The sequence below is a fragment of the Ramlibacter sp. AN1133 genome (assembly GCF_037890035.1).
GTDB lineage: Bacteria > Pseudomonadota > Gammaproteobacteria > Burkholderiales > Burkholderiaceae_C > Ramlibacter.
Genome location: NZ_JBBKTQ010000010.1, coordinates 107,640 through 163,488 on the forward strand (window position 1 = coordinate 107,640; position 55,849 = coordinate 163,488).

Annotated in this window: 59 protein-coding genes (2 of these 59 only partly in view); 51 read left to right on the forward strand and 8 right to left on the reverse strand. The window is 68.6% G+C overall.

The window, feature by feature from the left end:
• Positions 1-261, forward strand: the 3' portion of a protein-coding gene (locus tag WG923_RS16080; protein ID WP_340351982.1) for a hypothetical protein. 588 nt of this gene lie to the left of the window's left edge; 261 of the gene's 849 nt are visible here — the last part of the coding sequence; its start codon lies beyond the left edge, outside the window; its stop codon occupies positions 259-261.
• Between the two features lie 76 nt (positions 262-337).
• On the opposite strand, the gene metK is transcribed toward WG923_RS16080, so the two are convergent.
• Positions 338-1,519: a methionine adenosyltransferase gene (metK, locus tag WG923_RS16085; protein WP_340351983.1), complete on the reverse strand. Its 1,182-nt coding sequence runs from the start codon at positions 1,517-1,519 to the stop codon at positions 338-340.
• A gap of 132 nt (positions 1,520-1,651) precedes the next feature.
• Here metK and WG923_RS16090 point away from each other — a divergent pair, with 132 nt between their 5' ends.
• On the forward strand, positions 1,652-2,476 hold the full coding sequence (locus WG923_RS16090; RefSeq protein ID WP_340351984.1) for a lysophospholipid acyltransferase family protein: 825 nt from the start codon (positions 1,652-1,654) through the stop codon (positions 2,474-2,476).
• Positions 2,473-3,339, forward strand: coding sequence for an LpxL/LpxP family acyltransferase (locus WG923_RS16095; RefSeq protein WP_340351985.1), 867 nt, complete (start codon positions 2,473-2,475; stop codon positions 3,337-3,339). Before WG923_RS16090 ends, WG923_RS16095 begins: the two co-directional genes overlap by 4 nt.
• Before the next feature lie 113 nt (positions 3,340-3,452).
• On the opposite strand, the gene WG923_RS16100 is transcribed toward WG923_RS16095, so the two are convergent.
• Both WG923_RS16100 and yihA read right to left on the reverse strand, forming a co-directional pair.
• The gene (locus WG923_RS16100; RefSeq protein WP_340351986.1) at positions 3,453-4,346 is read right to left on the reverse strand and encodes an alpha/beta fold hydrolase; all 894 of its coding nucleotides are present in this window, start codon (positions 4,344-4,346) and stop codon (positions 3,453-3,455) included.
• Positions 4,343-5,035 carry a ribosome biogenesis GTP-binding protein YihA/YsxC gene (gene yihA, locus WG923_RS16105; RefSeq protein WP_445322937.1) on the reverse strand — a complete coding sequence of 231 codons (693 nt, stop codon included), beginning with the start codon at positions 5,033-5,035 and terminating at the stop codon, positions 4,343-4,345. The genes WG923_RS16100 and yihA overlap by 4 nt, the downstream gene beginning before the upstream one ends.
• Positions 5,036-5,213: 178 nt before the next feature.
• Between yihA and WG923_RS16110 the strand changes: the two genes are divergently transcribed.
• From WG923_RS16110 to WG923_RS16140, 7 genes are all read left to right on the forward strand, one after another.
• Positions 5,214-5,861, forward strand: coding sequence for a c-type cytochrome (locus WG923_RS16110; RefSeq protein ID WP_340352080.1), 648 nt, complete (start codon positions 5,214-5,216; stop codon positions 5,859-5,861).
• Positions 5,862-5,963: 102 nt separating this feature from the next.
• A complete protein-coding gene (locus tag WG923_RS16115; protein WP_340351987.1) occupies positions 5,964-8,087 on the forward strand; it encodes a cytochrome c biogenesis protein ResB in 2,124 nt (707 codons plus the stop codon).
• Positions 8,084-9,409 (forward strand): c-type cytochrome biogenesis protein CcsB, encoded by a 1,326-nt coding sequence (gene ccsB / locus WG923_RS16120; RefSeq protein WP_340351988.1) that lies wholly within the window; start codon positions 8,084-8,086, stop codon positions 9,407-9,409. The genes WG923_RS16115 and ccsB overlap by 4 nt, the downstream gene beginning before the upstream one ends.
• Positions 9,410-9,505: 96 nt before the next feature.
• A complete protein-coding gene (gene msrP, locus WG923_RS16125) occupies positions 9,506-10,504 on the forward strand; it encodes a protein-methionine-sulfoxide reductase catalytic subunit MsrP (RefSeq protein WP_340351989.1) in 999 nt (332 codons plus the stop codon).
• 10 nt (positions 10,505-10,514) lie between these two features.
• The gene (locus tag WG923_RS16130; RefSeq protein ID WP_340351990.1) at positions 10,515-11,168 is read left to right on the forward strand and encodes a protein-methionine-sulfoxide reductase heme-binding subunit MsrQ; all 654 of its coding nucleotides are present in this window, start codon (positions 10,515-10,517) and stop codon (positions 11,166-11,168) included.
• 120 nt (positions 11,169-11,288) lie between these two features.
• Positions 11,289-11,699, forward strand: a complete 411-nt coding sequence (locus WG923_RS16135) for a hemerythrin domain-containing protein (protein WP_340351991.1) — start codon at positions 11,289-11,291, stop codon at positions 11,697-11,699.
• A gap of 126 nt (positions 11,700-11,825) precedes the next feature.
• The gene (locus tag WG923_RS16140; protein ID WP_340351992.1) at positions 11,826-12,377 is read left to right on the forward strand and encodes a hypothetical protein; all 552 of its coding nucleotides are present in this window, start codon (positions 11,826-11,828) and stop codon (positions 12,375-12,377) included.
• A gap of 35 nt (positions 12,378-12,412) precedes the next feature.
• On the opposite strand, the gene lysA is transcribed toward WG923_RS16140, so the two are convergent.
• Positions 12,413-13,690 (reverse strand): diaminopimelate decarboxylase, encoded by a 1,278-nt coding sequence (gene lysA / locus WG923_RS16145; RefSeq protein ID WP_340351993.1) that lies wholly within the window; start codon positions 13,688-13,690, stop codon positions 12,413-12,415.
• Positions 13,687-13,905, reverse strand: coding sequence for an LPS translocon maturation chaperone LptM (gene lptM / locus WG923_RS16150; protein ID WP_340351994.1), 219 nt, complete (start codon positions 13,903-13,905; stop codon positions 13,687-13,689). The genes lysA and lptM overlap by 4 nt, the downstream gene beginning before the upstream one ends.
• A 12-nt stretch (positions 13,906-13,917) precedes the next feature.
• On the opposite strand from lptM, the gene cyaY reads away from it, so the two are divergent.
• Positions 13,918-14,253 carry an iron donor protein CyaY gene (gene cyaY, locus WG923_RS16155; RefSeq protein WP_340351995.1) on the forward strand — a complete coding sequence of 112 codons (336 nt, stop codon included), beginning with the start codon at positions 13,918-13,920 and terminating at the stop codon, positions 14,251-14,253.
• On the opposite strand, the gene WG923_RS16160 is transcribed toward cyaY, so the two are convergent.
• The gene (locus tag WG923_RS16160; protein ID WP_340351996.1) at positions 14,243-16,744 is read right to left on the reverse strand and encodes a penicillin-binding protein 1A; all 2,502 of its coding nucleotides are present in this window, start codon (positions 16,742-16,744) and stop codon (positions 14,243-14,245) included. The genes cyaY and WG923_RS16160 overlap by 11 nt on opposite strands.
• Positions 16,745-17,012: 268 nt before the next feature.
• Here WG923_RS16160 and WG923_RS16165 point away from each other — a divergent pair, with 268 nt between their 5' ends.
• The 40 genes from WG923_RS16165 (at position 17,013) to tatC (ending at position 54,220) form a co-directional block, all read left to right on the forward strand.
• Entirely contained in the window at positions 17,013-18,092 is a 1,080-nt protein-coding gene (locus WG923_RS16165) for a pilus assembly protein PilM (RefSeq protein ID WP_340351997.1), read from the forward strand.
• The gene (locus tag WG923_RS16170; protein WP_340351998.1) at positions 18,089-18,814 is read left to right on the forward strand and encodes a PilN domain-containing protein; all 726 of its coding nucleotides are present in this window, start codon (positions 18,089-18,091) and stop codon (positions 18,812-18,814) included. The genes WG923_RS16165 and WG923_RS16170 overlap by 4 nt, the downstream gene beginning before the upstream one ends.
• A gap of 41 nt (positions 18,815-18,855) precedes the next feature.
• Entirely contained in the window at positions 18,856-19,539 is a 684-nt protein-coding gene (locus WG923_RS16175) for a type IV pilus inner membrane component PilO (RefSeq protein ID WP_340351999.1), read from the forward strand.
• A complete protein-coding gene (locus WG923_RS16180) occupies positions 19,536-20,084 on the forward strand; it encodes a pilus assembly protein PilP (RefSeq protein WP_340352000.1) in 549 nt (182 codons plus the stop codon). Before WG923_RS16175 ends, WG923_RS16180 begins: the two co-directional genes overlap by 4 nt.
• Positions 20,081-22,201 carry a type IV pilus secretin PilQ gene (gene pilQ / locus WG923_RS16185; protein ID WP_340352001.1) on the forward strand — a complete coding sequence of 707 codons (2,121 nt, stop codon included), beginning with the start codon at positions 20,081-20,083 and terminating at the stop codon, positions 22,199-22,201. The genes WG923_RS16180 and pilQ overlap by 4 nt, the downstream gene beginning before the upstream one ends.
• 32 nt (positions 22,202-22,233) lie before the next feature.
• Entirely contained in the window at positions 22,234-23,880 is a 1,647-nt protein-coding gene (locus tag WG923_RS16190; protein WP_340352002.1) for an Ig-like domain-containing protein, read from the forward strand.
• 13 nt (positions 23,881-23,893) lie between these two features.
• Positions 23,894-24,448: a shikimate kinase gene (locus WG923_RS16195; RefSeq protein WP_340352003.1), complete on the forward strand. Its 555-nt coding sequence runs from the start codon at positions 23,894-23,896 to the stop codon at positions 24,446-24,448.
• A 9-nt stretch (positions 24,449-24,457) separates the two neighbouring features.
• Positions 24,458-25,561 (forward strand): 3-dehydroquinate synthase, encoded by a 1,104-nt coding sequence (aroB, locus tag WG923_RS16200; RefSeq protein WP_340352004.1) that lies wholly within the window; start codon positions 24,458-24,460, stop codon positions 25,559-25,561.
• Positions 25,562-25,577: 16 nt separating this feature from the next.
• The gene (locus tag WG923_RS16205) at positions 25,578-26,711 is read left to right on the forward strand and encodes a deoxyguanosinetriphosphate triphosphohydrolase (protein WP_340352005.1); all 1,134 of its coding nucleotides are present in this window, start codon (positions 25,578-25,580) and stop codon (positions 26,709-26,711) included.
• A complete protein-coding gene (locus WG923_RS16210; RefSeq protein WP_340352006.1) occupies positions 26,708-27,937 on the forward strand; it encodes an MFS transporter in 1,230 nt (409 codons plus the stop codon). Before WG923_RS16205 ends, WG923_RS16210 begins: the two co-directional genes overlap by 4 nt.
• Positions 27,938-27,948: 11 nt before the next feature.
• Positions 27,949-28,596: a hypothetical protein gene (locus WG923_RS16215; protein WP_340352007.1), complete on the forward strand. Its 648-nt coding sequence runs from the start codon at positions 27,949-27,951 to the stop codon at positions 28,594-28,596.
• Complete coding sequence (locus WG923_RS16220; RefSeq protein ID WP_340352008.1) at positions 28,593-29,150, forward strand: DUF1415 domain-containing protein; 558 nt, start codon at positions 28,593-28,595, stop codon at positions 29,148-29,150. Before WG923_RS16215 ends, WG923_RS16220 begins: the two co-directional genes overlap by 4 nt.
• Positions 29,147-30,022 (forward strand): class I SAM-dependent methyltransferase, encoded by an 876-nt coding sequence (locus tag WG923_RS16225; protein ID WP_340352009.1) that lies wholly within the window; start codon positions 29,147-29,149, stop codon positions 30,020-30,022. Before WG923_RS16220 ends, WG923_RS16225 begins: the two co-directional genes overlap by 4 nt.
• Positions 30,023-30,029: 7 nt before the next feature.
• Positions 30,030-30,767, forward strand: coding sequence for an REP-associated tyrosine transposase (locus WG923_RS16230; protein WP_340352010.1), 738 nt, complete (start codon positions 30,030-30,032; stop codon positions 30,765-30,767).
• An 89-nt stretch (positions 30,768-30,856) separates the two neighbouring features.
• Positions 30,857-35,587 (forward strand): glutamate synthase-related protein, encoded by a 4,731-nt coding sequence (locus WG923_RS16235; RefSeq protein WP_340352011.1) that lies wholly within the window; start codon positions 30,857-30,859, stop codon positions 35,585-35,587.
• Positions 35,588-35,605: 18 nt separating this feature from the next.
• Complete coding sequence (locus WG923_RS16240; protein WP_340352012.1) at positions 35,606-37,072, forward strand: glutamate synthase subunit beta; 1,467 nt, start codon at positions 35,606-35,608, stop codon at positions 37,070-37,072.
• A 247-nt stretch (positions 37,073-37,319) separates the two neighbouring features.
• The gene (locus WG923_RS16245) at positions 37,320-38,135 is read left to right on the forward strand and encodes an ABC transporter ATP-binding protein (protein ID WP_340352013.1); all 816 of its coding nucleotides are present in this window, start codon (positions 37,320-37,322) and stop codon (positions 38,133-38,135) included.
• Between the two features lie 85 nt (positions 38,136-38,220).
• A complete protein-coding gene (gene mlaE, locus WG923_RS16250) occupies positions 38,221-39,003 on the forward strand; it encodes a lipid asymmetry maintenance ABC transporter permease subunit MlaE (RefSeq protein ID WP_340352014.1) in 783 nt (260 codons plus the stop codon).
• Between the two features lie 157 nt (positions 39,004-39,160).
• Positions 39,161-39,643 carry an outer membrane lipid asymmetry maintenance protein MlaD gene (gene mlaD, locus WG923_RS16255; RefSeq protein ID WP_340352015.1) on the forward strand — a complete coding sequence of 161 codons (483 nt, stop codon included), beginning with the start codon at positions 39,161-39,163 and terminating at the stop codon, positions 39,641-39,643.
• Positions 39,640-40,428: an MlaA family lipoprotein gene (locus WG923_RS16260; RefSeq protein WP_340352016.1), complete on the forward strand. Its 789-nt coding sequence runs from the start codon at positions 39,640-39,642 to the stop codon at positions 40,426-40,428. The genes mlaD and WG923_RS16260 overlap by 4 nt, the downstream gene beginning before the upstream one ends.
• Before the next feature lie 112 nt (positions 40,429-40,540).
• The gene (locus tag WG923_RS16265) at positions 40,541-41,197 is read left to right on the forward strand and encodes an MlaC/ttg2D family ABC transporter substrate-binding protein (RefSeq protein ID WP_340352017.1); all 657 of its coding nucleotides are present in this window, start codon (positions 40,541-40,543) and stop codon (positions 41,195-41,197) included.
• 91 nt (positions 41,198-41,288) lie between these two features.
• A complete protein-coding gene (locus WG923_RS16270; RefSeq protein ID WP_340352018.1) occupies positions 41,289-41,561 on the forward strand; it encodes an STAS domain-containing protein in 273 nt (90 codons plus the stop codon).
• Between the two features lie 37 nt (positions 41,562-41,598).
• On the forward strand, positions 41,599-42,519 hold the full coding sequence (locus WG923_RS16275; protein ID WP_340352019.1) for an ABC transporter ATP-binding protein: 921 nt from the start codon (positions 41,599-41,601) through the stop codon (positions 42,517-42,519).
• Between the two features lie 145 nt (positions 42,520-42,664).
• A complete protein-coding gene (locus WG923_RS16280) occupies positions 42,665-43,420 on the forward strand; it encodes an ABC transporter permease (protein ID WP_340352020.1) in 756 nt (251 codons plus the stop codon).
• A gap of 16 nt (positions 43,421-43,436) precedes the next feature.
• Positions 43,437-43,682: a BolA family protein gene (locus tag WG923_RS16285; protein ID WP_340352021.1), complete on the forward strand. Its 246-nt coding sequence runs from the start codon at positions 43,437-43,439 to the stop codon at positions 43,680-43,682.
• A 5-nt stretch (positions 43,683-43,687) separates the two neighbouring features.
• Positions 43,688-44,953, forward strand: coding sequence for a UDP-N-acetylglucosamine 1-carboxyvinyltransferase (murA, locus tag WG923_RS16290; protein WP_340352022.1), 1,266 nt, complete (start codon positions 43,688-43,690; stop codon positions 44,951-44,953).
• Positions 44,950-45,615, forward strand: a complete 666-nt coding sequence (gene hisG / locus WG923_RS16295) for an ATP phosphoribosyltransferase (protein WP_340352023.1) — start codon at positions 44,950-44,952, stop codon at positions 45,613-45,615. Before murA ends, hisG begins: the two co-directional genes overlap by 4 nt.
• Positions 45,616-45,715: 100 nt before the next feature.
• Positions 45,716-47,035, forward strand: a complete 1,320-nt coding sequence (hisD, locus tag WG923_RS16300) for a histidinol dehydrogenase (protein ID WP_340352024.1) — start codon at positions 45,716-45,718, stop codon at positions 47,033-47,035.
• A gap of 139 nt (positions 47,036-47,174) precedes the next feature.
• Entirely contained in the window at positions 47,175-48,251 is a 1,077-nt protein-coding gene (gene hisC, locus WG923_RS16305) for a histidinol-phosphate transaminase (RefSeq protein WP_340352025.1), read from the forward strand.
• Positions 48,248-48,835 (forward strand): imidazoleglycerol-phosphate dehydratase HisB, encoded by a 588-nt coding sequence (hisB, locus tag WG923_RS16310; protein ID WP_340352026.1) that lies wholly within the window; start codon positions 48,248-48,250, stop codon positions 48,833-48,835. Before hisC ends, hisB begins: the two co-directional genes overlap by 4 nt.
• Positions 48,832-49,482: an imidazole glycerol phosphate synthase subunit HisH gene (gene hisH / locus WG923_RS16315; RefSeq protein WP_340352027.1), complete on the forward strand. Its 651-nt coding sequence runs from the start codon at positions 48,832-48,834 to the stop codon at positions 49,480-49,482. Before hisB ends, hisH begins: the two co-directional genes overlap by 4 nt.
• 51 nt (positions 49,483-49,533) lie before the next feature.
• Entirely contained in the window at positions 49,534-50,274 is a 741-nt protein-coding gene (hisA, locus tag WG923_RS16320; protein ID WP_340352028.1) for a 1-(5-phosphoribosyl)-5-[(5-phosphoribosylamino)methylideneamino]imidazole-4-carboxamide isomerase, read from the forward strand.
• A gap of 1 nt (position 50,275) precedes the next feature.
• Entirely contained in the window at positions 50,276-51,055 is a 780-nt protein-coding gene (hisF, locus tag WG923_RS16325) for an imidazole glycerol phosphate synthase subunit HisF (RefSeq protein WP_340352029.1), read from the forward strand.
• 30 nt (positions 51,056-51,085) lie between these two features.
• Positions 51,086-51,478, forward strand: a complete 393-nt coding sequence (gene hisI, locus WG923_RS16330; protein ID WP_340352030.1) for a phosphoribosyl-AMP cyclohydrolase — start codon at positions 51,086-51,088, stop codon at positions 51,476-51,478.
• A gap of 2 nt (positions 51,479-51,480) precedes the next feature.
• Positions 51,481-51,849 carry a phosphoribosyl-ATP diphosphatase gene (locus tag WG923_RS16335; protein ID WP_340352081.1) on the forward strand — a complete coding sequence of 123 codons (369 nt, stop codon included), beginning with the start codon at positions 51,481-51,483 and terminating at the stop codon, positions 51,847-51,849.
• A 16-nt stretch (positions 51,850-51,865) separates the two neighbouring features.
• On the forward strand, positions 51,866-52,216 hold the full coding sequence (locus WG923_RS16340) for a DUF4870 family protein (protein ID WP_340352031.1): 351 nt from the start codon (positions 51,866-51,868) through the stop codon (positions 52,214-52,216).
• 10 nt (positions 52,217-52,226) lie between these two features.
• Complete coding sequence (locus WG923_RS16345) at positions 52,227-52,586, forward strand: histidine triad nucleotide-binding protein (protein WP_340352032.1); 360 nt, start codon at positions 52,227-52,229, stop codon at positions 52,584-52,586.
• A 73-nt stretch (positions 52,587-52,659) separates the two neighbouring features.
• Positions 52,660-52,905 carry a Sec-independent protein translocase subunit TatA gene (tatA, locus tag WG923_RS16350; protein ID WP_340352033.1) on the forward strand — a complete coding sequence of 82 codons (246 nt, stop codon included), beginning with the start codon at positions 52,660-52,662 and terminating at the stop codon, positions 52,903-52,905.
• 22 nt (positions 52,906-52,927) lie between these two features.
• A complete protein-coding gene (gene tatB / locus WG923_RS16355; RefSeq protein WP_340352034.1) occupies positions 52,928-53,383 on the forward strand; it encodes a Sec-independent protein translocase protein TatB in 456 nt (151 codons plus the stop codon).
• Between the two features lie 42 nt (positions 53,384-53,425).
• Entirely contained in the window at positions 53,426-54,220 is a 795-nt protein-coding gene (gene tatC / locus WG923_RS16360; protein WP_340352035.1) for a twin-arginine translocase subunit TatC, read from the forward strand.
• A gap of 251 nt (positions 54,221-54,471) precedes the next feature.
• Here the strand turns inward: tatC and WG923_RS16365 are convergent, their stop codons facing one another.
• Together WG923_RS16365 and WG923_RS16370 are read right to left on the reverse strand one after the other, a co-directional pair.
• Entirely contained in the window at positions 54,472-55,644 is a 1,173-nt protein-coding gene (locus WG923_RS16365) for a trypsin-like peptidase domain-containing protein (RefSeq protein WP_340352036.1), read from the reverse strand.
• Positions 55,645-55,708: 64 nt separating this feature from the next.
• Positions 55,709-55,849: the end of a diguanylate cyclase domain-containing protein gene (locus tag WG923_RS16370; protein WP_340352037.1), read on the reverse strand. 1,125 nt of this gene lie beyond the right edge of the window; 141 of the gene's 1,266 nt are visible here — the last part of the coding sequence; the start codon falls outside the window, past its right edge — the gene reads right to left on this strand; it ends in the stop codon at positions 55,709-55,711.

Sequence of the window (55,849 nt, forward strand, 5' to 3'; positions counted from 1 at the left end):
GCCGGGGCGAACAAGGCGGGCTTCACGTCAGGCGGCATGCGCGGCGCAATCGAGCGCAACGCGATGCGCTACTACCTCGCGATCGACGCGTACCTCGACACGATGGACGTGCCCGCCGCCCAACGCGTGGACCGGCGGATCGACAAGTGGTTCAGCGCGACGGAGCGCTATCCGCGGCAGCTGCACGAGATGGATCGGGAGACCTACGTGACGATGAAGCGGCAGGAGTACGGGCGGCAGCAGACGGCTTCCGTGCAGTGACAACTCGTCGCTGAAGACAAGAAGGGGCGCCGCGGCGCCCCTTCCTGTTTCCCCGCCGGCGCGGGGACGACGGGATTTACCGCAGGCCCGCCGCGGCGCGCAGCGCCTGGGCCTTGTCCGTGCGCTCCCAGGTGAACTCGGGTTCCTCGCGGCCGAAGTGGCCGTAGGCGGCGGTCTTCGAGTAGATCGGGCGCAGCAGGTCGAGCATCTGGATGATGCCCTTCGGGCGCAGGTCGAAGTGCTCGCTGATCAACTGCGCGATCTTGTGGTCGGGGATCACGCCCGTGCCTTCGGTGTAGACCGTCACGTTCATCGGACGCGCCACGCCGATCGCGTAGGCGACCTGGATCTGGCACTGGCGCGCCAGGCCGGCGGCCACGATGTTCTTGGCGACGTAGCGGGCGGCATACGCGGCGGAGCGGTCCACCTTGGACGGGTCCTTGCCCGAGAAGGCGCCGCCGCCGTGCGGGCACGCGCCGCCGTAGGTGTCGACGATGATCTTGCGGCCCGTGAGGCCGCAGTCGCCCTGCGGGCCGCCGACCACGAAGCGGCCGGTGGGGTTGATCAGGTACGTGGTTTCCTTGAGCCACTCCTTGGGCAGCACCGGCTTGATGATCTCCTCGATCACCGCCTCGACGAAGGCCGGCTTCATCTTGTGGCCGTCGCTCATCTCGGGTGCGTGCTGCGAGGACAGCACCACGGTGTCGATGCTGTGCGGCTTGCCATCCACGTAGCGCATGGTCACCTGGGACTTGGCGTCCGGGCGCAGGAAGGGCAGGCGGCCGTCCTTGCGCAGCTGCGCCTGGCGCTCCACCAGGCGGTGGGCGTAGTAGATCGGCGCGGGCATCAGCACCGGCGTCTCGTCGCAGGCGTAGCCGAACATCAGGCCCTGGTCGCCGGCGCCGGTGTTCAGGTGGTCGTCGGAGGCGTGGTCCACGCCCTGGGCGATGTCGTTCGACTGCTTGTCGTAGGCGACCAGCACCGCGCAGCCCTTGTAGTCGATGCCGTATTCGGTGTTGTCGTAGCCGATGCGCTTGATCGTGTCGCGCGCGACCTGGATGTAGTCGACGTGCGCGTTGGTGGTGATCTCGCCGGCCAGCACCACGAGGCCCGTGTTGGCCAGGGTCTCGGCGGCGACGCGGCTGCGCGGGTCCTGCGCGAAGATCGCGTCGAGGATCGCGTCCGACACCTGGTCGGCCAGCTTGTCGGGGTGCCCTTCGGACACCGATTCGGAAGTGAAGAGAAAGTCGTTCGCCATTTGAATAAACTCCAGCGGTTGATGGGAAGGCGCGTTGCCTTCTGCCGGAGCTCGGGCGAACGCTTTAGCAGAATTTTTTCGAGTCGCCCTGCAAGTAGTTCATAACTCGGCGACGCCCCGATTCTAACCCGCGTGAAACGACTCTTCCAACTGCTCGCCGAATGGCCCCTGCCGCTGCTGCACGCGCTGGGCACTGTCCTGGGCTGGATCTCCTTCCTGGCCTCGCCCACCTACCGGCGCCGCTTCGTGGCCAACGCGGCCCAGGGCGGCTACGCCTTCGCGCAGGTGCGGCGCGCCGTCGCCGAGGCCGGCAAGCTGGTCGCCGAGACGCCGCGGCTGTGGTTCGGCGCCATGCCGCCGGTGCACTGGGAACAGGCGGAAATGGTCCGCGCCCTGCGTGCGGAAGGGCGCGGCATCGTGTTCCTCACGCCACACCTGGGGTGCTTCGAGGTCACCGCGCGCTCCTACGCGGCGCAGTTCGGGCCCGTCACGGTGCTGTTCCGGCCGGCGCGCAAGCCGTGGCTGCGCGAACTGGTCGCCACTTCGCGCAACCGCCCCGACATGACGGCGGTGCCGACCACGCTGGCCGGCGTGCGGCAGATGCTGCGGGCGCTCAAGGCCGGCGAGGCCGTGGGCCTGCTGCCCGACCAGGTTCCGCCGCAGGGGCTGGGCGTGTGGGCGCCCTTCTTCGGCCGCGACGCGTACACCATGACCTTGCCGGCGCGGCTGGTGCAGCAGACCGGCGCCGTGCTGCTGCTGGTGTGGGGCGAGCGGCTGGCGGGCGGGCGCGGCTACCGGGTGCACGTGCACCGCTTCGAGGGCGAGCTCTCGCGCGTGCCCGAGGAGGCCGCCGCGCAGGTGAACGCCGAAATGGAGCGCATGGTGCGCGCCGGACCGACGCAGTACCTGTGGGGCTATGCGCGCTACAAGCCGCCGCGCGAGGAGGCCGCCGCATGATGAGCCGCGCCGGCATCGCCTTCATGCGGCTGATCGCGCACCTGCCGCTATCGTGGGTGCGGGCGCTGGGGCGCGCGCTGGGCCTGGTGCTGTACGCGCTGGTGTGGTCGCGCCGCAAGGTGGTCGACGTGAACCTGCGCCTGTGCTTTCCGCAGTGGTCGCTGTCCGAGCGCCGGCGTGTCGCGCGCGAGGTGTTCGTGTACGTGGCGCAGTCCTTCCTCGATCGCGCCTGGCTCTGGCATGCGCCGCCCGAGGTCGTCAGGCGCCGGGTGCACCTGACGGGCGCCGTGCAGGAGCTCGCCGGCCGGGACGCGACGATCCTGTTCTGCCCGCACTTCGTCGGGCTCGACGCGGGCGTGAGCGCCATGTCGCAGCAGGTGCCGCGCAGCTTCGTGGGCATCTACACGCAGCAGAGCAATCCCGTGATCGACGCCTGGGTGCTCAAGGGCCGCAACCGCTTCGGCGACGCCCGGCCCATGAGCCGCTCCGAGGGTGTGCGCGACCTGATCGCCGCGCTGCGCGCCGGCCACGTGATGTACCTGCTGCCGGACATGAACTTCGGCCCCGAGGAGTCGATCTTCGTGCCCTTCTACGGCGTGCCGGCCGCCACCGTGCCTTCGCTCTCGCGCTTCGCGCGCCTGGGCAAGGCCAAGGTGGTGCCCCTGATCACCAGGCTCACGCCGCAAGGCTACGAGGTGCGGGTGGGCGAGGCGTGGCAGGACTACCCGACGAAGGACCTCGAGGCCGACACGGCGCTGATGAACCGGCGGCTGCAGGCGTACATCGACGAGATGCCGGCGCAGTACTACTGGGTGCACAAGCGCTTCAAGACGCGCCCGCCGGGCCAGCCTGGGGTCTATTGAGGCTGGATGGATCGTAGGCTGGCGGTGAGCCTTGCGAACCCCAGCGATCAGCGAGCGCAGCGGAGCTGGGGTTCCTGCGCTTCGCGCGTCACCGCCAGCCTGCGCAGATGCCGTCACGAGCGCAGGAAGGCGGCGAGCCGCTGGGCGACGAGCTGCGGCTGCTCGTGGACGATCCAGTGCGAGGCCTCCGGCACCTTGTGCACGGTCAGGCGCGGGATGTAATCCTCGAGGCCATCCAGCAGTTCCGGCAGCAGCGCCGTGTCATTCAGGCCCCACAGCACCAGCGTGGGCACGTCCACGGTGAGCATCTCGCGCGGCAGCGTGACCGCGGCGGCGCCGGGATCGTCGGCGCGCGCCGGCCGCAGCGGCGAGGCGCGGTAGTAGTTCAGGCCGCCCGTGAGGCTCGCGTCCCACAGCGCGCGGTACTGCGCCTTCAGCGCGCCCGTGAGCCAGGTGGCGGGGCCCCAGTGCGTGAAGAAGCCGAACAGGCGCCGGTAGTCGTCCTCGCGCAGCAGCGCCTCGGCGTCCGGGCGCACCAGGAAGTTCATGTACGCGCTGGCCTCCTGCTGCGCCTCGCTCGCCTGCAGCGCGCGCAGGAAGGTGCCGGGATGCGGCGAATTGAGGATCGCCAGGCGTTGCAGCAATTGGGGCTGCTGGTTGGCCAGCCCCCAGGCCACGGCGCCGCCCCAGTCGTGCGCCACCAGGCACGCGAGCGGCGCGCCTTCGATCTGCGCCAGCGCGGCGATGTCCTGCACCAGGTGCTTGGGCCGGTAGGCCGACACCTCGGCGGGCTGCGACGAGGCTTCGTAGCCGCGCAGGTTCGGTGCCACGCAGCGGTAGCCACCATTGGCGTCCTGCGCGAAGTGTTCGAGCAGTTCGTCCCAGATGAAGGCCGCCTCGGGGAAGCCGTGCAGGAACATCAGGACCGGGCGGCCACGCTGTCCCGCGGCGCGGCAACTCAGGGTGATGCCGTGGGGAAGCGCCTGCTGCCAGGTCTCGATGGTCATGGTTCTGGTGCGGGTTCGGGTTCCGGGTGCGTCCAGTGCCAGAGGAGCAGCGCGGTCTCCTCCACGCCCTGCTTCTTCAGGGCGGAGAACAGTTTCACCTCGCCGCCGGCCGTCTGCAGTCGCGCGATGGACAGCGCCTTGTTCGCCTCGGAGCGGTTGAGCTTGTCGGCCTTGGTGAGCAGCACGAGGAACTTCAGGCCCGCCTCGACGCGGGGGCGGATCACCTCCAGCAGGATGTCGTCGAGTTCGGTGAGGCCGTGGCGCGGGTCGACCATCATCACCACGCCGACGAGATTCGGGCGCGTCACGAGGTAATTCGCCATCACCTGCTGCCAGCGCAGCTTGTCCTGCTTGGGCACGGCCGCATAGCCGTAGCCGGGCAGGTCGGCCAGCACCGCGTCGGTGATGCCCTGCTTGCCCAGGGAAAACAGGTTGATGGCCTGCGTGCGGCCCGGCGTCTTGGACGCGAACGCGAGCCGCTTCTGCTGCGTGAGCGTGTTGATGCAGGTGGACTTGCCGGCGTTGGAGCGGCCCACGAACGCGATCTCGGGCACTTCCGATTCGGGAAGATGCTCGAGGCGCGGCGCGGTGGTGAGGAAGCGCGCGGTGTGCATCCAGGCGACGGCCTGGGCAGCGGTGGTCCCCGGTTCGGAGGTGTTGGGGGCGCTGGGGCCCGTCGGGGAGGTCATCGGGGAGGGAAGAGGGGAGGAGGCGGCATTGTAGAATCCCGGGGTTTTGCGCCAAACGAATCGAAGAAACGTGATCAAGTCGCCTGTTACCCTGCTGCTGGCCGCCGTGCTGGCCACTTTCGCGCTCCAAGCCGGGGCCCAGCAGCCGGCGGCACCGGCCGCCAGCGCAGCCGCCCCGGTGGAAGCTGCCTCCGCTCCGGCGGCTGCCGCGCCTGCTGCGGCAGCGCCTGCCGCAGCAGCGCCTGCCGCGGCAGCGCCCGCTGCGGTCGCCACCGCCGCCAACGGCAAGCCCGACCCGGCCGCCGGCGAGGCGAAATTCGGTACCGTCTGCGCGGCCTGCCATGGCCAGGGCGGCAATTCCGGCACGCCCGCCAACCCGAAGCTGTCCGCGCAACACCCTTCCTACATCGTCAAGCAGCTGACGGAGTTCAAGAGCGGCAAGCGCCCGAACCCGATCATGCAGGGCTTCGCGTCGCAGCTGACCGAAGCCGACATGAAGAACATCGCGGCCTACGTCGGCTCGCAGAAGGCCAGCCCCGGCTTCGCCAAGGACAAGGAGCTGGTCTCGCTGGGCGAGCGGATCTACCGCGGTGGCGCGCAGAACCGCCAGCTGCCCGCCTGCGCCGGCTGCCACAGCCCCAACGGCGCCGGCATCCCCGCGCAGTACCCGCGCCTGTCGGGCCAGCACGCCGACTACACCGCCAGCCAGCTGGTCGCCTTCCGCGACGGCATCCGCAAGAACAGCCCGCAGATGGCGCAGATCGCCGCCAAGCTGAACGACCGCGAGATCCGCGCGGTGGCCGACTACATCGCCGGCTTGCGCTGAATCAAGCGGGCTCCACGCGCGGTTGAACCAAACCGCGCGTAGCCGAACCAAGATGGGCGGGCGCCTCGCAAGAGGGCCCGCCTTGTTTTTTCGCCTTCCTGCATGACGACCGCCGCCGCCGCCCTCCCGCCTTCCGCCGCCCCCCCGGGCCGGATCCGCGCGCTCTCGGAACTGGTCTCGTCGATGCGCTTCGCCATCGCGCTGCTGACGGTCCTCTGCATCGCTTCGGTGATCGGCACCGTGCTCAAGCAACAGGAGCCGCTCGGGAACTACATCAACCAGTTCGGCCCGTTCTGGGCCGAATTGTTCATGGCGATCCGCCTGAACACGGTCTACAGCGCCTGGTGGTTCCTGCTGATCCTGGCCTTCCTGGTGGCGAGCACCTCGCTGTGCATCGCGCGCAATGCGCCCAAGGTCCTGGCCGACCTGAAGACCTGCAAGGAGAACATCCGCGAGAACGCGCTGCTCGCCTTCCACCACCGGGCAGAGGCGCCGCTCGCGGGCCCGCCGCAGGCCGAGGCGCAGCGCCTCGGGCAGGCGCTCGCCAGCGGCGGCTGGAAGGTGCGCCTGCAGCAGCGCGGCACGACCGGCTGGATGGTCGCCGCCAGGGCCGGCGGCGCGAACAAGATCGGCTACCTCGCGGCCCACGGCGCGATCGTGCTGATCTGCCTGGGCGGCCTGCTCGATGGCGACCTGATCGTGCGCGCGCAGATGCTGTGGGGCGGCAAGACGCCGTACAGCGGCGGCGGCGTGATCGCCGACGTGCCGGCGCAGCACCGCCTGCCCGCGAGCAACCCCACCTTCCGCGGCAACCTGATGGTGGCCGAAGGCATGCAGTCGTCCACCGCGGTGCTGGGCCAGTCCGACGGCATCCTGCTGCAGGAGCTGCCCTTCGCGATCGAGCTGAAGAAGTTCGTCGTGGAGTACTACGAGAGCGGCATGCCCAAGCTGTTCGCCAGCGACATCGTGATCCACGACAAGGAGACGGGCGAGCAGGTCCCGGCGCGCGTGGAGGTGAACCATCCGGCGCGGCACCGCGGCATCGAGATCTACCAATCCAGCTTCGACGACGGCGGCTCCTCGGTGAAGCTGCAGGCGCTGCCCCTGGACGGCAGCACGCACCGCTTCGAAGTCGAGGGCCACATCGGCGGCTCCACGGCGCTGTCCAAGGGCCAGCAGCCCGGCGCCGAGAAGATGACGCTCGAATTCACCGGCCTGCGGGTGATGAACGTGGAGAACCTCACGGGTGCCGGCGGCGACGGCAGCGGCGCCGACGTGCGCGGCGTGGACCTGCGCCAGTCGCTCGATGCGCGCCTCGGCGCGGCGAACAGGACGGTGGCGAAGAGGAACCTGCGCAACGTCGGCCCCAGCATCACGTACAAGCTGCGCGACGCCGCGGGCCAGGCGCGCGAGTTCCAGAACTACATGCTGCCCGTCGACCTGGGCGACGGCGTCCCACTGTTCCTGCTGGGCGCGCGCGAGAACCCGAACGAGGCCTTCCGCTACCTGCGCGTGCCGGCCGACGAGAACGGCTCGCTGGAGGGTTTCCTGCGCCTGCGCGCGGCCCTGGCCGATCCGGCGCTGCGCGACGCCGCGGTGCGGGCGTACGCGAAGACGGTCACCGACCCGGGCCAGCCCGAGACGGCGGCGCAGGTGGTCGAGTCGACGCGGCGCGTGCTGGCCCTCTTCGCCGGAGCGGCGCCCGAGGCGGCCAAGGGCACCGGTGGCCTGCAGGCCGTCTCCGAGTTCATCGAGGCGAAGGTGCCCGAGGCGGAGCGCACCCGGGCCGGCGAAGCGCTGGTGGGCCTGCTCAATGGCACGCTGTACGAACTGGCGCAGGCAAGCCGCGAGAAGGCCGGGGCCAAGCCCCTGCCGCGGGACGCGCGCGGCCAGGCCTTCATGACGCAGGCAGTGCTTGCCCTGAGCGACTCGTTCGCCTACCCGGTGCCGCTGGCGTTCCAGCTGCAGGAGTTCAGGCAGGTCCAGGCCAGCGTGTTCCAGGTGACGCGCTCGCCGGGGCATTACATCGTGTACCTCGGCTGCGCGCTCCTGATCCTGGGCGTGTTCGCCATGTTGTACGTCCGGGAGCGGCGCCTGTGGGTGTGGCTCAGCCCGGACGGCGCGGGATCGCAGGCGCGCATGGCCCTGTCCAGCAATCGCAAGCTGCTGGACGTGGATCGCGAATTCCGACGCCTGAAGGACAAGCTGCTGGGAGCAAGGGCATGAACACCGCCACGACCACCACCACCCTCGCGCTCGACGAAGGCTTCTTCGCCAGGCGCACCCCCTTCGACTGGCTGTTCGCCTTGCTGGCGGCCGCCGGCGGCTGCTACGCCCTGGCCCGCTACCAGCAGCACATGGACGTGTACGAGAAGGGCATCCTGCTCGCCTCCATCCCGTCGGCGATCTGGCTCGGCTGGTTCTGGCGGCCCCTGCGCGGCCTGATGCTGGCGGTCGCGGGCTGCGCGCTGCTGGGCGTGGTGTCCTACCAGGGCGACATCGCGCGCGCGGACCAGGTCTTCTGGCTGAAGTACTTCCTTTCGAGCCAGTCGGCGATCCTCTGGATGAGCGTGCTGTTCGTCATGAGCACGGCCTTCTACTGGATCGGCATGTTCGCGCGCGGCCAGGCCGGCACGATGGAGACGATCGCCTCGCGCCTGGCCTGGGCCGGCGTGGCGCTCGCCCTGGTCGGCACGCTGGTGCGCTGGTACGAAAGCTACCTGCTCGGGCCGGACATCGGCCATATCCCGGTGAGCAACCTGTACGAAGTGTTCGTCCTCTTCTGCTGGATGACGACGGTCTTCTACCTGTACTTCGAGCAGCAGTACGAGACGCGCGCGATCGGCGCCTTCGTGATGCTGGTGGTGAGCGCCGCGGTCGGCTTCCTGTTCTGGTACTCGATGGCGCGCGAGGCGCACGAGATCCAGCCGCTGGTGCCGGCCCTCAAGAGCTGGTGGATGAAGCTGCACGTGCCGGCCAACTTCATCGGCTACGGCACCTTCTCGCTGGCGGCGATGGTGGCGTTCGCGTACCTGGTGAAGCTGCAGGCCGCGGAAAAGCGCTGGCACCGGCTCGCGCCCCTGTGGGTGCTGGGCGTGTTCCTGACGGTGATCCCCATGGCCTTCCGCAAGTCGGTGGAGACCAGCAGCAGCTACTGGACGATCTACTTCGCGGTGTCGGCGCTGATCGTCGGCGGCATCCTGCTGGGGCGCCGGCGCATCGCGCAGCGCCTGCCGGCCCTGGACGTGCTGGACGACGTCATGTACAAGTCCATCGCCGTCGGCTTCGCCTTCTTCACCATCGCCACCGTGCTGGGCGCGCTGTGGGCCGCCGAAGCCTGGGGCGGCTACTGGAGCTGGGACCCGAAGGAAACCTGGGCGCTGATCGTCTGGCTGAACTACGCGGCGTGGCTGCACATGCGGCTGATGAAGGGCCTGCGCGGCACGGTGTCGGCGTGGTGGGCGCTGGTCGGCCTGGCGGTCACGACCTTCGCCTTCCTCGGCGTCAACATGTTCCTCTCCGGCCTGCACAGCTACGGCGAACTGTAGGAACCGGGGGCTGCGACCCGCCGTCCGGCAGGTTTTTGGAATCCTTGCAAGAATGGGTGCATCCAAGGCATCAGAGACCACAAGGAGACCCCAGCCATGCTGATCCGCACCGGCCGTGACGGCTTCGAGCACCCGATCGCCAGCGAGATCACGCCGCGCGGCATCTACGAGGACCGGCGGCGCCTGCTCAGGTGGATGGCCACCGGCGTCGCCGGCGCGGCGCTCGCGCAGTGGGCGCAGCGCGAGGCCTTCGCGCAACAGGTCGCGCGGCCCGGCAAGCATGCCGCGCTGCAGACGGTGCGCTCCACCGTGCCCGGTGCGGTCACGATGGACAAGGTGACCGAGTACAAGGACGCCTCGGGCTACAACAACTTCTACGAGTTCGGCACCGACAAGGGCGACCCGGTCGAGCACGCGCACACGCTGAAGACCTCGCCGTGGACGGTGGAGATCGAGGGCGCCGTGAAGAAGCCCGCGAAGTACGCGCTGGAAGACCTCGTCAAGCTCGCCCCGCAGGAAGAGCGCATCTACCGCCTGCGCTGCGTGGAGGGCTGGTCGATGGTGATCCCGTGGGTGGGCTACTCGCTGGCGAAGCTCATCGAGAAGGTCGAGCCCACCGGGAACGCGAAGTTCGTCGAGTTCGTGTCCCTCGCGGACCCGAAGCAGATGCCCTACGTGGGCTCGCGCGTGCTGGACTGGCCCTATGTGGAGGGGCTGCGCATGGACGAGGCCATGCACCCCCTGACCCTGCTCACCTTCGGCATGTACGGCGAGGTGCTGCCGAACCAGAACGGCGCGCCGGTGCGCGTGGTGGTGCCGTGGAAATACGGTTTCAAGAGCGGCAAGAGCCTGGTGAAGATCCGCTTCCTGGAGCAGATGCCGAAGACGGCGTGGAACAAGGCCGCCGCCAACGAGTACGGCTTCTATTCCAACGTGAACCCGAACGTGGACCACCCGCGCTGGTCGCAGGCCACCGAGCGGCGCATCGGCGAGGACGGCCTGTTCGCCAAGAAGCGCAAGACGCTGATGTTCAACGGCTACGAGGCGCAGGTCGGCCAGCTCTATGCGGGCATGGACCTGAAGAAGAACTTCTGATGCGGCGCGCATGACGCTCGCGCGCGCGCTGCTGCACCCCGCGGCCAAGCCCATCGTGTTCGTGGCGGGCCTGCTGCCCTTCGCCTGGCTGTTCTACGGGGCGCTCACGGACCACCTGGGTGCCAACCCGGCCGAATACCTGTCGCGCTCCACCGGCGACTGGACGCTGCGCTTCCTGTGCCTCACGCTGGCGGTCACGCCGCTGCGCGTGGCCGCGCGGCTGCCGACGCTGGCGCGCTTCCGGCGCATGCTGGGGCTGTTCACGTACTTCTACGTGTTCCTCCATTTCCTCGCCTGGGCGTGGTTCGACCAGGGCTTCGACCTGGCGGAGATGGGCAAGGACATCGCCAAGCGTCCGTTCATCCTGGTCGGCTTCGCCGGCTTCGTGCTGCTCACGCCGCTGGCCGCCACCTCGTTCAACCGCGCGGTCAAGGCGATGGGCGCCCCTCGCTGGCAGGCGCTGCACAAGCTGGTCTACGTGATCGCGCCGCTGGGCATCCTGCACTTCTTCTGGATGCGCGCCGCGAAGAACAACTTCGCCGAGGTGGCCGTCTATGCCGCGATCCTGGCCGTGCTGCTTGGCTGGCGGGTGCGCGAGTTCCTGCGCCGGCGCCAGGCCGCCCGGCCCATGGCGGGGGCCGCCGGGACGCGCCCGTCGCGCTGACGCGGCTCGCCGGTCGGCCGGCGCACGCCGGCCGTCGCCCGCACGGCATCGTCGCGGAGCCTGCACGGCACGGCCTGTTACGCCTCGATACGATCCGACCCTTTCCACAGGGGGCGATGGATGGCGTACACGGACAATTTCCGGCGGCAGCACCAGGAGCTGCTGACCATGGTGGGTGACATCGTCGCCCGGCTGAAGGCGCAGCCCGCCGACGCGCACGGCCTGCGCAACCTGCTGTCCGCGCTGGCGGGCAAGCTCACGGTGCACCTGGCGATGGAGGACAAGGCGCTGTACCCGCGCCTGGCGGACGTCGACGTGGAGAACTCGCGCAGCATTTCCCTGGCTTTCCAGCAGGAGATGGGCGGCCTGGCCGGCGTCTTCACGGCGTACAACCAGAAGTGGCAGCTCGAAGCCATCGCCGCGGACCCCGCGGGTTTCGCCCGCGACTCGCATTCCGTCTTCGCGGCGATCGGGCGGCGCATCGCGCGCGAGAACAACGAGCTCTATCCGCTGGCGGACCGGGCGCTCTGACGCCTCCGTTGGGCCGGCGCGCCGACGACCGGCCGGCGCCGGCTGGCGGTTGTTGGGCTGCGTTAAGCCGTAGCGTCTGGTTACGCTTTACAGTCGAGCTTCCAACAACAGAGGACAGGACTCGACATGAAGAAGCTTCTTTGCATCGCAGCCTTGGCGGTGACGCTGGCGGGCTGCGGCGGCGGCGGCGACGACCAGCTGATGGTCGCCGCAAGCAACACGACACTGGCAGCGAACGCGACGACCACTTCGGCCGTGGTGCAGACGCCGTTCAGCTTCCCGAATGGCGTGACCGGCCTGGGGACGACAGCGGCCACGACCGTGACCTTCACCACGGCTTCGGCCACCCCGGGCTTTTCGATCAGCTCCGGCGGCAACACGGCGACCGGCACGACCACCTTCGGCTCGTGCATCTTCGCCGTCACGGCGTCGAACTTCCCGGCCGGCCATCGACTGGCCTTGGGCCAGACGGTCACCGTCAACCCCTGCAACCTGAACGTCAACACGGCCGGCGCGGTGGCCAACGGCGTGGCGACCAGCCGTTCGGTCGCCCTCCTCCTGGGTGCCGCGGCTTCGGCCGGTTCCTCCGTGATCGTCGCCGTCACGGCGGGCGGGGCGCTCACGCTCAACGGCAACAACGTCGGCACCGTGACGCTGACGCCGCTGACCGGCGGCTGATGCGAGGCGGGAGGGTGCACCGCACCCTCCCGCCTTCAAGGCAGCAGGTGCTCCTTGCGCAGCAGGTCCGCGTCGTCCTCGCGGTCGCGGACCACGTGCACCTGCGCGCCGTCCACCAGCACCTCCGCGGCGCGGCCGCGCGAGTTGTAGTTGCTGGCCATGCTCATGCAATAGGCACCCGCGGACAGCACGGCCAGCAGGTCGCCCGGCTGCACGGACAGCTTGCGCTCGCGGCCGATCCAGTCGCCGCTCTCGCATACCGGCCCCACCACGTCGTACACGGTGGACTGCGCGCTGCCGCGCTGCAGCGGCACGATCTGGTGGAAGGCCTCGTACATGGCGGGGCGGGGCAGGTCGTTCATCGCCGCGTCGATGATGCAGAAGTTCTTCTGGTCGCCGGGCTTGAGGTACATCACCTCGGTGACGCACAGGCCCGCGTTGCCGACCAGCGAACGACCCGGCTCGATCATCAGCTGCCGGTCGCCGAAGCCGCGCGCATCCAGCCGCTGCAGCAGGCGCTGCCACAGCGCGTCGGCCGCGGGCGGCTGCTCCTCGTTGTAGACGATGCCCAGGCCGCCGCCGAAGTCGATGTGCTCGATCGGGATGCCCGCCGCCTCGATCTGCGTGACGAGGTCCATCACGCGGTCCATCGCGTCCAGGTACGGCGACACCTGCGTGATCTGCGAGCCGATGTGGCAGTCGATGCCGACCACGCGCAGCCCCGGCAGCGCCGCGGCGCGCTGGTAGGCCCGCAGCGCGTTCCTGTGCGCGATGCCGAACTTGTTGCCCTTCAGGCCGGTGGAGATGTACGGGTGGGTGAGGGGATTGACGTCCGGGTTGACGCGCAGGCTCACTGGCGCCCGTTTTCCGAGTTCGACGGCCACCGCGCTGAGCACCTCCAGCTCGGCCTCGCTTTCCACGTTGAAGCAGTGGATGCCGGCTTCGAGCGCGCGGCGCATCTCGCGCCGGCTCTTGCCGACGCCGGAGAAGATCACGTCCGAGGCCTGCGCGCCGGCAGCCAGCACGCGTTCGAGCTCGCCGCCGGACACGATGTCGAAGCCGCAGCCGGCCCGCGCGAACACCTGCAGGATGGCGAGCGACGAATTGGCCTTCATCGCATAGAAGATCTTCGCCTTGCGGCCGGCGAAGCCGCGCTGGTAGGCGGCCAGCGCCGCCAGCATCGCGGCGCGCGAGTAGACGAACAGCGGCGTGCCGTGGTCGCGTGCGAGGTCCGCCAAGCGCACCTCCTCGACGAAGAGCTCGTCGCCGCGGTACTGCACGAACGGGGCGCCCGGCAGGCGCGGGGCGCTCATGGCCGCGGCGCCGGCACGGCGGTACCGGTCGGGGGTTGCGACGCGGCGGGCGTGGGCGTGACCGCGCTGGTCGACGGCGCGAGCGTCTGCGGGAGCGTGGCGCGGCCCGCGGCGGCTTCGCCGGAGGGCAGCACGAGCGGGCCTTTCTGGCCGCAGGCGACCAGCAGGGCGGCAGCGGCGAGCGCGCTGACTAGAATTTGGGGGACACCTGACATCTGGAAATTGTAATGACCGATCTCGAGTACCTGGACCGCGCCGAGGCCCTGCTGACGGCGGTGGAAGCCGCTTGCGACCGGATCAACGAAAGCACCGACGCCGACATCGACAACCAGCGCGTCGGCGGCATGGTGACGCTGGTCTTTCCCGACCGCAGCCAGATCGTCGTGAACCTGCAGAAGCCGCTGCAGGAAGTGTGGCTGGCCGCCAAGGCGGGCGGCTTCCACTACCGCTTCGACGGCCAGGGCTGGCGCGACACCAAGGGCCACGGTGGCGAGTTCTTCGCCGACCTCAGCCGCTACGCCAGCGAGCAGGCCGGCCGCCCGCTGACCTTCCCTAGTTCCTGAACAGGTCGAGGATGCTGCGGCGCTCGTCGGCGGGCGCCCGCGGTGGCGCCTGGCCGTCCGCGTTGAGCATGCTGCGGTCCCCAGGGGAACCCGGCGACTGCTCGCCGGAGGGGCCCTGCACGCGCGGCGTCCCGTTGGCCGGCGCGCCGCCGCCACCGCCGCCAACCGCACCGCCCGGCTCGCCGGCCAGTCCCAGGCTGCGGATGCCGGCGCCGGGCGCGTATTCCTCGTAGTACCACTCGCCGCCGACGTTGATCACCCCTTCAGGAGCCGCCGGCTCCATGGTCGGCACGCCCTTGAGCGCGGTCTCCATGAAGTTGATCCAGATCGGCAGGCTCAGGCCGCCGCCGGTTTCGCGGTCGCCCAGCGAACGCGGCGTGTCGAAGCCCATCCAGACGATCGCCACCAGGCTGGGATGGAAGCCGTTGAACCAGGTGTCCATCGAATCGTTGGTGGTGCCGGTCTTGCCGTACAGGTCGGCGCGCTTCAATTCGCGCTGCGAGCGCGCGGCGGTGCCGGAGCGGGCCACTTCCTGCAGCAGGCGGTCCATGATGAAGGCGTTGCGCGCGTCGATGGCACGCATCGACTCGTTCAGCAGCGGCGGCTGGCTCTCCACCAGCGGCCTGCCCTTCTGGTCGGTGATGCGCGTGATCAGCCAGGGGTTGATGCGGTAGCCGCCGTTGGCGAACACCGAGTAGCCCAGCGCCATCTGCATCGGCGTGACCGAGCCCGCGCCCAGCGCCATGGTCAGGTAGGGCGGATGCTTCTCGGCGTCGAAGCCGAAGCGCGTGACCCAGTCCTGCGCCGCCTGCGTGCCCACGGCCTGCAGGATGCGGATCGACACCATGTTCTTGGACTTCGCCAGCGCCGTGTGCAGCGGCATCGGGCCCTCGAACTTGCCGTCGTAGTTCTTCGGCTCCCACGGCGGCCCGCCGGTGACGTCGCCGCCGAAGAACAGGGGCGCGTCGTTGACGATGGTCGAGGGCGTGAAGCCCTTTTCGAGCGCCGCCGAGTAGATGAAGGGCTTGAAGCCGGAGCCGGGCTGCCGCCACGCCTGCGTGACGTGGTTGAACTTGTTCTTGTTGAAGTCGAAGCCGCCCACCATGGCGTGGATCGAGCCGTCGCGCGGGTCGATGGCGACGAAGGCGCCTTCCACCTCGGGGATCTGGGTGATCTCCCAGGTGTCCTTGGGCGACTTCATGACGCGGATCACCGCGCCGCGCCGGATCTTGATCTTGGGCGGCGCCTTGTCGGACAGGCCCGACTGCGCGGGTCGCAGGCCCTCGCCGATGATGTCGATCTGGTCGCCGTTGCCGCGCACCGCCACGATCTTCTTGGGCGTGGCCTCCAGCACCACGGCCGCCAGCACGTCGCCGTTGTCCGGGTGTTCGGCCAGCGCGTCGTCGATCGCGTCGTCCAGTTCCTTGGGGTCCGCGGGCAGGTCGACGAAGCGTTCGGGGCCGCGGTAGATCTGGCGCTTCTCGTAGCCCATGATGCCCTGGCGCAGCGACTTGTACGCGGCTTCCTGCTCCTTGGCGCGCACCGTGGTGAACACGTTCAGGCCGCGGGTGTAGGTCTCCTCGCCGTACTGCGCGAACACCAGCTGGCGCACCGTCTCGGCGATGTACTCGGCGCGCACGGCGGTGGTCTGCAGGCCCGTGCGCACGTGCAGTTCCTGCTTCTTCGCCGCGTCGGCTTCGGCCGCGGTGATGAAGCCGTTCTCCTCCATGCGCTCGATGATGTACAGCTGGCGGGCGCGGGCGCGCGAGGGGTTCTGCACCGGGTTGAAGGCCGACGGCGCCTTGGGCAGGCCGGCCAGCATCGCGGCCTCGGCGATGGTGATCTCCTTGAGCGGCTTGCCGAAGTAGGTTTCCGCGGCGGCCGCGAACCCGTAGGCGCGGTTGCCCAGGAAGATCTGGTTCATGTAGATCTCGAGGATCTGGTCCTTCGACAGCAGGTGTTCCAGCTTGAAGGTCAGGAGCACCTCGTACAGCTTGCGCGTGTAGGTCTTCTCGGAGGACAGGTAGACGTTGCGCGCCACCTGCATGGTGATGGTGGAGGCGCCCTGGCTCTTGACGCGGCCCAGGTTGGCCACCGCGGCGCGCACCAGGCCCTTGTAGTCCACGCCGCTGTGCGAATAGAAGCGCGCGTCCTCGATGGCGAGCACGGCATTTTTCATCACTTGGGGGATTTCGGTGATGGGCGTGAGGTTGCGCCGTTCCTCGCCGAATTCGCCGAGCAGCACCCCGTCGCTGGAGAAGACGCGCAGCGGCAGCTTGGGACGGTAGTCCGCCAGGTCCGCGATGTCCGGCAGGTTCGGGTAGGCCACCGCGAGCGCGACGCCGCCGATGGCCAGCGCGGCGGCGACCAGCGCGAACGCCACGCCGAAAGTCCAGCCGAAGGACTTCAGCAGGAAGCGCTGCCAGAAGGGCCGGGGGCGGCGGGGAGCGGGCGCGGAACCGGGAGAGTCGGAAGAGGGGTCGGAAGCCATAAAACTCCAGCGGGCGTCCCGGGGCGCCCATTATAAAAATGCATTCATCTGAGCCGGGATGCGCCCGGCAGGTTCCGCGCAGGCGCGTACCGGGCCTTGCAGCGGCCCCTGCAACGCCGCAGTATCGCAGCATTGCCCGTCTGCTTTTCCCAACGTCGCGCAGGGTTCGTGCCAGGAAATTCCTTTGGCGACAAGGACCTTACTGCTAGCATTGATGTGGAATCTTAAGTTCGTTACGCCTTGACACGAAGGCGAGCAGGAGGCGGGTTTGATCTCTATCGGGTCTTTGTTCGGCCGCCAGGCGGCCCCCCTGTTGGGGCTGGACATCAGTTCTTCCAGTGTCAAGCTCGTGGAGCTGGGCCTTCGCAAGGATGGCGGCTACGTGCTGGAGCGTTGCGCGATCGAGCCCCTGGAGCGCGGCTGGATCAACGACGGCAACGTGGAGAAGTTCGACGAGGTGGCCGAGGCCATGCGTCGCGTGGTCAAGCGCAGCGGCACCCGCACGCGCAACGTGGCGATGGCCCTGCCGGCCTCCGCCGTGATCACCAAGAAGATCATCCTTCCCGGCGGCCTCTCGGAGCAGGAGCTCGAGATCCAGGTCGAGACCGAGGCCAACCAGTACATCCCGTTCTCGCTCGACGAAGTGAGCCTGGACTTCTGCGTGGTGGGCCCCAGCAGCACGTCGGCCGGCGACGTCGAGGTGCTGATCGCCGCCTCCCGCAAGGAAAAGGTGCAGGACCGCCAGGGCCTGGCCGAGGCGGCCGGCCTCAAGCCCGTGATCATCGACGTCGAGTCGTACGCGGCCCGCCTGGCCGCCAGCCGCCTGATCGGCGCGCTGCCCGAGGGCGGCCACGACCAGCTGGTGGCCCTGTTCGAGGTGGGCGCCACCACCACCAGCATGCAGGTGATCCGCAACGACGAAGTCCTGTACGACCGCGACCAGGCCTTCGGCGGCGCCCAGCTCACGCAGCTGATCGTGCGCCACTACGGCTTCTCGCCCGAGGAGGCCGAGACCAAGAAGCGCAGCGGCGAACTGCCCGAGGACTACGAGATGGGCGTGCTCAAGCCCTTCGTGGACAGCATGGCGCAGGAAGTGGCCCGCGCGCTGCAGTTCTTCTTCACCAGCACGCCGCACAACCGCGTGGACCAGATCATGGTGGCCGGCGGTTCGGCCGCGCTGCCCGGGCTGAGCGACGCCATCACCGCCCAGACCTCCTTCCCCTGCGCCCTGGCCGATCCCTTCCAGGGCATGGACATCGGCTCGAACGTGCGGGAAAAGAAGGTGCGCCGCGAAGCGCCGTCGTACCTCACCTCCTGCGGGCTGGCGATGCGGAGGTTCCTGCAGTGATCCTGATCAACCTGTTGCCGCACCGCGAGGCGGCACGCAAGCGCCGGCGCGAGGTGTTCTACGCCGGCCTGGGCGCGTCCGCCGTGGCGGGCGCGGTGATCGCCGGCGGGGTGTTCCTGTGGTACGCCGCGCAGATCGGCAACCAGCAGAACCGCAACCGGATGCTGACCACCGAGATCACGAAGCTGGACGCGCAGATCAAGGACATCGCCTCGCTGCAGGAGGAGATCGCCGCCCTGCGCGCGCGCCAGCAGGCCGTGGAAGACCTGCAGGCGGACCGCAACATGCCGGTGCACCTGCTCAACGAAATCTCGCGCCTGCTGCCGGACGGTGTGTACCTGACCGGGATGAAGCAGGTGAACGACAACGTGTCGCTCACGGGCGTGGCGCAGTCGAACGAGCGCGTCTCGGAACTGCTGCGCAACCTGGGCTCCGGCAGCACCTGGATCGCGCGCCCCGAGCTGGTGGAGATCGTCGCGGGCAACGTGAACCTCGCACCCAAGGACGCCCGCCGCGTCTCGAATTTCAGGATGACGGTGAAGCTGCTGCGCGCCAGCGAAGCGCAGAAGGCCGCGGCGGCCGCCGCCGCAGCGGCGAGCGCGGCCGCGCTGACGCCGACGGCCGCAGCCACCGGCGCCATGCCCTCGGCCAGCCGCGCGCTGCCCGCCGGCGCCGTCGCCGCCGCCGCGCCCGCCGTTCCCGCCGCCTCGGCACGCAAGTGATGCGCCATCCCCTCCCGCCCACCGCAACCAGGGACTGAACCATGGCGACCGCCGTACCTTCCGTCGACACCGCTGCCCTCAAGGAAAAGATCGCCTCGCAGTTCCGGGGCCTCAACCCGAACGACCCGGCCTCGTGGCCGCTCGTGCCCAAGCTGCTGGTCTGCCTGGCCGTCATGGCCGCCATCGTCATCGCGCTGTGGTTCGTGTGGCTCACGAATTCCGCCGACGAACTCGAGGCGGAACAGAAGAAGGAAGCCGGCCTGCGCGAGGACTACCGCAAGAAGCTCACGCAGGCGGTGAACCTCGACGCCCTGCGCAAGCAGCGCGAGCAGGTGCAGCAGTACGTGACGCAGCTGGAAAAGCAGCTCCCGAGCAAGGCCGAAATGGACGCCCTGCTGTCCGACATCAACCAGGCCGGCCTGGGCCGCAGCCTCACGTTCGACCTGTTCCGCCCGGGGCAGGTGAGCGTCAAGGAGTACTACGCGGAGCTGCCCATCGCCGTGCGCGTGCAGGGCCGCTACAACGACATCGGCGCGTTCGCCTCGGACATCGCCCACCTGTCGCGGATCGTGACGCTCAACAACCTCGACATCCAGCAGACCAAGGACGGCAGCATCCTGGCGCTCGATGCCACCGCCAAGACCTTCCGCTACCTCGATCCCGACGAGGTGGCCGCGCAGCGCAAGGCCACCAGCAAGGGCGCGACGAAGGGAGCGAAGAAATGACCCGCAAGCTGTCGCTCGCCGTCGCCGTCGCCGGCGCCAGCCTGCTCGCCGCCTGCGGCGCCTCGGACCACGAGGAGATCCAGCAGTGGATGACGGAGCAGCGCGCCTCGATCAAGCCGCAGGTGCAGCCGATCCCCGAGCCCAAGCGCTTCACGCCGCAGGCGTACACGCAGGAGTCGGCGGTCGAGCCCTTCAGCTCGCAGAAGCTGGTCGTCGCGCTCAAGCGCGACTCGCAGCAGACCGGCACGCCCAGCGCCGCCCTGCTGCAGCCCGAGTTGAACCGCCGCAAGGAGCCGCTCGAGGCCTTCCCGCTCGACTCCATGGCCATGGTGGGCAGCCTCATCAAGCAGGGCCTGCCCGTGGCCCTGGTGAAGGTCGACAACCTGCTGTACCAGGTCAAGCCCGGGAACTACCTGGGGCAGAACTACGGGCGCATCACGAAGGTGACGGAGACGGAGGTCGTGCTGCGCGAACTGGTGCAGGACGCGGCCGGCGAATGGATCGAGCGAACCTCGACACTGCAACTGCAGGAGAAGTCCAAATGATGAAAACAACGAATTGGGGCTGGCGCGCCTTCGTGGCCGCCGCGGCGATCCTGGCTTCGGCCTGCTGGGGCGTCGCCCACGCAGCGCCGGCGGTGGAGAGCGTGCGCGGGAGCATGCAGGGCGGGGTCGAGGTCGTGCGCATCGACTTCACCGAGCCGCTGACCTCGGTGCCCACCGGTTTCGCGATCCAGTCGCCGGCGCGCATCGCCCTGGACATCCCCGGCGCCACCAACGGCATGGGGCGCAGCGCGGTCGACATCAACATCGGCAACCTGCGTTCGGTGAACGTGGTGCAGGCGCCCGACCGCGCCCGCCTGGTGCTGAACCTGAAGACGCCCACCAACTACCGCACGCAGGTGGACGGCAAGTCGCTGATCGTGACGCTCGACGCGGTTGCGCAGGCCGGCACGGCGCCGGCGGCGCCCCAGACCTTCGCCGAAAGCCGCAACCGCGACACCCAGCCGATCCGCGACCTCGATTTCCGCCGCGGCCCGGACGGCTCCGGCCGCATCGTCGTGGACCTCCCGAGCAACCAGGTCGGCGTGGACATCCGCCAACAGGGCCAGACGCTGGTTGTGGAATTTCTCAAGTCCACGCTGCCCGAGGGCCTGCGCCGGCGCATGGACGTCACGGATTTCGGCACGCCGATCCAGACTGTGAGCACGTTCCAGCAGGGTGACCGCGTGCGCATGGTGATCGAGCCGCGCGGCGCCTGGGAACACAGTGCCTACCAGTCCGACAACCAGTTCGTCGTCGAAGTCCGCGCGCAGCGGCAGGACCCGAACCGGCTGTCGCAGGGGCCCGGCTATACCGGCGAGAAGCTCTCGCTGAATTTCCAGAACATCGAAGTGCGCGCGCTGCTGCAGGTCATCGCCGATTTCACGAACTTCAACATCGTGACCTCCGACTCGGTCACGGGTGGCGTGACGCTGCGCCTGAAGGACGTGCCGTGGGACCAGGCGCTGGACATCATCCTGCAGGCCAAGGGCCTGGGCATGCGCCGCAGCGGCAACGTGCTGTGGATCGCGCCCAAGGACGAAATCGCGGCGAAGGAAAAGCTCGAGCTCGAAGCCAACGCGGCGATCCAGAACCTGGAGCCGCTGCGCACGCAGGGCTTCGTGCTGAACTACACCAAGGCCGCCGACGTCGCCGTGCAGCTCACGGGCACCGGCTCCTCGCGCATCCTCAGCACCCGCGGCAGCGTGATCGCCGAGCCGCGCACCAACCAGCTGTTCGTGACCGACGTGCCGTCCAAGCTGGACCAGGTGCAGCAGCTGATCCAGAAGCTGGACATCGCGGTGCGCCAGGTGCTGATCGAGGCGCGCATCGTCGAGGCCTCCGATACCTTCGGCAAGACGCTGGGCGTGCGCCTGGGCGGCAGCGACCTGCGCGGCGTGCGCGGCGGCGATGCGGGCTACTCCATCGCCGGCAGCAACCGCGTGGCCTTCGGCGGCACCTACGATGCCGTGTCGGGCACCACGGGCGAAGGCTCCACGGCGCTGAACACCGTCAATACGAACTTCGTGAACCTGCCGGCCACGGGCGTGGGCGGCTTCAATGCCTCCACCTTCGCGATCTCGATCTTCAGTTCCGCCGCCAACCGCTTCCTGAACCTGGAGCTGTCGGCGCTGGAAGCCGACGGCAAGGGCAAGCTGGTGTCCAGCCCGCGCATCGTGACGGCCGACAAGACCAAGGCGCTGATCGAGCAGGGCACCGAGTTCCCGTACCAGCAGGCGACCTCCAGCGGCGCGACCTCGGTGGCCTTCCGCCGCGCGACGCTGAAGCTGGAAGTCACGCCGCAGATCACGCCCGAAGGCAACATCATCCTGGACCTGGACATCAACAAGGACAGCCGCGGCGAGACGACGGCTGCGGGCATCGCGATCAACACGAAGCACATCCGCACCCAGGTGCTGGTGGAAAACGGCGGCACGGTCGTGATCGGCGGCATCTTCGAGCTGACCGAGACCGAGAACGAGACCCGGGTGCCCCTGCTGGGCGACATCCCGATCGCGGGCAACCTGTTCAAGAACCGGCTGCGCAACACGAACAAGCAGGAAATGCTTGTCTTCATCACGCCGAAGATGGTGGCGGACCGCCAGCCTGCCGGCCGATAACCCAAGTAGTACCCGACGGAGGATAGTTTCTGATGAATCGACAATTGAAGGCGCTGGCCGCGCTGCTCCTGGCCGGTGTGCTGGCCTCGTGCGGCGGCGGCGGCGGAAGCCCCGGGTCGACCGGCACCGGCACGGGCACCGATGGAACGGGGACCGGCACCGGAACAGGCGGCACGACCCCCACCCCGGTCGCGGCCAGCATGATCTTCGAGCTGAGCAAGCCTGCCCTGGACAACTCCGGCACGGATTCGACCGTGCTGACCGCGACTGCGCTGGACGCGAACAACAACCCCGTCGCCGGCGTGCCGTTCAGCGTCTCGGTCGACAGCGGCGTGTTCACCCCGGACGCGACTGCCACGGGGGCCGACGGTCGTGCCACCGGCAAGATCACGATCGGCGGCAACAAGACCAACCGCAACATCACCGCCGCGATCAAGGTGGGGACGCAGACCGCAACGGCCGTCGTTCCTGTGGCCGGCGGCCAGATCACCGTGTCCCCGGTGCCCGCAACGCCGGCTCCCGGTCAGTCGGTGCGCGTCGACGTCAAGGTGGTGGATTCCACCGGCGCCGCGGTGGTCAATACGCCCGTGACCTTCTCCGGTTCGCTGGGCCTGACAGGCACGGTGAATACGGACGTGAACGGCAATGCGACGGGCAACCTGGGCGCGGCGCCGGCCACCCCCGGCACCTACACCGTGGAGGTCGCCGCTCTCGGTGTGCAAGGCACGCGCAGCGTGCAGGTGATCAGCGGTGCCGGCAGCGGCATCGCGGATGCCGTGGGCCCGATCAGCTCGGCCAGCCTGGCGATCGTGCCGAACACGATCGGTCCGAACACCGTGGGCAGCTCGACGAACCGGGCCGCCCTGCGTGCGAAGTTCCTCAACGCCTCCAATCAGGCCGTCCAGAACGTGCGCGTGCGCTTCCAGGTCACGTCGCCCTCTCTCGGCCCGACGGAGGCCCTCAGCACGGCCGACGGCACCGTGTTCACGGACGTGAACGGTGAAGCCATCGCCGACTACATCGCCGGTACGCGCTCCAGCCCCACGAACGGCGTGACGATCCGCGCCTGCTACGGCCTCACCGACGCCTCGATTGCCAACGGCGCTTGTCCGAACCAAGTCACGGGTGCGCTGACAGTCGCCAGCCAGCCGCTGTCGATCACGCTGGGCGACAACAACCTGCTTGCCCGTGGCAACAACAGCCTCACCTACATCAAGCAGTTCGACGTGGCGGTGGTGGACGCCGCCGGCAACGCCGTCTCCGGCGCGCAGATTTCCGCCAGCGTGGACATCCTCACTTACGATAAGGGCGCCACGTTCACAGCGCCACGCGTCACCTGCGCCAACGAGGACCTGAACCGCAACGGCGCGCTGGACACGAGCCCCGTCGAAGATGTGAACGGCAACGGCACGCTGGAGCCGCACAAGGCGGACATCGCCCTGTCCTTCCTGGGGAGCAACGCGACGGGGGCGAATGGCCGCATGTCCTTTCAGGTCGAGTACCCGCAAAACGTGGCAACCTGGCTCTCGTACACGGTGAAGGTCACGACGAGCGTGAACGGGTCCGAGGGCACGGTCTCCAAGAACTTCGTCACGGGCTTCATCGAAGGCGACCAGACGAACGGCTCGTTCCGCACGCCGCCGTACGGCGCAGCGCTGGACTGCACGTCGCCGAACTGAGTCTCCTCGTGAGGTGACCATCACCCTCGTCGGCATGCCCGGCAGTGGCAAGACCACTGTCGGGCGCCAACTTGCAAGGCGGCTCGGGCTGCCTTTTTTTGATTCCGACCACGTGATCGAGGAGCGCCTCGGCTGCTCGATCCGGGAGTACTTCGCCCGCGAGGGCGAAGCCGCGTTTCGCGACCTCGAACAGCAGGTGCTGGCGCAACTGGCGCAGGGCCCCGCGGCCGTGATCGCCACCGGCGGCGGCGCCGTGCTGCGCGAGGCGAATCGCGAATGCCTGCGCGCCGCCGGCCCCGTGGTGTACCTGCGCTCCACGCCCGAGGAGCTGTACCGGCGCCTGCGCCACGACACCACGCGGCCCCTGCTGCAGGTGGCGGACCCGCTCGCCCGGTTGCGCGAGCTGTACGCCCAGCGCGACCCGCTGTACCAGCAGGCCGCCCACTACCGGATCGAAACGGGCCGGCCCTCGGTGCCGCGCCTGGTCAACATGATCCTGATGCAGCTGGAGCTGGACGGGGGCGCCGAGGGCGCCGCTCGAGACGAAGGGCCTGCGGGCGCCGCTTAAACTCGGGGCATGCCAGCCCCGCTTCCCGACTCTCCCCGGCAGGTCCGCATCGCGCTCGGGGACCGCAGCTACGACATCCGGATCGGCGCCGGCCTCCTCGGCGAACCCGCGAGCTGGGACGGCCTGCCTGCGGCCGCCGCCGCCCTCATCGTCACCAACACCACCGTGGCACCGCTGTACCTGCAGGCGCTGCGTGCGGCCCTGGGCACGCGCTACCGCGCCGTGTTCGACGTGGTGCTGCCCGATGGCGAGGTGCACAAGGACTGGTCCACGCTCAACCTGATCTTCGACGCGCTGTTGTCGCACGGCTGCGACCGCAAGACCGTGCTGTTCGCGCTCGGCGGCGGCGTGGTGGGCGACATGGCCGGCTTCGCCGCGGCGAGCTACATGCGCGGCGTGCCCTTCGTGCAGGTGCCCACGACGCTGCTGGCGCAGGTCGATTCCTCGGTGGGCGGCAAGACGGCGATCAACCACCCGCTGGGCAAGAACATGATCGGCGCCTTCTACCAGCCGGCGCGCGTGCTCTGCGACCTCGACACCTTGAAGACGCTGCCTGCGCGCGAGCTGAGCGCGGGACTCGCGGAAGTGATCAAGTACGGGCCGATCGCGGACATGGGATTCCTCGACTGGATCGAGGCGAATGTCGATGCGCTGGTGGCGCGCGACGCGCGCGCGCTGGCCCATGCCGTGCAGCGCAGCTGCGAGATCAAGGCGAACGTGGTGGGGCAGGACGAACGCGAGGCTGGCCTGCGCGCCATCCTCAACTTCGGCCACACCTTCGGCCACGCGATCGAAGCCGGCCTCGGCTACGGCGAATGGCTGCACGGCGAGGCGGTGGGCTGCGGCATGGTGATGGCGCTGCGCCTGTCGCAGCGGCTGGGGCTGGTCGACGCCGCCTTCGTGCAGCGGGTGACCGCGCTGATCGCCCGCGCGGGGCTGCCCACCGTGGGGCCGGCGCTGGGCGCCGAGCGCTACCTCGAACTGATGCGGGTGGACAAGAAGGCCGAGGCGGGCCAGATCCGCTTCGTGGTGATCGAGCGCCCGGGCCAGGCGGCGGTGCGCGGCGCCCCGGACGACCTGGTGCGCGAGGTGCTCGCGGAGTGCACCCGCTGACGGCGCGGCACCGCCGATGACGCTTGCCCCCTATGCCAGCGACGCCGCGGCCACCCGCGGCCGGCGCTACCCGGAGCCCGCGCCGCCGACGCGCACCGAGTTCCAGCGCGACCGCGACCGCATCGTGCACTCCACCGCCTTCCGGCGGCTCGTCTACAAGACGCAGGTGTTCCTCAACCACGAGGGCGACCTGTTCCGCACGCGCCTGACGCACTCCATCGAGGTGGCGCAGCTCGCCCGCTCGATCGCGCGGCCGCTGGGCCTGAACGAGGACCTGGTGGAGGCGATCGCGCTCGCGCACGACCTGGGCCACACGCCCTTCGGCCACGCCGGGCAGGACGCGCTGAACGAATGCATGGCCCTGCACGGCGGCTTCGAGCACAACCTGCAAAGCCTGCGCGTGGTGGATGCGCTGGAGGAGCGCTACCCGGAGTTCGACGGGCTGAACCTCTGCTTCGAGACGCGCGAAGGCATCCTCAAGCACTGCTCGCTCGCCAACGCGCAGCGGCTGCAGGAGGCGGAGCCGGGCGGCGTCGGCCGGCGGTTCGTCGAGCGCACGCAGCCCAGCCTCGAGGCGCAGCTGTGCAACCTCGCCGACGAGATCGCCTACAACGCGCACGACATCGACGACGGCGTGCGCTCGGGCCTGATCACGATCGAGCAGGTCGCGCAGGTGCCCCTGTTCGGCGACCACTGCGCGCAGGCGCGCCGCGACCATCCGAAGCTGGCGGGCCGCCGCCTGCTGTACGAGGCGATCCGCCGCATGCTCAGCGCGATGGTCTACGACGCCATAGACGCGACCCGCGAGCGCATCGAGCAGGCGCGCCCCGCCAGCGCCGACGCCGCGCGCGGCATGGGGCCGCTCGTGACCTTCAGCGCTGGCCTGCGCGCGCAGGCCACCGAGCTGAAGCACTTCCTCTTCCACGACCTCTACCGCCACCCGCGCGTGACCGAGACCACCGGCCGGGCGCAGGAGGTCGTGCGCGAACTGTTCGCGCGCTACCTCGCGCAGCCGCAGGAGATGCAGGCCGGCTTCACGGCCCGGCCCGATGCGCCGCGCGCCGTGGCCGACTACATCGCCGGCATGACCGACCGCTACGCCCTGCGCGAGCACGAGCGGCTGACGGGCCGCCGGCTGCTGTCGCCGTGAAGCGGCCGGACCCGGCCCTCGTCGTGGTGCTGGCGGGCATCAGCGCCGCCCTCCACATCGGCAAGCTGCCGCCGGCCCTGCCGGTGCTGCGCGAGAGCCTGCACCTGTCGCTGGTCCAGGCGGGCTTCCTGTTGTCGCTGGTGCAGGTGGCCGGCATGACGCTCGGGCTCGCGATGGGCGCGGCGGCCGACGCGATCGGCGCGCGGCGCACGATGGTCCTCGGCCTGGTGCTGCTGTCGGCGGCGAGCTTCGCCGGCGGCGCCGCGACCACTGCGCCGGCGCTGCTGGCGCTGCGCGCGCTCGAAGGCGTGGGGTTCCTGCTCGCTTCCCTGCCGGCGCCGGGCCTGATCCGGCGGCTGGTGGAACCGGCCCGCCTGCCGGGCATGCTGGGGCTCTGGGGTGCGTACATGCCCTTCGGCACCGCGACCGCGCTGCTGCTCGGGCCCGCCTTCATCGCGGCCAGCGGCTGGCCGGGATGGTGGTGGCTGCTGGCGACGCTGTCCTGCGCCATGGCGGCGGCGCTGGTGTGGCTGGTGCCGGCCGATGCGGACCGGCGCGTGGCCGGCGCGGCGGCCAGCCTGCGCGGGCGCATCGCGCGCACGGTGCGCTCGCGGGGGCCGTGGCTCGCCTCCGCGGCCTTCGCCACCTACTCGGCGCAGTGGCTCGCGGTGGTCGGCTTCCTGCCCACGATCTACGCGCAGGCGGGGCTGCCGACCGCCTTCACAGCGGTGGCGACGGCGCTCGCGGCGGCCGTCAACATGATCGGCAACATCGGCTCCGGCCGCCTGCTGCAGCGCGGCTGGCGACCGTCCGTGCTGCTGCAGTGCGGGTACGTCGCCATGCTGCTCGGCGCGATGGTCGCGTTCGCGCCGTGGGCGTCGGGCTCCTCGGGCGGCGTCGCGCTGGTGCGCTATGCCGGCGTGCTGCTGTTCTCCGCCGTGGGCGGGCTGGTGCCGGGCACGCTTTTCTCCGTGGCGGTGCGGGTGGCGCCGGACGAGGGCAGCGTGTCGAGCACGGTCGGGTGGATGCAGCAATGGTCCGCTTTCGGGCAGTTCGTCGGCCCGCCGCTGGCGGCCTGGGCGGCGGCGCGCGCCGGCGGCTGGCATGCGCTGTGGTGGGTCACGGGCGCGTTCGCGCTCGCCGGCATGGGCATCGCCGCGGCAATTGCCCGTTTTCTCGCGGGACATGGTGCCCCCGGGAGCGCCGCCGCGCAGGGCGCGCCCTAGAATTCCGTTACATGGGATTTCTCGACCAGCTGAGATCGCAGGCGCAGACGCTGCAGAGCAAGCGCACGACGGAGGAGCAGCGGCAGGACCAGCTCGCCGCGGAGACCGAGCGGGCCTGCCGCGTGATCGCGAACTACTTCGACGACCTGGCGCGGCAGCTTTCCGTGATCCAGCCGCCCGCGCGCGAGCTGTCGCTCGACGGCAAGACGCCCTGGCCGCCGATGAAGCAGGTCGACTTCCGGGCGGATGCGCGCCGCAAGATGCTGCGCAACCGCGAGGTGTTCGACTACATCGGCATGGGCTGGCGCATTGTGCCGCAGGCGGGTGCCGTGGTCACGGGAGTGGTCACCGTCAACTTCCCCACCGAGATGAAGCGCGTGGAAGACCGGCTCATGATGGGGCCGGTGAAGCATGAGCGGCGCGAGGTGCGCGACCCGGAGAAGAGCACCCTGCGCGAAGTGCGCTACGAGTACCTCACGGAGACGCGCGCCACCGTCACCGCCACGCCGGACCACGATCGCGGGCAGGTGCATTTCCGGCTGCTCAATACCTGCGGCTTCGAGGTGGTGCAGACCACCTGGCCCGCTGCCCGCATCCAGGTCGAACTGCTCGACGAGCTCGCCAGGCGCATCGTGGGCCAGTCCAGCCACTTCGTGTGACGACGGACCTTGCCGCAGCCGCCCTGGCGGACACCCGCCGCTGGCTCGAGCGCGCCGTGATCGGATTGAACCTGTGCCCGTTCGCCAAGGCGGTGCACGTGAAGGGGCAGGTGCACTACGCCGTGAGCATGGCCGAGGACGGGCAGGGCGTGCTGGAGGACTTCGCGCGCGAGCTCGATGCGCTGCTGGCGCTGCCGGCGCGCGAGCGCGACACGACGCTGCTGGTCGTCCCGCGCGGCATGGAGGACTTCCTCACCTTCAACGACGTGGTCGCCCGCGCGCAACGCATCGTGCGCAAGCGCGGCCTCGAGGGGGTGATCCAGGTGGCGAGCTTCCATCCGCGCTTCGTGTTCGCCGGCGCCGAGGAAGACGACGTCACGAACTTCACCAATCGCGCCCCCTGGCCCACGCTGCACCTGCTGCGCGAGGACAGCATGGACCGCGCGGTCGCCGCGTTCCCGGATGCGGCGGCGATCTACGAAACCAACATGGAGACGCTGCGCGGTCTCGGCCCCGAGGGCTGGGAAGCGCTGGACGTCGGGCCGCACGCATGACGAAGAAGGACATCCGCGAGGAACTGGGGCTGCGGCCCGGGCAGTCGATCGAGCTGCTGCAGGAGCTGCACATCGTCACGCGCGAGGGGCGCATCAACCAGGATTCGCGCCGCAAGCTCAAGCAGGTCCTGCACCTGGTCCAGTTCATCGAGAAGCTGCTGCTGGAACTGCCGGCGGAGGGCGGCCATCCCACGCTGGCCGACCACGGCGCGGGCAAGTCCTACCTGGGTTTCGTGCTGTACGACCTGTTCTTCCAGCCGCGCGGCGTGGGGCACATCTACGGCATCGAGACCCGGGCGGAGCTGGTGGCCAAGTCGCGCGAGCTGGCGCAGCGGCTGGGCTTCGAGCGCATGTCCTTCCTGCACCTGAGCGCGGCCGAGGCGGCCGACGCGACGCAGCTGCCGGAGAAGATCGACGTGGTGACGGCGCTGCATGCCTGCGACACGGCCACCGACGACGCGATCGCCTTCGGGCTGCGCAAGCATGCGCGCTTCATGGTGCTGGTGCCTTGCTGCCAGGCCGAACTGGCCAGCGCGCTGCGCGAGCACAAGGCGCTCGCGCTGGCGCGCACGCCGCTGGCGGAGCTGTGGCGGCATCCGCTGCACACCCGCGAGCTCGGAAGCCAGGTGACCAACGTGCTGCGCTGCCTGTACCTGGAGGCGATGGGCTACACCGTGACCGTCACCGAGCTGGTGGGGTGGGAGCACAGCATGAAGAACGAGCTGATCCTGGCCCGCTGGACGGGCCAGCGCCGGCGTGCGTCCGCCGAGCGGCTGCGGGCGATCCTGGCGGAGTTCGGCCTGCAGGCGCTGGAGGCGCGGCGCTATGGGGGCCTGCCGGACTCTAAATTGGGGTCAGATTCCAATTTATGATCGCCGGATGGCTCGCCTTCCCCGGCTGACCGTCCCGGGCTACCCCCACCACATCATCCAGCGCGGCAACAACCGCCAGGCCATCTTCGCCGACAGTGCGGACTACGAACTGCTGCTGGACCTGATCGACGAGCATGCGCGCAAGCAGCGCGTCGCGCTCCATGCGTACGTGCTGATGTCGAACCATTTCCACCTGCTGGCCACGCCGGAGACGGTGCAGGCCATCCCGCAGATGATGCAGGCGGTGGGGCGGCGCTACGTGCGCAACTACAACCTGCGGCACGCGCGCAGCGGCACGCTCTGGGAAGGCCGCTACCGCTCGACCCTGATCCAGGCGGAGCGCTACCTGCTGGCCTGCATGGTGTACCTGGACCTCAATCCGGTCCGGGCCGGCATGGTGGCGGATCCCGCGGAGTATCCGTGGTCGAGCCACCAGCACTACGTGGGGCGGCGCAGCGACAAGCTCGTCACCCCCCATCCCTTGTACTGGGAACTCGGCAACACGCCGTTCGCCCGCGACCAGGCCTACGCGGAGCTCGTCCGCAGCGGGATCACGTCAACCCAGCAGCAGGCACTGACCGATTCCGCCCTGCGCGGCTGGGCGCTGGGTGAGCCGGACTACGTGGCCGACCTGCAGCGGCGCACCGGGAGGCGGGTGGCGCGCTCCCAAGCGGGGCGTCCTCGCACCAAGTCGGCGGATGATCTGTCCCCAATTATGGAAGAGGCTCCGGTGCGTCCGAAATAATTGGAATCTGACCCCAATTATTCTGCTTGGCAGCGGTGCTGCGCTGCACTATCCTCCGGGTTTTCCCCGTAAGACCTGAGGTGCGCGCCATGACCACGGCTGCCGAAATCGCCCATCTTCAAGAACATGGCCTGTACGCCGGCGCGGAACACGACGCGTGCGGCGTCGGCTTCGTCGCCCATATCAAGGGCGAGAAGAGCCACAACATCGTCACCCAGGCGCTCAAGATCCTGGAGAACCTGGACCATCGCGGCGCCGTCGGTGCCGACAAGCTGATGGGCGACGGCGCCGGCATCCTGATCCAGCTGCCCGATGCGCTCTACCGCGAAGAGATGCGCGCCCGGGGCATCGAACTGCCCCCGCCGGGCGAGTACGGCGTCGGCATGATCTTCCTGCCCAAGGAACACGCCTCCCGCCTCGCGTGCGAACAGGAACTCGAGCGCGCCATCAAGGCCGAAGGCCAGGTACTGATCGGCTGGCGTGACGTCCCCGTCGACCACGAGATGCCGATGTCCCCGGCCGTGCGCGCCAAGGAACCGATCATCAAGATGGTGTTCGTCGGCCGCGGCACCGACGTGATCGTGCAGGACGCGCTGGAGCGCAAGCTGTACGTGATCCGCAAGACCGCCAGTGCCGCCATCCAGCGCCTGAAGCTCAAGCACTCCAAGGAGTACTACGTCCCCAGCTTCAGCAGCCGCACCATCATCTACAAGGGCCTGCTGCTGGCCGACCAGGTGGGTGTCTACTTCAAGGACCTGCAGGACGCGCGCTGCATCTCCGCCCTGGGCCTGGTGCACCAGCGCTTTTCCACCAACACCTTCCCCGAGTGGCCGCTGGCCCACCCGTACCGCTACGTCGCCCACAACGGCGAGATCAACACGGTCAAGGGCAACTACAACTGGATGAAGGCGCGCGAGGGCGTGATGTCCTCGCCGGTGCTGCAGGCGGACCTGAAGAAGCTGTACCCGATCAGCTTCCCCGACCAGTCCGACACCGCCACCTTCGACAACTGCCTCGAGCTGCTGACGATGGCCGGCTACCCGCTGTCGCAGGCCGTGATGATGATGATCCCCGAGCCGTGGGAGCAGCACACGCTGATGGACGAACGCCGCAAGGCCTTCTACGAATACCACGCCTCCATGCTGGAGCCCTGGGACGGCCCGGCCTCCATCGTGTTCACCGACGGCCGCCAGATCGGGGCCACGCTGGACCGCAATGGCCTGCGCCCCTCGCGCTACTGCGTGACCGACGACGACCTCGTGATCATGGCCTCCGAGTCCGGCGTGCTGCCGGTGCCGGAGAACAGGATCGTGCGCAAGTGGCGCCTGCAGCCCGGCAAGATGTTCCTGATCGACCTGGAGCAGGGCCGCATGATCGACGACGAGGAACTGAAGTCCTCGCTCGCCAACGCCAAGCCCTACAAGCAGTGGATCGAGAACCTGCGCATCAAGCTCGACGACCTGTCCGAGACCTCGGGCGACGCGCCCAAGAACAACGTCGAACTGCTCGATCGCCAGCAGGCCTTCGGCTTCACGCAGGAAGACATCAAGTTCCTGATCGCCCCGATGGCGACCGCCGGCGAGGAGGGCGTGGGCTCCATGGGCAACGACAGCCCGCTGGCCGTGCTGTCGGACAAGAACAAGCCGCTGTTCAACTACTTCAAGCAGCTGTTCGCGCAGGTCACCAACCCGCCGATCGACCCGATCCGCGAAGCGATCGTGATGTCGCTCGTGTCCTTCATCGGCCCGAAGCCGAACCTGCTGGACATCAACCAGGTCAACCCGCCGATGCGGCTGGAGGTGAGCCAGCCGATCCTCGACTTCGCCGACATGCAGAAGCTGCGCGAGATCGAGAAGCACACGCACGGCAAGTTCCGCAGCTACACGCTGGACATCACCTACCCGCTGGCCTGGGGCCACGAGGGCGTGGAAGCCAAGCTGGCGTCGCTGAACGCCGAAGCGGTGGACGCGATCAAGAGCGGCCACAACATCCTGATCATCAGCGATCGCGGCGTGTCCGCGACGCAACTGGCGATCCCCGCGCTGCTGGCCCTGTCGTCCATCCACCAGCACCTGATCCGCGAAGGCCTGCGCACCACCGCCGGCCTCGTCGTGGAGACGGGCAGCGCCCGCGAGGTGCATCACTTCGGCGTGCTGGCCGGCTACGGCGCCGAGGCCGTGCACCCCTACCTGGCGATGGAAACGCTGGTGGAGATCCACAAGGACCTGCCGGGCGACCTGAACGCCGAGAAGGCGATCTACAACTACATCAAGGCGATCGGCAAGGGCCTGTCGAAGATCATGTCCAAGATGGGCGTGTCGACCTACATGTCCTATTGCGGCGCGCAGCTGTTCGAGGCCATCGGCATCAACAGCGACACGATCGAGAAGTACTTCACCGGCACCGCCAGCCGCGTCGAGGGCATCGGCGTGTTCGAGATCGCCGAGGAAGCGATCCGCCTGCACAAGGCCGCCTTCAGCGACGACCCCGTGCTGGCCTCCATGCTGGACGCCGGCGGCGAGTACGCCTGGCGCACCCGCGGCGAGGAGCACATGTGGACGCCCGACGCCATCGCCAAGCTGCAGCACTCGGCGCGGGCCAACAACTGGAACACGTACAAGGAATACGCCCAGCTGATCAACGACCAGAGCCGCCGCCACATGACGCTGCGCGGCCTGTTCGAGTTCCGCGTCGATCCTGCCAAGGCGATCCCCCTCGACCAGGTCGAGCCGGCCAAGGAAATCGTCAAGCGCTTCGCCACCGGCGCGATGTCGCTGGGCTCGATCTCCACCGAAGCGCACGCGACGCTGGCGCTGGCCATGAACCGCATCGGCGGCAAGAGCAACACCGGCGAAGGCGGCGAGGACCCGGCGCGCTACCGCCAGGAGTTGAAGGGCATCCCGATCCGCAAGGGCCAGACGATGGCCGAGATCATCGGCCGCGACGTCGTCGAGGTCGACATCCCGCTGCAGGACGGCGACTCGCTGCGCTCGAAGATCAAGCAGGTCGCGTCCGGCCGGTTCGGCGTCACGGCGGAATACCTCGCGTCCTCCGACCAGATCCAGATCAAGATGGCGCAGGGCGCCAAGCCGGGCGAGGGCGGCCAGCTGCCGGGCGGCAAGGTCTCCAAGTACATCGGCAAGCTGCGCCACTCGGTGCCGGGCGTCGGCCTCATTTCCCCCCCGCCGCACCACGACATCTACTCGATCGAGGACCTGGCGCAGCTCATTCACGACCTGAAGAACGTCGCCACGCATGCCTCCGTCAGCGTGAAGCTGGTGTCGGAAGTCGGCGTGGGCACGATCGCCGCGGGCGTGGCCAAGTGCAAGGCCGACCACGTGGTGATCGCCGGCCATGACGGCGGCACGGGCGCGTCGCCCTGGTCGTCGATCAAGCATGCCGGCTCGCCGTGGGAAATCGGCCTGGCCGAGACGCAGCAGACCCTGGTGCTGAACAGGCTCAGGGGCCGCATCCGCGTGCAGGCCGACGGCCAGATGAAGACCGGCCGCGACGTCGTGATCGGCGCGCTGCTGGGCGCCGACGAATTCGGCTTCGCCACCGCGCCGCTGGTGGTGGAGGGCTGCATCATGATGCGCAAGTGCCACCTGAACACCTGCCCGGTGGGCGTGGCCACGCAGGATCCGGTGCTGCGCCGCAAGTTCTCCGGCAAGCCGGAACACGTCGTCAACTTCTTCTTCTTCGTCGCCGAGGAAGTGCGCCAGATCATGGCGCAACTGGGCATCCGCAAGTTCGACGAGCTGATCGGCCGCGCCGACCTGCTGGACATGAAGAAGGGCCTGCAGCACTGGAAGGCGCGCGGCCTCGACTTCAGCCGCCTGTTCGCGCAGCCGCAGGTGCCGGCCGACGTGCCGCGCTTCCATTGCGAGGAGCAGGACCACAAGCTGGAAAAGAGCCTCGACAAGCTGCTGATCGAACGCTCCAAGGCCGCCATCGAGCGCGGCGAGAAGGTGCAGTTCATGGAGATGGCGCGCAACGTCAACCGCTCGGTGGGCGCGATGCTCTCCGGCGAGCTGACGAAGCACCATCCCGAGGGCCTGCCGGACGACACGCTGCGCATCCAGCTGGAAGGCACGGGCGGCCAGTCGTTCGGCGCGTTCCTGGCGCGCGGCATCACCCTGTACCTGATCGGCGATGCGAACGACTACACGGGCAAGGGCCTGTCGGGCGGCCGCATCGTGGTGCGTCCCAGCATCGACTTCCGCGGCGACGCCACCAAGAACATCATCATCGGCAACACCGCCCTGTACGGCGCGACGGCCGGCGAGGCCTTCTTCAGCGGCGTGGCCGGCGAGCGCTTCGCAGTGCGCCTGTCCGGTGCGACCACGGTGGTCGAAGGCACCGGCGACCACGGCTGCGAGTACATGACCGGCGGCACGGTGGTGGTGCTGGGCCGCACCGGCCGCAACTTCGCCGCCGGCATGTCGGGCGGCATCGCCTACGTCTACGACGAGGACGGCAAGTTCGCCAGCCGCTGCAACACCGCCATGGTGTCGCTGGAGCGCGTGGGCTCCACGGCGGAACAGCAGGCCAGCCAGGGCAAGACCAAGCTGCACCGCGACCAGACCGACGAGGCGCTGCTCAAGAAACTGCTGGAGGAGCACAACCGCTGGACCGGCAGCCGCCGCTCGCGCGAACTCCTGGACAACTGGGCCGAGGCCCGCATGAAGTTCGTGAAGGTGTTCCCCAACGAATACAAGCGCGCGCTGGCCGAGATGTACGAGCGCGAGGTGGACCTCGCCAGCGCAGGCACGAACGCGCAGGTGGGCCTCAAGCACGAAGAGCCGGTGCCGGCGAAGTAAGACACGGAGAGAAGAAACATGGGCAAGGTCACCGGCTTCATGGAATACGAGCGCATCGAGGAGGGCTACAAGCCCGTGCCCGAGCGCGTGAAGCACTACAAGGAATTCGTCATCGGCCTGACCGACGAACAGGCGAAGGTGCAGGGCGCCCGCTGCATGGACTGCGGCATCCCGTTCTGCAACTCCGGCTGCCCGGTCAACAACATCATCCCGGACTTCAACGACCTGGTGTACCGGCAGGACTGGCAGGACGCCTTCACGGTGCTGGACTCCACCAACAACTTCCCGGAGTTCACCGGCCGCATCTGCCCCGCGCCGTGCGAGGCGGCCTGCACGCTCAACTTCAACGACGACCCGGTCGGCATCAAGTCGATCGAGCACGCCATCATCGACCGCGCCTGGGAGCACGGCTGGGTGAAGCCGCGCGTGGCGCGTGTCAGGACCGGCAAGAAGGTGGCGGTGGTGGGTTCCGGGCCGGCCGGCATGGCCGCGGCGCAGCAGCTCGCGCGCGCCGGCCACGAGGTGACGCTGTTCGAGAAGAACGACCGCATCGGCGGCCTGCTGCGCTACGGCATCCCCGACTTCAAGATGGAGAAGGTGCACATCGACCGCCGCGTCGAGCAGATGAAGGCCGAGGGGGTCACCTTCCGCACGGGCGTGATGGTCGGCGAGCTGCCGAAGGACTCGAAGGTCACGAACTGGGCCAAGGAGACGATCTCGCCCGCGCAGTTGCGCAAGGACTTCGATGCCGTGCTGCTCACGGGCGGCGCCGAGCAGTCGCGCGACCTGCCAGTGCCGGGGCGCGACCTCGACGGCATCCACTTCGCGATGGAGTTCCTGCCGCAGCAGAACAAGGTGAACGCGGGCGACAAGGTCAAGGGCCAGATCTCCGCCGCGGGCAAGCACGTGATCGTGATCGGCGGCGGTGACACCGGCAGCGACTGCGTGGGCACCAGCAACCGCCACGGCGCGAAGACCGTGACGCAGTTCGAGCTGATGCCCATGCCGCCCGAGCAGGAGAACAAGGCGCTGACCTGGCCCTACTGGCCGTACAAGCTGCGCACGTCTTCTTCGCACGAGGAGGGCTGCGAGCGCGAATTCGCCATCGCCACCAAGGAGTTCACGGGGGAGAAGGGCAAGGTCACGGGCCTGAAGACCGTCCACGTCGAGATGAAGGACGGCAAGTTCGTCGAGATCCCCGGCACGGAGAAGGAATACAAGGCCGAACTCGTGCTGCTGGCCATGGGCTTCGTCAGCCCCGTGGCTTCCATCCTCGAGGGCTTCGGCGTGGAAAAGGACGCGCGCGGCAACGCCCGGGCGACCACCGACTTCAACGGCGGCTACGCCACGAACGTTCCGAAGGTGTTCGCCGCCGGCGACATGCGCCGCGGCCAGTCGCTGGTCGTCTGGGCGATCCGCGAGGGCCGGCAGGCGGCGCGCTCCGTCGACGAATTCCTCATGGGGTTCAGCGACCTGCCGCGGTAAAGCAGCGCCGCGATCGGGGGTGACCGCTGGCCAGTAGGCTGGCGGTGACCGCGCGCGGCGCGCGCCGGGAACCCCAGCGCTCCGCGCATCGCTGGGGTTCCGGCGCTGTCGCGCGTCACCACCAGCCTACAATCCCCCGCCTGCGCCAATTTGCGCGCGCGCCACACGGGACGCAGGCCTGCGCAGCCCGCGGGCTATGATCCCGGCTTTCAGCACCTGGCCGTCCAACCGGCCCGATCTCCCCCGGATGACCGACAACGACTCCGGCCCGCTCGTCGAATGCCGGAACCTCACCTTCGGCTACGACCAGCGCCGCATCCTCGACGACGTGAGCTTCACCGTGCAGCGCGGCAAGGTGACGGCGCTCATGGGCGCGTCCGGCGGCGGCAAGACCACGGTGCTGCGCCTGATCGGCGGCCAGATCCGGCCGCAAGGCGGCGAACTGCTGTTCGACGGCGAGAACATTCCCGGCCTGGACCGCGACGGCCTGTACCGCATGCGCCGGCGCATGGGCATGCTGTTCCAGTTCGGCGCGCTGTTCACCGACCTGAGCGTGTTCGACAACGTCGCCTTCCCGCTGCGCGAGCACTCGGGCCTGCCGGAGAACCTCGTGCGCGATATCGTGCTGATGAAGCTCAATGCCGTGGGCCTGCGCGGCGCGCGCGACCTGATGCCCAGCGAGGTTTCCGGCGGCATGGCGCGCCGCGTGGCGCTGGCCCGCGCGATCGCACTCGACCCCGACCTCGTGATGTACGACGAGCCGTTCGCAGGGCTCGACCCGATCTCGCTCGGCACCGCGGCGCAGTTGATCCGGCGGCTGAACGACACGCTGGGCATCACCAGCATCGTCGTGTCGCACGACCTCGAGGAAACCTTCCACATCGCCGACCAGGTGATCGTGCTCGCCAACGGGAAGATCGCTGCGCAAGGCACGCCCGAGGAAGTCCGCCACTCCGACAATCCGCTGGTGCACCAGTTCGTCAACGCCTTGCCCGACGGGCCCGTGCATTTCCACTACCCCGGGCCCACCGTGGACGAAGACTTCAGCGGAGGATTGAAATGAGGCCCCCACGCTCCCTCACTGCGTGTAGGTCGCTGCCCCCCGGGGGGGCGTTCGACGCCCTTCGGGCGGCCGGGCGGGCGTCGAAATGACCTGGTGGCGCCCCTCCGACGTCGGCTTCGCCACCCGCGGCAAGTTGGCGGACATCGGGCATGCTGCGCGCCTGTTCGTGCGGCTGCTGGCGCTGGTCGGCACGACCTTCGCGCGCGCGCGGCTGGTGCGCGACCAGGTCCACTTCCTGGGCAACTATTCGCTGGCGATCATCGGCGTGTCCGGCCTGTTCGTCGGCTTCGTGCTGGCGCTGCAGGGCTACTACATCCTGCAGCGTTACGGCTCCTCGGAAGCGCTGGGCCTGATGGTGGCCCTGAGCCTGGTGCGCGAACTCGGGCCGGTGGTGACGGCCTTGCTGTTCGCGGGGCGCGCCGGCACGTCGCTGACGGCGGAGATCGGGCTGATGAAAGCCGGCGAGCAGTTGTCCGCCATGGAGATGATGGCCGTGGACCCGGTGCAGCGCATCCTCGCTCCGCGCTTCTGGGCGGGCGTGGTGGCGATGCCGCTGCTGGCCGCGGTGTTCAACGCCGTGGGCATCATCGGCGGCTGGGTCGTCGGCGTGCTCCTGATCGGCGTCGACCCCGGCGCGTTCTGGAGCCAGATGCAGGGCGGCGTGGACGTGTTCAAGGACGTCGGCAACGGCGTGATCAAGAGCCTGGTGTTCGGCGTGGCCGTCACCTTCATCGCCGTGCTGCAAGGCTACGAGGCGCGGCCGACGCCCGAGGGTGTCTCGCGCGCGACGACGCGCACCGTCGTGATGGCCTCGCTGGCCGTCCTCGCACTGGATTTCGTGCTGACAACGATGATGTTCAGCATCTAGGAAGAGATATGACCCACCCCCGAAGCGGCCTGCGGCCGCCTCCCCCTCGAGGGGGCGCCACCAGCGGCCCGGCAAAGCCGGTTCCGCGGTGGCACTGGAGTGGCCGCGGTCCGTCGAAGGACGTACCCCCTGGCAACAACGTAGTGGAGTGAATGACATGGATCGCACCAAGAACGACGTCTGGGTGGGGCTGTTCGTCCTCATCGGCGCCGCGGCGCTGGTGTTCCTCGCCCTGCAGGCCGCCAACCTGCTGACGCTCAGCTTCCAACCCACGTACCACGTGCTGGCGAAGTTCGACAACATCGGCGGCCTGAAGCCGCGCGCGGCGGTGAAAAGCTCCGGAGTGGTGGTCGGCCGTGTGGAATCCATCACGTTCGACGACAAGTCGTTCCAGGCCCGCGTCACGCTGGCGATGGAAACCCGCTACAAATTCCCCAGGGACAGCTCCCTGAAGATCCTGACAAGTGGCCTCCTGGGTGAGCAATATGTGGGAATCGAGGCGGGTGCCGACGAGAAGTTGCTGGTGCAGGGCGATACCATTACCACCACGCAGTCCGCGGTCGTACTGGAGAACCTCATCGGTCAGTTCCTGTACAACAAGGCGGCGGAAGGCCCGAGCACAGGAACGACGAAGAAATGAAACTTGAACGCCTCGGAGCGGCCGGCCTGCTCCTCGCCGCGCTGCTGCTGCTGGGGGGGTGCGCCACCACGGGTGAAGCCCGCAACCCGCGCGACCCGTGGGAGCCGTTCAACCGGCACGCCTACAACTTCAACGAAGGCCTCGACCGCGTCCTGCTCAAGCCGGTGGCCACCCTGTACCGCGACAAGGTCCCGCCGCTGGTGCGCACGGGGGTGTCGAACTTCTTCGGCAACCTCGCCGACGGCTGGTCGGCCGTCAACAGCCTGCTGCAGTGGCGGCTGCCCGACTTCGAGGAGAACCTGGCCCGGTTCCACGTCAACACCATGTTCGGGGTGTTCGGCATCTTCGACGTGGCGAGCGACCTGAACATCGAGCGCCACCGCGAGGACTTCGGCCAGACCCTGGGCCGCTGGGGCGTGCCGGCCGGCCCGTTCCTCATGCTGCCCTTCCTCGGCCCGTCCACGCTGCGCGACGCCGCCGCGCTGCCCATCGACCGCCGCTACAACCTGATCCACCGCTACTGGCCGGAGGATGGTGGCCGCGACGCGGTCTATGCCGTGCAGGCGATCGACAAGCGCGCCAACCTGCTGCGCGTGGGCAACGTGCTCGAGGAAGCCGCGCTGGACAAGTATTCCTTCACGCGCGACGCCTACCTGCAGCGCCGCCGGGCGGAGATCAACGATCGCGACGACAATCGCGAAGTGCCGCCGCCGCTCCCCGACGAATCGCTGGAGCCGCCCGCGGCGGCCCCGGCCGGACAACCGGCGCGCCCACCCGCCCGTTGAAGGGGGGTTGCAGGCTGTTGCCACTTTGCCTGGCAGGGCCTGCAACCCGGCGCCCCGGCCGCATTCCAACAGGGGCCGGGCACGCCCGGCAGCAAGAAAGGATTTGCCTGAAATGAATCGACGTTCCCTCTTCCGCGTCGCCGCCTCGCTGTTCGCCGCCGCCGCCATGGCCGGCGCCTGGCCGATCGCGCACGCGGCCGACGAAACCCCCGATGCGATGATCAAGCGCCTGTCCGACGAGGTGCTGAACATCATCCGCACCGACAAGGGCGTGCAGTCGGGCGAGATCAACCGGATCATCACCGTGGTCGACGCCAAGATCATGCCGCACGTGAACTTCCAGCGCATGACGGCATCCGCGGTCGGCCCGGCCTGGCGCCAGACCACGCCGGAGCAGAAGAAGCGCCTGCAGGAAGAATTCAAGCTGCTGCTGGTGCGCACCTACTCGGGCGCGCTGTCGCAGATCTCCGACGAATCCATCACGGTCAAGCCGCTGCGCGCGCAACCCACCGACACCGATGTCGTCGTGCGCAGCGAGATCCGCGGCCGCGGCGACCCGATCCAGCTCGAATACCGGCTCGAGAAGGGCGCCGACGGCTGGAAGATCTACAACCTGAACGTGCTGGGGGTGTGGCTGGTGGAAACCTACCGCAGCCAGTTCTCGCAGGAGATCAACACGAAGGGTGTCGACGGCCTGATCGCCGCGCTGGCCGAACGCAACCGCGCCAACGCCAACGGCGGCGCGAGCGGCAGCGCGAAGAAAGGCTGACATGACGCCCCCACGCTCCCCCACTGCGTGTGGGTCGCTGCCCCCCGGGGGGGCTTCAGCCTCCTTGAGGCGGCTCGGCGGAGGCTGACGCGTGCTGGTCCTGCCCGACGAACTGACGCACGGCACCGCCACCGCGTGCTGCCGCATGCTGGCGCAGGCCCTGCATTCGGATCCCTCGCGCGAGGCCATCGCCGATGCGTCGGCGCTGAGGAGGTTCGACTCCTCGGCGCTCGCCGTGCTGCTGGAGTGCCGGCGCGAGGCCCTGGCCCTGGGCAAATCGTTCTCGGTCAGCAACCTGCATCCGCGCCTGCAGGCGCTCGCCACGCTGTACGGCGTGGGCGAACTGCTGCCTGCCGCCTCGTAGGCCCTTTCCCCCGGGACCGTAAAATGGCGGGTTCCCCATGCCCGCCATCTCCTTCCAGTCCGTCTCCAAGACCTATTCCAGTCCCCGCGGCCCCTTCCAGGCCCTGGATGGCGTCAGCTTCGACATCGAGGAAGGCGAGTTCTTCGGCCTGCTCGGCCCCAACGGTGCGGGCAAGACGACCCTGATCAGCGTCCTCGCGGGCCTGGTGCGGCCCACCTCGGGCCGCGTGCTGGTGCGCGGCCACGACGTGCAGCAGGACTACGCCGCCGCGCGCCGCCAGCTCGGGGTGGTGCCGCAGGAACTGGTGTTCGATCCCTTCTTCACGGTGCGCGAGGCGCTGCGCATCCAGTCCGGCTACTTCGGCGTGAAGAACAACGGGGCCTGGATCGACGAACTGCTGCACAGCCTCGGGCTGGCCGACAAGGCGACGTCGAACATGCGGCAGCTTTCCGGCGGCATGAAGCGGCGCGTGCTGGTGGCGCAGGCCCTGGTGCACCGGCCCCCGGTGATCGTGCTGGACGAGCCGACGGCGGGCGTGGACGTGGAGCTGCGCCAGACGCTGTGGCAGTTCATCGCCAGGCTCAATCGCGAAGGGCACACGGTGCTGCTGACGACGCACTACCTCGAGGAGGCCGAGGCGCTGTGCAGCCGCATCGCCATGCTCCAGGCCGGCAAGGTGGTGGCGCTGGAGCGCACGAGCGACCTGCTCAAGGCCGCCTCGAGCAACGTGCTGCGCTTCAAGCTCGATGGCGCGCTGCCGCACGAATTCGAAGGCAAGGCGCGCGTCACCGGCCGCATCGTGCAATTGCCGGCGCACGATGCCCACGAAATCGAACAGCACCTGGCCGTGATCCGCCAGGCCGGCCTGCGCGTCGAAGACGTGGAGATCCGCAAGGCGGACCTGGAAGACGTCTTCATCGACGTGATGGCGGCGGGGCGGGCGGAGGTCGCGGCATGAAGACCGAATTGCCGGACGCAGAGGACGCAAAGGGTACGCAGAGGACGCAAAAGGAAACCTCCAAGGTTTTCTTTGTCTGTTTTGCGTCCTCTGCGTACCCTTCGCGTCCTCTGCGTCCGGAAGTCCGCATCAAGAGGTTTGCGGCATGACCGGCTGGCAGACGCTCCTGTACAAGGAGGTGCTGCGGTTCTGGAAGGTGAGCTTCCAGACCGTGGCGGCGCCGGTGCTCACCGCGCTGCTGTACCTCCTGATCTTCGGCCACGTGCTGTCGGACCGCGTGAAGGTGTACGACACCATCAGCTACACCTCGTTCCTCGTGCCCGGGCTGGTGATGATGAGCGTGCTGCAGAACTCCTTCGCCAACAGCTCCTCGTCCCTGATCCAGAGCAAGATCATGGGCAACCTGGTGTTCGTGCTGCTCACGCCGCTGTCGCACTGGAGCTGGTTCATCGCCTACGTCGGCTCCTCGGTCGTCCGCGGCCTGTGCGTGGGCCTCGGCGTGTTCATCGTCACGGCGTGGTTCACGCACGTGAGCTTCGTGGCGCCGCTGTGGATCCTGGTGTTCGCCCTGCTGGGGGCCGGCATGCTGGGCGCGCTCGGGCTCATCGCGGGCCTGTGGGCCGAGAAGTTCGACCAGATGGCCGCGTTCCAGAACTTCATCATCCTGCCGATGACGTTCCTCTCCGGCGTGTTCTATTCGATCCATTCGCTGCCGGACTTCTGGCAGCGCGTGAGCCACCTCAATCCCTTCTTCTACATGATCGACGGCTTCCGCTACGGCTTCTTCGGCGTGAGCGACGTGTCGCCCTGGCTCAGCCTGGCGATCGTCGGCAGCGCGATGCTGGCGGTGAGCGCCGTCGCCGTCCACCTGCTGCGCATCGGCTACAAGATCCGCGGCTGAAACATCGGAAACAACCATGACCGCCGACGAACTGCGCTCCCTCATCGCTTCCAGCCTGCCCTGCGACCACCTCGAGGTGGACGGCGACGGCCGCCACTGGTCGGCGGTGATCGTGTCGGCCGAGTTCGCCGGTTTGCGTCGAATCCAGCGGCACCAGAAGGTGTACGCAACGCTCGGTGCGAGAATGCAGAACGACGAGGTGCATGCCTTGTCGATGCAGACTTTCACGCCCGAGGAATGGGCGGCCCTACAGCAACCCTAAGGCCCATGGACAAGCTCTTGATTCGCGGCGGCAAGCCGCTGCACGGCGAGATTCGCATTTCCGGCGCGAAGAACGCGGCGCTGCCCGAGCTGTGCGCCGCGCTGCTCACCGCCGAGCCGATGACCTTGCGCAACATCCCGCGGCTGCAGGACGTCGCCACGATGCTGAAGCTCATCCGCAACATGGGCGCGAAGGCCGAGTTCAACAACGACGGCACCGTCGTGATCGACTCGAAGGACCTGCACTTTCCCGAAGCGCCGTACGAGATGGTGAAGACCATGCGGGCGTCCGTCCTCGCGCTGGGGCCGCTGCTGGCCCGCTTCGGCGAGGCGACGGTGTCGCTGCCCGGCGGCTGCGCCATCGGGGCGCGCCCGGTCGACCAGCACATCAAGGGCCTGCAGAAGATGGGCGCCGACATCGTGATCGAGCACGGCTACATGATCGCCAAGCTCCCCGCGGGCCAGAAGCGGCTGAAGGGCGCGCACATCCGCACCGACATGATCACGGTGACCGGCACCGAGAACTTCATGATGGCCGCCGCGCTCGCCGATGGCGAGACGATCCTCGAGAACCCGGCGCAGGAGCCCGAGATCACCGATCTCGGCGACATGCTCAATGCGATGGGCGCCAAGGTCGAAGGGCACGGCACCGGCCGCATCCGCATCGTGGGCGTCGAGAAGCTGCATGGCGCCACGCACAAGGTGGTGGCGGACCGCATCGAATGCGGAACCTTCCTGTGCGCCGTCGCCGCCACCGGCGGCGACGTGATGCTCAAGGACGGCCGTGCGGACCACCTCGGCGCCGTGATCGACCTGCTGCGCGCCGCGGGCGCCGAAGTCGAGCCGCGCGCCGACGGCATCCGCATCAAGTCGGATCGCCGGCTGGAAGCCCAGAGCTTCAAGACCACCGAATACCCGGGTTTCCCCACCGACATGCAGGCGCAGTTCATGGCACTGAACTGCATCTCGGAGGGCGATTCCAAGATCACCGAGACGATCTTCGAGAACCGCTTCATGCACGTCAGCGAGCTGATGCGCATGGGTGCGCACATCGACGTCGACGGCAAGGTCGCCATCACCCATGGCGTCGAGCGGCTGTCCGGTGCGACGGTGATGGCCACCGACCTGCGCGCGTCCGCATCGCTCGTCATCGCCGGCCTCGTGGCCGACGGCGAGACGATCGTGGACCGCATCTACCACCTGGACCGCGGCTACGAACAGATGGAACACAAGCTGCGCGCCCTGGGCGCCGATATCGAAAGAGTGACATGAACGCTGGGGTCCGCCCCACCCTCACCCTCGCCCTGTCCAAGGGCCGCATCTTCGACGAGACCCTGCCGCTGCTCAAGGCGGCCGGGATCGAGGCGCTCGAGGATCCCGAAAAGTCGCGCAAGCTCATCATAGGCACCACCAATCCGGACCTGCGGGTGGTGCTGGTGCGCGCCTCGGACGTGCCGACCTACGTGCAGTACGGCGGCGCCGACCTGGGCGTCACGGGCAAGGACACGCTGATCGAGCACGGCGGCCAGGGCCTGTACCAGCCGCTGGACCTGCAGATCGCCAAGTGCCGCGTGAGCGTCGCCGTGCGCGCGGACTTCGACTACGCCTCCGCCGTGCGCCAGGGCGCGCGCCTGAGGGTCGCCACCAAGTACACCAGCATCGCGCGCGACTTCTTCGCCGCCAAGGGCGTGCACGTGGACCTGATCAAGCTCTATGGTTCCATGGAACTCGCGCCGCTGACGGGCCTGGCCGACGCCATCGTGGACCTCGTGTCCACCGGCAACACGCTCAAGGCCAACAACCTGGTCGAGGTGGAGCGCATCATGGACATCAGCTCGCGCCTGGTCGTGAACCAGGCCGCGCTCAAGCTGAAGCAGGAACCGATCCGCCACCTGATCGACGTGTTCGCGAAGACCGTCGCCTCCCGTCATTGACCCACCCCCGAAGCGCCTTCGGCGCCTCCCCCTCGAGGGGGCGCCACCAGCGGCCCGGCAAAGCCGGTTCCGCGGTGGCACGGGATAATGGCTGCCTGATATGAGTACCGCTGCCCGCCCCCTGCGCCTGTCCACCCGCGATGCCGGCTTCGACGCCGCGTTCAAGGCCCGCCTGCACTGGTCCGCGGAGACGGATGCGGGCATCGAGCAGGCCGTGGCGCAGATCCTGGCCGACGTGCGGCAGCGCGGGGATGCGGCGGTGCTGGAATGCACCAACCGCTTCGACGGCATGCAGGCGAAGTCGCTGCAGGAACTGGTGCTGCAGCCCTCCGAGCTGAAGGCTGCCTTCGAAGGCCTGCCGGCCCGGCAGCGCGCGGCGCTCGAAGCCGCCGCCGAACGCGTGCGCTCCTACCACGAGGCGCAGAAGAAGGCCTCGGGCGAGAGCTGGAGCTACCGCGACGCCGACGGCACGCTGCTGGGGCAGAAGGTCACGCCGCTGGACCGCGTCGGCATCTACGTGCCGGGCGGCAAGGCGGCCTATCCGTCCTCGGTGCTGATGAACGCGATCCCGGCGCACGTGGCCGGCGTCGGCGAGATCATCATGGTGGTGCCCACGCCGCGCGGCGAGAAGAACCCGCTGGTGCTGGCCGCTGCCCACGTGGCGGGCGTCACGCGCGTGTTCACCATCGGTGGCGCGCAGGCGGTGGGGGCGCTGGCGTACGGCACGGAAACCGTGCCGCGCGTCGACAAGATCACCGGCCCCGGCAACGCGTACGTCGCCAGCGCCAAGCGTCGCGTCTTCGGCCAGGTGGGCATCGACATGATCGCCGGGCCGAGCGAGATCCTGGTGCTGGCCGACGGCAGCACGCCGGCCGACTGGGTGGCGATGGACCTGTTCTCGCAGGCCGAGCACGACGAACTGGCGCAGAGCATCCTGCTGTGCCCCGACGAGGGCTACATCGCGCAGGTGCAGGCCGCGATCGAGCGCATGCTGCCGGAGATGCCGCGCGCGGAAATCATCGCCAAGTCTCTGACTGGCCGCGGCGCGCTGATCCACACCCGCAGCATGGAAGAGGCCTGCGAAATCAGCAACCGCATCGCCCCGGAGCACCTGGAGATCGCCAGCCACGAGCCGCACCGCTGGGAGCCGCTGCTGCGCCATGCGGGCGCGATCTTCCTGGGCGCTTACACCAGCGAGTCGCTGGGCGACTACTGCGCCGGGCCGAACCACGTGCTGCCCACGGCGACGACGGCGCGCTTTTCCAGCCCGCTGGGCGTCTACGATTTCCAGAAGCGCAGCAGCCTGATCGAGGTGAGCGAAGCCGGCGCCCAGACCCTGGGCACCATCGCCGCCGAACTCGCCTACGGCGAAGGCCTCCAGGCCCATGCCCGGGCCGCGGAGCTGCGCCTCAAGCGCTGAAACCCAACCCGGACATCCGGACGCAGAGGACGCAAAGGGTACGCAGAGGACGCAGAAAAATCCTTTAAGGTATTCTTTTGCGCTCTCTGCGTACCCTTTGCGTCCTCTGCGTCCGGAAGTCTGGCTTTTCACTCCCCCCATGACCGCATCCCTCGAAAAACTCATCGCCACCCGCATCCGGCAGGACGTCCAGGGCATGCATGCCTATGCGATCCAGGATTCGAAGGGGATGGTGAAGCTGGATGCGATGGAGAATCCGCACCGGCTGCCGCTGGCCTTGCAGAAGGAACTCGGCGAACGGCTCGCCGCCATCGCCCTGAACCGCTACCCCGGCGAACGGATAGCCGACCTGCGCCGGGCGCTGGCCAGGCACGCCCAGCTGCCCGCCGGCTGCGCACTGATGCTGGGCAACGGCTCGGACGAACTGATCTCCCTGCTGGCCCTGGCCTGCGACGTGCCCGGCGCCACCATCCTGGCGCCACTGCCCGGGTTCGTGATGTACGAGATGAGCGCGAAGCTGCAGGGCCTGAAGTTCGTCGGCGTCGACCTCACGCCCGACCTCGAGCTGGACGAGAAGGCCATGCTGGACGCGATCGCGCTGCACCAGCCCGCCATCGTCTACATCGCCTACCCGAACAATCCCACCGCCAACCTCTGGAACGACGCCACGATCGAGAATATCGTCGAGGCGGCGCCCGGCCTGGTGGTGATCGACGAGGCCTACCAGCCTTTCTCCAGCCGCAGCTACCTGGAGCGCCTGACGAAGCACGAACACGTGCTCCTGATGCGCACCCTGAGCAAGTTCGGCCTGGCCGGCGTGCGCATCGGCTACATGATGGGCCGCTCGGAGCTGATCGACCAGATCGACAAGGTGCGCCCGCCGTACAACGTGAGCGTGCTGAACGCCGAAGCCGCCCTGTTCGCGCTGGAGCACGAGGACGTCTTCGCAGCCCAGGCCGCCGACCTGAAAAGGGAGCGCGGGCGCCTGCAGCAGGCGCTGGCGGAAATGGGCGTGAAGTCCTGGCCCAGCGACGCCAACATGATCCTGGTGCGCGTGCCGGACCCGGGGCGCAGCTTCGAGGGCATGAAAGCCCGCAAGGTGCTCGTCAAGAACGTTTCTAGAATGCACCCATTGCTGGCCGGATGCCTGCGCCTGACCGTCGGCACCGCCGAAGAGAACACGCAGATGCTGGCCGCCCTGCAGTCCACCCTATGAGAAGCGCTGAAGTCACCCGCAACACCGCGGAAACCCGGATCACCGCGAAGGTGAACCTCGACGGCACCGGCGTCGCGAAGCTGGCCACCGGCATCGGCTTTTTCGACCACATGCTGGACCAGATCGCCCGCCACGGCCTGATCGACCTGGACATCGACGCCAAGGGCGACCTGCACATCGACGGCCACCACACGGTGGAGGACGTCGGCATCACCCTGGGCCAGGCTGTCTACCAGGCGGTGGGCGACAAGAAGGGCATCCGCCGCTACGGCCATGCCTACGTGCCGCTGGACGAGGCGCTGTCTCGCGTGGTGATCGATTTCTCCGGCCGCCCCGGCCTGGTCATGAACGTGCCGTTCAAGAGCGGCATGATCGGCACCTTCGACACGCAGCTGGCCCACGAATTCTTCCAGGGCTTCGCCAACCACGCCTTCGTCACGCTGCACATCGACAACCTGCGCGGCGAGAACGCGCACCACCAGTGCGAGACGGTGTTCAAGGCCTTCGCCCGGGCCCTGCGTTCGGCGCTGGAGCTCGATCCCCGTGCCGCCGGCACCATCCCTTCGACCAAGGGCAGCCTTTGACCACAAGGACGGTCGCGGTCGTCGACTACGGCATGGGCAACCTGCGCTCGGTGTCGCAGGCGGTCATGCACGTCGCCCAGGGCAGCGGGATGGAGGCCGTGATCACCTCGCGCCCCGAAGAGGTGCGTGCCGCCGAACGCGTCGTCCTGCCGGGGCAGGGCGCCATGCCCGATTGCATGCGCGAGCTGCGCGACTCGGGCCTGCTCGAACCGGTGCTGGAGGCCGCGGCGACCAAGCCGCTGTTCGGCGTCTGCGTCGGCATGCAGATGCTGCTGGATCGCAGCGAGGAAGGGCCCACTGACGGCCTCGGCCTGATCCATGGCGAGGTCGTGCGTTTCCGCCTCGAAGGCCAGCTGCAGCCCGATGGCAGCCGCTACAAGGTGCCGCAAATGGGCTGGAACCGCGTGATCCAGGCGCGGCCGCACGCCATGTGGGCCGGCGTGCCGGACGAAAGCTGGTTCTATTTCGTCCATTCGTTCTACGCCAGGCCGTCGGACCCGCGCCACAGCGTTGGGGAATCCGAGTACGGCGTGCGCTTTACCTGTGCGGTGGCCCGCGATAATATTTTTGCGACCCAGTTCCACCCCGAAAAAAGCGCCGACCAGGGCCTCTCGCTCTATCGCAACTTCCTGCACTGGAATCCCTGATCGTCCACGGGTCGCGGCACGGCCGCCGCTGTCCGTCCTCCACCATTCCCCATGCTGCTGATTCCCGCGATTGACCTGAAAGACGGCCACTGCGTTCGCCTGAAACAGGGCGACATGGACCAGGCGACCACCTTCAGCGAGGATCCCGCCGCGATGGCGAGCACCTGGCTGGAGCGCGGCGCCCGGCGCCTGCACCTCGTCGACCTGAACGGCGCCTTCGCCGGCAAGCCGCAGAACTTCAGCGCCGTGCGGTCCATCCTCAAGGCGGTGGGCGACGACATCCCGGTGCAGCTGGGGGGCGGCATCCGCGACCTCGACACGATCGAGAGGTACATCGACGGCGGCCTGCGCTACGTGATCATCGGCACCGCGGCGGTGAAGAACCCCGGCTTCCTCAAGGACGCCTGCACCGCCTTCGGCGGCCACATCATCGTGGGGCTGGACGCCAAGGACGGCAAGGTCGCCACCGACGGCTGGAGCAAGCTCACGGGCCACGAGGTGGTCGACCTGGCGCGCAAGTTCGAGGACTGGGGCGTCGAATCCATCATCTACACCGACATCGGCCGCGACGGCATGCTCACGGGCATCAACATCGAGGCCACGGTGAAGCTGGCCCAGGCGCTCTCGATCCCGGTGATCGCCTCGGGCGGACTGTCCTCGATGACGGACATCGAGAAGCTCTGCGCGGTGGAAGACGAAGGCATCGAGGGCGTGATCTGCGGCCGGGCGATCTACTCGGGTGACCTCGATTTCGCGCGCGCCCAGGCCCGCGCCGACGAACTGAACGGCTGAAGTGCTCGCCAAGCGCATCATCCCCTGCCTCGACGTCACCGGCGGCCGGGTCGTCAAGGGCGTCAACTTCGTGGAATTGCGCGATGCGGGCGACCCGGTGGAGATCGCCGCCCGCTACAACGAGCAGGGCGCCGACGAACTGACCTTCCTGGACATCACCGCCACCAGCGACGGCCGCGACCTGATCCTGCACATCATCGAGGCGGTCGCCTCCCAGGTGTTCATCCCGCTGACGGTGGGCGGCGGCGTGCGCACGGTGGAAGACGTGCGCCGCCTGCTCAATGCCGGGGCCGACAAGACCAGCTTCAATTCGGCGGCGATCGCCAACCCGGACGTGATCGACGCCGCCTCCGCCAGGTACGGCGCCCAGTGCATCGTGGTGGCCATCGACGCCAAGCGGCGCAGCCCCGGGGACGCCGCCACCCGCGGCGCCGGCTGGGACGTCTACAGCCACGGCGGCCGGCGCAACACCGGACTGGACGCGGTGGCCTGGGCCACGGAAATGGCCCGCCGCGGCGCCGGCGAGATCCTGCTGACCAGCATGGACCGCGACGGCACCAAGTCGGGGTTCGACCTGGAACTTACGCGCGCCGTCGCCGATGCGGTGCCCATCCCCGTGATCGCTTCCGGCGGCGTCGGCACCCTGGACCACCTGGCCGACGGAGTCCAGCAGGGCGGCGCCGACGCCGTGCTCGCCGCCAGCATCTTCCACTACGGCGAATACACCGTCGCCCAGGCGAAGGCGCGGATGGCGGAACGGGGCATCCCGGTTCGCCTGTAACCCGCAGCCGCCATGGGGGACAATACGCCCATGGACTGGCTCGACGAGGTGAAATGGGATGCGCAGGGCCTCGTGCCCGTGATCGCGCAGGAAGCGTCCACGGGCGACGTGCTGATGTTCGCCTGGATGGACCGCGCGGCGCTGCGGAAGACGGCCGAACTCGGGCGCGCCGTGTACTTCAGCCGCTCGCGCGGCAAGCTGTGGTTCAAGGGCGAGGAGTCCGGCCACGTGCAGCAGGTGCACGAGATCCGCATGGATTGCGACAACGACGTGCTGCTGCTGAAAGTCACCCAGCAGGGGCACGAGCCGTCGATCGCCTGCCACACCGGCCGCCACAGCTGCTTCTTCCAGCTTTACCGCGACGGCGCCTGGCAATCGGTGGAGCCCGTCTTGAAAGACCCGTCCACCATCTACACCTCATGAGCATGTCCGCCGTCGACACCCTGGCCCGCCTGGCCGCCGTCATCGAGAGCCGCAAGCCGGCCAACGGGGGCGACCCCGAGGCCAGCTACGTCGCGCGCCTGCTGCACAAGGGCCCGGACGCCTTCCTCAAGAAGATCGGCGAGGAGGCGACCGAAGTCGTGATGGCCGCCAAGGACATGGACCACGGGGGCGGCGACCGGGCCAAGCTGGTCGGCGAGGTGGCCGACCTGTGGTTCCATTCGATGATCGCGCTGGCGCATTACGGCCTGGCGCCCGCCGACGTCGTCGCGGAGCTGCAGCGCCGCGAAGGCCTCGGCGGCCTGGAGGAAAAGGCGATGCGCAAGGTGCGCGGCCGCGAGGGGGGCGAGTAAGGAGCAAGGAGCAGCCATGGCAGAGACCGATTTCGTCACCCTCGAAGACAAGCGCAGCGACCGTTCGACGATGCACGTCCTGTACGGGCTGCACACGGTCGCGCCGTTCTCGCTGTGGACGCTGTCGGTCATCGCGCTGATCGTCAACTACGTCAAGAAGGCCGACGAAGCCGACCGCCTGTACGCGGCGCACCACAAGTACATGATCCGCACCTTCTGGTGGACGATGGTGTGGCTCGTGATCACGGCGCCGCTGTTCGTGCTGATCATCCCCGGCTACATCGCCTGGACGATCATCGGCGCCTGGTACATCTACCGCTACCTGCGCGGCTGGCTGCGCTTCAACGACAATCGCTTCCCCGAATAGCGAGGCGCGCATGAGCCAGGATCCGAACTGCATCTTCTGCAAGATCGCCGAAGGCAAGATCCCGTCCCGGAAGGTCTACGAGGACGACGAGATCCTCGCCTTCCACGACATCCAGCCCTGGGCCCCGGTGCATTTCCTGCTGATCCCCAAGCAGCACATCACCTCCTTCGCCCACGTGGAGGAATCGCATGCGCCCCTGCTGGGAAAGATGATGAGTCTCGTTCCCAGGCTCGCGCAGCAGGAGGGCTGCCGTCCGTACCCCGAGGGCGGGTTCCGCCTCGTGTGCAACACGGGCGACGACGGCGGGCAGGAAGTGCGGCACCTGCACTTCCACGTGATCGGCGGGCCACGTCCCTGGCGCAAGGGGTAATCCTTATGGTCGGGCAAGGGGATGAACTTCCCCTGCCCGACTAGAATCCGAGCAGTAAGACAGGAGAGACTCCATGGGTTCGTTTTCCATCTGGCACTGGCTGATCGTGCTGTTGATCGTGGTGCTCGTTTTCGGGACCAAGAAGCTCAAGAACATCGGCCAGGACCTCGGCGGCGCCGTCAAGGGCTTCAAGGACGGCATGAAGGACGGCTCGCAACCCGAGACGCCGGTGCCGCCGTCGTCGCAGGTCACGTCCACGCCGCAGCCCACGGGCGCGGACAAGACGACGATCGACGTCGAAGCGCGCAACAAGTCCTGATCCGCACCGGCATCCCCACCCAGTGATCGACCTCGGCCTCTCGAAGATGGCGCTGATCGGCGCCGTGGCCCTGATCGTGATCGGGCCGGAAAAGCTGCCGCGCGTCGCGCGCACCGTCGGCACGCTGCTGGGCAAGGCCCAGCGCTACGTCAACGACGTCAAGGCGGAAGTGAACCGCTCGATGGAGCTCGACGAGCTGCGCAAGATGAAGGAGACGGTCGAATCCGCCGCCCGCGACGTCGAGAGCTCGGTGTCGACGGCGGCGTCCGATTTCGAGAAGCAGTGGCAGGAGGTCGCCACCCCCTCCACCGCGATCGACGAGTCGCCCGCCTTCCCCGAGTACAAGCACCCGAAGAAGAAGTGGCGCCTCAAGCAGGGCGCCGTGCCGCACTGGTACAAGGCGCGCACCGGGGTGCGCACGCGCGCGCTGTCCGGCGCGGCGCGCGTGGCCAGGTACCGCCCGCAGAAATTCAACTGAAAGCGGCCGCGCCCCGGGAGCAGGGGGCGCCGGCCGATGCCCATGCCCGATCCCCAAGTCGACAAGGAAGACGAACTCGCCGGTACGGAGCAGCCGTTCGTCGCGCACCTCATGGAGCTGCGCGACCGGCTGATCTACTGCATCTACGGGATCGCCGCCGCCATCATCGCCCTGTCGATCTGGCCGGGGCCCAATGGCCTGATCGACTTCATCGCGCGCCCGATCCGCGCGCACATGCCGCCGGACGCGAAGCTGATCGCGGTGGGCGTGTTCTCGCCCTTCTTCGTGCCGCTGAAGGTGCTGCTGATGGTGGCGGTGCTGCTGGTGCTCCCCTGGCTGATGTACCAGATCTGGGCCTTCATCGCGCCGGGCCTGTACAGCCACGAGAAGAAGTTCGCGCTGCCCCTGATCATCTTCGGCAGCCTGCTGGCCTATGGCGGCATCGCGTTCGTCCAGTTCTTCGTGCTGGACCGGATGTTCGCCTTCATCCAGGGCTTCACGCCCTCCAGCGTGGCGGCCACGCCCGACATCGCCTCGTACGTGGAGGCGATCCTGGGGCTCTACCTCGCCTTCGGCCTCGCCTTCCAGGTGCCGATCGTGGTGATGCTGCTGGTGCGCTTCGAGATGATCACGGTGGAGAAGCTGCGGGAGTTCCGCGGCTACTTCGTGGTGCTGGCCTTCATCATCGCCGCCGTCATCACGCCGCCCGACGTGGTCTCGCAGCTCGCGCTGGCCGTTCCCATGGTGTTCCTGTACGAGCTGGGCATCTGGGGCGCCAAGATCTTCGTGAAGCACTCGAAGGCGCCGGAGGAGTCGGGCGAAGCGGCGACAAAGTGATCGAGCGGGGTGTGTTGGCGGGATATCTCGTCCACTGAACCCCGTCGGTTTGGCACCGTTGACTCCCCGCCGGATCAGCCCGGGACTGTCCGTCCCTGCGAATGTCCCCCGGCGCGGGTGAGAACCGTTGCCCGTGCTGGCGCCGCGCCCGCGCCTCCTCCTTGATTTCGCTGAGCCGGACAGTGACCCGTCCTGGTCCGGCCCGGGGGGAGCCGCTGTTCTTTCCCCGCTTCAGACGATGAGCGGAAACCTCAGCGCCCCGGCAGACCCGGTACCACCTGCGGCGCCTGCTGCTTCGGCTTCGGCCGCTTGCCTGGCGTCACCGTCACTTCCACGCCGTCGTCGCGCCGCTGCAGCTTGAACTGCGTGGCGGTGCCCGGTTTCAGCGCCGCCACCGTGGACAGCAGTTCGGAGACGTTGGCGACGTCCTTGCCGCCCACCTGGACGACCACGTCGCCGGGCTTCACGCCGGCCAGGGCCGCCGGGCCGTTCTGCAGCACGCCGGTGATCAGCACGCCCTTCTTCGCCTTGACGCCGAAGGTCTCCATCAGCTCGACCGACAGGTCCGCCGGTTCCACGCCGATCCAGCCCCGCGTGACCACGCCGTCCTTCACGATGCCTTCCAGCACCAGCTTGGCCGTCGACACGGGGATGGCAAAGCCGATGCCCATGCTGCCGCCCGAGCGCGAGTAGATCGCGGTGTTGATGCCCATCAGGTTGCCGTTGACGTCCACCAGCGCGCCGCCGGAGTTGCCGGGGTTGATGGCCGCATCGGTCTGGATGAAGTTCTCGAAGGTGTTGATCCCCAGCTGGTTGCGCCCGAGCGCGCTGACGATGCCGCTGGTGACGGTCAGGCCGACGCCGAAGGGATTGCCGATGGCCAGCACCTGGTCGCCGACCTGCAGCGCATCCGAGTTGCCGAGCGTCATGGCCGGCAGGCGGTCCAGGTTCACCTTGAGGATGGCGAGGTCGGTCTCCGGGTCGGTGCCGATGATCTTCGCGCGCGTCTTGCGGCTGTCGTTGAGGGCGACCTCGATCTCCGTGGCGCCTTCGACCACGTGGTTGTTGGTGAGGATGAAGCCGTCGGTGCTGATGATGACGCCGCTGCCCAGGCCGCTCTGCGGCACCGCGCCCTGGTCGCCGAAGAAGAAGCGGAACCACGGGTCGCTGGAGGAGGGCCGGTCGGCCGCCTTGCTGGTGTTGATGCTCACCACCGCCTGCGAGGCCTTCTGCGCGGCGGAGCGGAAGCTCCCCGGCGGGGCCGGCGCGCTGGGCGGCGTGGGGGCTTCCTGCAGGGCGATGCCGGTGGAGGCGCTCATGACCGGGCGGCGGTTCAGCCATTCCGGCTTCATCGTGACGACGACGAAGTAAGCGGCCAGCAGGATGGTCACCGCCTGGGAGAAGACGAGCCAGTAGCGTCGCATGTGCTCGGGGTTGCGGAAAGCCCAAGTGTATGCGGGATGCAAGGCCCGCCGGGTCGCAGCGCTGCTATTGCAGGGCGAGCCGGGCGTCCGCGCGGCGCTCGCGCCGGCGCCGCTGGCGACGACCCCAGCGGGCTTCCTCGATCGGCACCGGCCGGCCGCTCGCGGGGTCCGCGGTGGCGGCGCGCGAGTGCATGCCCCGGGCGGC

Excerpts from the sequence above, each read along its gene's own strand:
- mlaD (WP_340352015.1), top strand. The coding sequence starts at position 39,161 with ATGGATCGCACCAAGAACGACGTCTGGGTGGGGCTGTTCGTCCTCATC.
- WG923_RS16265 (WP_340352017.1), top strand. The coding sequence starts at position 40,541 with ATGAATCGACGTTCCCTCTTCCGCGTCGCCGCCTCGCTGTTCGCCGCC.
- tatC (WP_340352035.1), top strand. The coding sequence starts at position 53,426 with ATGCCCGATCCCCAAGTCGACAAGGAAGACGAACTCGCCGGTACGGAG.
- WG923_RS16160 (WP_340351996.1), bottom strand. The coding sequence starts at position 16,744 with ATGGCTTCCGACCCCTCTTCCGACTCTCCCGGTTCCGCGCCCGCTCCC.
- WG923_RS16280 (WP_340352020.1), top strand. The coding sequence starts at position 42,665 with ATGACCGGCTGGCAGACGCTCCTGTACAAGGAGGTGCTGCGGTTCTGG.
- msrP (WP_340351989.1), top strand. The coding sequence starts at position 9,506 with ATGCTGATCCGCACCGGCCGTGACGGCTTCGAGCACCCGATCGCCAGC.
- WG923_RS16115 (WP_340351987.1), top strand. The coding sequence starts at position 5,964 with ATGACGACCGCCGCCGCCGCCCTCCCGCCTTCCGCCGCCCCCCCGGGC.
- WG923_RS16230 (WP_340352010.1), top strand. The coding sequence starts at position 30,030 with ATGGCTCGCCTTCCCCGGCTGACCGTCCCGGGCTACCCCCACCACATC.
- WG923_RS16275 (WP_340352019.1), top strand. The coding sequence starts at position 41,599 with ATGCCCGCCATCTCCTTCCAGTCCGTCTCCAAGACCTATTCCAGTCCC.
- hisB (WP_340352026.1), top strand. The coding sequence starts at position 48,248 with ATGAGAAGCGCTGAAGTCACCCGCAACACCGCGGAAACCCGGATCACC.
- WG923_RS16235 (WP_340352011.1), top strand. The coding sequence starts at position 30,857 with ATGACCACGGCTGCCGAAATCGCCCATCTTCAAGAACATGGCCTGTAC.
- hisD (WP_340352024.1), top strand. The coding sequence starts at position 45,716 with ATGAGTACCGCTGCCCGCCCCCTGCGCCTGTCCACCCGCGATGCCGGC.
- cyaY (WP_340351995.1), top strand. The coding sequence starts at position 13,918 with ATGACCGATCTCGAGTACCTGGACCGCGCCGAGGCCCTGCTGACGGCG.
- WG923_RS16100 (WP_340351986.1), bottom strand. The coding sequence starts at position 4,346 with ATGACCATCGAGACCTGGCAGCAGGCGCTTCCCCACGGCATCACCCTG.
- hisG (WP_340352023.1), top strand. The coding sequence starts at position 44,950 with ATGAACGCTGGGGTCCGCCCCACCCTCACCCTCGCCCTGTCCAAGGGC.
- lysA (WP_340351993.1), bottom strand. The coding sequence starts at position 13,690 with ATGAGCGCCCCGCGCCTGCCGGGCGCCCCGTTCGTGCAGTACCGCGGC.
- hisI (WP_340352030.1), top strand. The coding sequence starts at position 51,086 with ATGGACTGGCTCGACGAGGTGAAATGGGATGCGCAGGGCCTCGTGCCC.
- WG923_RS16240 (WP_340352012.1), top strand. The coding sequence starts at position 35,606 with ATGGGCAAGGTCACCGGCTTCATGGAATACGAGCGCATCGAGGAGGGC.
- WG923_RS16285 (WP_340352021.1), top strand. The coding sequence starts at position 43,437 with ATGACCGCCGACGAACTGCGCTCCCTCATCGCTTCCAGCCTGCCCTGC.
- pilQ (WP_340352001.1), top strand. The coding sequence starts at position 20,081 with ATGATGAAAACAACGAATTGGGGCTGGCGCGCCTTCGTGGCCGCCGCG.
- hisA (WP_340352028.1), top strand. The coding sequence starts at position 49,534 with ATGCTGCTGATTCCCGCGATTGACCTGAAAGACGGCCACTGCGTTCGC.
- WG923_RS16340 (WP_340352031.1), top strand. The coding sequence starts at position 51,866 with ATGGCAGAGACCGATTTCGTCACCCTCGAAGACAAGCGCAGCGACCGT.
- mlaE (WP_340352014.1), top strand. The coding sequence starts at position 38,221 with ATGACCTGGTGGCGCCCCTCCGACGTCGGCTTCGCCACCCGCGGCAAG.
- metK (WP_340351983.1), bottom strand. The coding sequence starts at position 1,519 with ATGGCGAACGACTTTCTCTTCACTTCCGAATCGGTGTCCGAAGGGCAC.
- lptM (WP_340351994.1), bottom strand. The coding sequence starts at position 13,905 with ATGTCAGGTGTCCCCCAAATTCTAGTCAGCGCGCTCGCCGCTGCCGCC.
- yihA (WP_445322937.1), bottom strand. The coding sequence starts at position 5,035 with ATGACCTCCCCGACGGGCCCCAGCGCCCCCAACACCTCCGAACCGGGG.
- WG923_RS16130 (WP_340351990.1), top strand. The coding sequence starts at position 10,515 with ATGACGCTCGCGCGCGCGCTGCTGCACCCCGCGGCCAAGCCCATCGTG.
- WG923_RS16205 (WP_340352005.1), top strand. The coding sequence starts at position 25,578 with ATGACGCTTGCCCCCTATGCCAGCGACGCCGCGGCCACCCGCGGCCGG.
- aroB (WP_340352004.1), top strand. The coding sequence starts at position 24,458 with ATGCCAGCCCCGCTTCCCGACTCTCCCCGGCAGGTCCGCATCGCGCTC.
- WG923_RS16175 (WP_340351999.1), top strand. The coding sequence starts at position 18,856 with ATGGCGACCGCCGTACCTTCCGTCGACACCGCTGCCCTCAAGGAAAAG.
- WG923_RS16365 (WP_340352036.1), bottom strand. The coding sequence starts at position 55,644 with ATGCGACGCTACTGGCTCGTCTTCTCCCAGGCGGTGACCATCCTGCTG.
- WG923_RS16260 (WP_340352016.1), top strand. The coding sequence starts at position 39,640 with ATGAAACTTGAACGCCTCGGAGCGGCCGGCCTGCTCCTCGCCGCGCTG.
- WG923_RS16190 (WP_340352002.1), top strand. The coding sequence starts at position 22,234 with ATGAATCGACAATTGAAGGCGCTGGCCGCGCTGCTCCTGGCCGGTGTG.
- WG923_RS16095 (WP_340351985.1), top strand. The coding sequence starts at position 2,473 with ATGATGAGCCGCGCCGGCATCGCCTTCATGCGGCTGATCGCGCACCTG.
- hisC (WP_340352025.1), top strand. The coding sequence starts at position 47,175 with ATGACCGCATCCCTCGAAAAACTCATCGCCACCCGCATCCGGCAGGAC.
- WG923_RS16345 (WP_340352032.1), top strand. The coding sequence starts at position 52,227 with ATGAGCCAGGATCCGAACTGCATCTTCTGCAAGATCGCCGAAGGCAAG.
- WG923_RS16225 (WP_340352009.1), top strand. The coding sequence starts at position 29,147 with ATGACGAAGAAGGACATCCGCGAGGAACTGGGGCTGCGGCCCGGGCAG.
- WG923_RS16215 (WP_340352007.1), top strand. The coding sequence starts at position 27,949 with ATGGGATTTCTCGACCAGCTGAGATCGCAGGCGCAGACGCTGCAGAGC.
- ccsB (WP_340351988.1), top strand. The coding sequence starts at position 8,084 with ATGAACACCGCCACGACCACCACCACCCTCGCGCTCGACGAAGGCTTC.
- WG923_RS16180 (WP_340352000.1), top strand. The coding sequence starts at position 19,536 with ATGACCCGCAAGCTGTCGCTCGCCGTCGCCGTCGCCGGCGCCAGCCTG.
- WG923_RS16245 (WP_340352013.1), top strand. The coding sequence starts at position 37,320 with ATGACCGACAACGACTCCGGCCCGCTCGTCGAATGCCGGAACCTCACC.
- WG923_RS16135 (WP_340351991.1), top strand. The coding sequence starts at position 11,289 with ATGGCGTACACGGACAATTTCCGGCGGCAGCACCAGGAGCTGCTGACC.
- WG923_RS16335 (WP_340352081.1), top strand. The coding sequence starts at position 51,481 with ATGTCCGCCGTCGACACCCTGGCCCGCCTGGCCGCCGTCATCGAGAGC.
- WG923_RS16140 (WP_340351992.1), top strand. The coding sequence starts at position 11,826 with ATGAAGAAGCTTCTTTGCATCGCAGCCTTGGCGGTGACGCTGGCGGGC.
- murA (WP_340352022.1), top strand. The coding sequence starts at position 43,688 with ATGGACAAGCTCTTGATTCGCGGCGGCAAGCCGCTGCACGGCGAGATT.
- tatA (WP_340352033.1), top strand. The coding sequence starts at position 52,660 with ATGGGTTCGTTTTCCATCTGGCACTGGCTGATCGTGCTGTTGATCGTG.